Below are 57,671 nucleotides of genomic sequence, written 5' to 3' on the forward strand. Positions count from 1 at the left end.
ACTTGTGTGGCGGCCACGATCCGCGACGCGTCACGATCTATCTGGACATTCCCGGCGACCGTGGCGAAGAGGCGCGGCCGCTGATCGAGACCTTCGTGAACCAATGGCAGGCGCGGGTCGCGTACCGCGCCCCGAAGGTCAAACCGCTGGTCATCCTCAACAGCCTGCGGACGTTTCCGCCGCTGGCCTGCCTGACGGAGGGGCCGCAGGCGCTGCGCTGGCTGGTCTCGACCGCCGGGCTCGACACGCTGCCCGCCCTGTACGGCAAGGCGACGACGGCACTGCTGCGCCGGTTCGACCTGTGCGTGGTGCAACCACCGCCCGAGCGCGACTGGGCCGAGGCGCAGGCGCCCGTGTGCGGGGCGTTTATCCGGGCCCATGCCCCCGACAAGCACCGGCTCACGTGCCTGTCGCCGTGTGCGGACGACCTGATGACCCTGCGTCGTGGCGAGCAGGCCGTGATGGTTCCCTCGGGGCATCGCGCCGTGCGCTGCGCCATCCCCCGGCCACCGCGTCGCCGGTTACCGCCTCCCCCTGAGCTCCAAGGAGACCTCATGCCCGTACCCCTGCCCATCGGCATGCTTATCGCCGCGCTCCTGGCCGCGTGCCGCTCCCTGCCTCCCGCGGCGCCCGAGCCCACGGCGGACAACCCGTGCCACGCGCAGCCGTCGGTCACTACCAAAACCCTGACGTTACGCGAGGCATGCCTGGGGCCGCATCGGTTCCGGTTGCCGAGCAATCTGTATGACGGGCAGCGGGGGCAGGAAGGCGACAAGGAACGGCTCGACTTCTCCCTCCAGTGGCCGTCACTGCAACCGCTGCCCATGGGGATCGACTGGCACGATGATGCGCATACGTTTCTGTCCGAGATAGGGATTAGGATCCTGCATGTCTCCCGGCAGCCCGATGCGGTGTATCCCACCCTCCTGCGTATGTCGATCCAGCCGATGAGTTCCGACCCGGCGCAGCGGGCCGACCCGGCGCAGAATCTTGATATGCGCATCAAGGGTAAGCCCCTCTATGGCCTTATCCCGTACTACGCCGACTTCGACCGGCTGAAGACCTACTATCGCAAGGTGTATGGGCCGGACACCCGTGCGCACGAGCCCGACGTAAACGACGACTGGTTCGTGCGCTTTGATCCGGAAGGCGTGCCGACGACCGTCATCACCTGCGGATCGCGTCCCCTCCCCGATGGCGCGCATCTGGAACGGGATCATCTCGTGGACGACATCGAACGGGATGGAAGTCGAGCGTTATGCCGCCACGAATTCCTGATTCCCGAATACAAGGCTTACGTCTCCGTGGATTACAAGCGTGTGCTGCTGCCGCACTGGGAACAGATCGAAGCATCCGTGCGCGCCCTGCTGAAAAATGGGGAGATCCAGTAAATGACCTCGTCTTCCCCCGGATTGACCGAAAAAGATCTGGCCATCCTCGCCTATTACGTGAAGACGCGGAATCGCGAGCGCTACTGGAACTACCTGGCCACACGTCCCGGCGACGACGGTTACGGGGATCTGGCCCTCGGTGTCGTGCGTAACGACAACATGCCCGGGGCCACCGCGAACCTCTATGCCAAGACCTATGCGAAGGAACACAACGGCAGGGTCTTGACCGAGCGGGAGTGGGATAACTTTGGCGTCGACCTGATCGGGCGGGATCTGCTTTTGCGGAAGGAGCATTTCTACCAAAATTCGCACCCCGATCTGGCCCTTAATCTGCCTGTCAAGGACGTGCAAAAAGCCCACGACCTCAGCTTCAACAAGATCGACATCGACCCCAACGCCTGGACACCCCGCAAGGCGCTGGAAGCCCTGCGCCTGGACGAACGAGGCGCCGAGGTCCAGACCGAAGCACTCTGGAAGAGCATGCTGAACAACCGCTTCCTCGGCATGCCCCGCCTGATCCACACCCTGAGCGAGATAGCCACGGTGGACAGCCTGCGAGCCGCCGAACGGGCGATCTACAGCAAGGACATGAGTGCTGCCTACTTCTCGGCTTTAGACCAATGGACCAACCAGAGGCCCCACTTCATTGGCGACAGGAAGCACTACTTCGCGCGCGAACGCGATGGTGCATGGATCGAAATCATGGCATCGCCCATGTCGATGAATTCGAGTATGGGTGCGACCATGGATGAGCCGCTCATGCGGGACGTCACCGATCCGGCCGAACGCGCGCAACTGGAAGACACCTACCAGCTTCGCCGGGAACGCGAAAAAGCCCGCGACGCCACCCACCCGGACGATACGAGCCAACTCGTCCCCTCGCAGCATCCGCTGACCCACGTCGTGCCCCGGGCCAGCGCGCCGCTGCCCGGGGAAGATCCGCTGTACTCCAATCTGCGCCAACGCCTGCCGATGGAGGTGTCCAACGACCAGGTCGCCCTGCTGAGCTGTCATGTCAGACGCTACGAATCGCTACGACCGATCAGCGTGAACGACGCGCAACTGGAAGACAACCAGATGGTCGTGACCATGCCGCACAAGCGGGTGACGCTGAGCATGGACGTGCCGGCACCGCCGAAGGAGTTCAGCATGGAGCAGGCCCAGCAGCTGGATGCCGACGCCAGGGAGCAGGCCATCGAACGCCAGATCTCCTTTGCACGACAGCTGGCGATGGAGCGCAGAGGACATTCGTTGAGTCGCTAGACGATGAACCGAAAAAGGGAAGAAGGAGCTTCATGCTCCTTCTCCCCTTTGTGTCGAATCCGTTCGACTCAGCTGAATCAGTTAACCACGCAACCGTTGATCTTGGTGGTCGTGATGTCAGCGTTGGTCAGGAACGACAGGCCGGTGCCGGCACCGATGTTGGCGGTGGCAGTGCGGATCGCCGAGTTGTACGGAGCAAACAGCAGGCTCTGCACGTTGGCAAGCTGCGAACCGTTGCCCTGCGAGTTGCCCAGCAGGTAGGACACGGCAAGGATCGGGTAACCCGAAGCCGGCGTGGCGTAGTTCGACGGATCAACCACAGCGATGCACTGGTTGGTCAGCGGCAGCGCCTGCAGGGTCGGACGGCCGTTGGTGTCGACGGCATCAGCGATCACCTTGTCGTAGCTGAGCGAGACAGCAAGCGGCGAACCGTAGTTCGACGGGTTCACGAACGTGGTGGGAGCCGAATCATTCGCGATGCTGGCGAACTTGGCACCGGCGGTCAGCGCGTTGGCCGTTTCGGCATAGCCGATCGAGCCATCATTGGCGAGAACCGCGGCAACGACGGCCGGGTTGCCCGACGCCGGGAGCGTACCTGCATACGAGCTCAGGTAGGCAGCAGCAGCCGTAGCGAAGGACTGGTTCGTCTTGAACGACGTGGCAACGCCGTTACCGCCGATCGAGGTCGCGCCGCACTTGGCCGACAGGTGGTTGGTCAGGGCGAACGACGTGCCGCTGCCGTCCGAACGATAAGCGATGGAGATGCTACCCGTGGCCGTGTTCGGGACGCCGGAGCCGGCGAGACGCGAATCGCTCCACGACGTGATCTGACCGGAGAAGATCTGGCAAACCTGGGTTTCCGTCAGCTTCAGCGAGGTGACGCCCGTCTTCTTGTAGACGATGGCAATGGCGCCGGCAACGGCCGGCAGCTGCACCGGCTGACCCACGCTGTGGCCAGCGCCGTAAGCGGCGTAGTCAGAAGCGGAGAGCGGGGAATCGGAGCCGACGAAATGCGGCTGAGTGAGGCCCGTGCCGCCGAAACCGGTCGGAACAGCCGTCGCGTTGCAAGCAGCGCTGACGTTGGCCACGCCGGTATCGTTACCAGCGAGAATCTTCTTGCCGGTGCCGCTGCCGGTCTGGCAATAGGTCGTCGCCGGGTTGCCGGAAACGTGCGAGTAAGCGTAAAGCAGCGAGCCGTTGGTCGGCGTGATCAGACGGTTGCTGACGTCGCCGCCGTAACCCACTGCCGGCAGGGTCGCGCCACCGCCAACCAGCGTGGTCTGCGCACCGGCCACCGAAGCCAGGCACATAAGCACAGCGCCCGCCGCCAACTTCATGCGGGTCTGACCCATCGAATATCCATGACGCATGGTGTATCCCCTTGCATAGAAGCCCCCCATTTGGGGGCTCGTATAAAGTGGCAGAGGGGAATGACGCGCGAATTAAGTTACGGTGTCGGCGATTATGCTCATTGTGTTACTTCATTAAATTGGCATAACACGTGGGTCACAACTGCGGTTTTTGGACGTCCGAATGATCCATTTACTGGATGCGACTACGTAGAAATACTCTATACGCAGTCGCATCCATGCGCGATCAATTGTTCTTCAGCCGACTGCGTTCCTTATCCGTCAGCATCTTCGCGTGCATGCTGTCCAGTTGCCCGGCACCCAGCACCTGAACAGGACTGTCCATGTCATAGCTTTGCGCGGGACGGTCAACGCTTGTGCTGTTGTTCCCGTCACGCAGCACCTGCACGGAGATGACCGATGGCATGCGGTCGCGTGAATCCGCCTGCTGCTTGCGAACCACATCCTCGGCAACCTTCGATGCCGCACTGGCCGCTGCGCTGGCCGCGTTCAATGCCCCGATATTCACAGAAGCAGTCACAGGCACACCTGCCGAGTCTCCCTTCACCTGGATATTGTCGGCATTGGCGACCCTTGCCGCTGCAATAATCAGGTTACCTGCCACGCGGATGCCCGCATCACCGGCATCCACCGTACCACGCGGCGCAATGAGATATACGCTGCCTGCGGGCGCCCCTTCCACGGTCTGCAACGTGGCAATACCCGCTCCGCTTACCTGGCCGCGCGCGTCGATGCGACACCATGCGTCGATGTCGCACAGGTAGGTCGGCGGCGGAATTTCCGCGGTCGTTTTTGCGCCCTGACCGGCATTGATGTCGCCGTTGGAACTCCACATCACCAGATCACCACCGCGTTCGGTGAAGACACGGCTTTGTGCAAGCAGCACGCTTTGATCGGTAAACATGTTGATGGCACCGCTCTCAAGCGTCAGCACACCCATGGTGTTCGGGCCAGCGAGCACGTTGCCCCGGCTGTCCACGATCTGTGAAGGAGCCGAGGTGCTGCCGAGCAGCGCCTGGCCACCCGGCCCAAGAACGGTCACATCACCGCCCTGCTGGGTCTGGATGGTCGAACTGCGGATATCCAGATCACCGGTGCTGACCGTCGTTGCCGCACCGTTCTCACCACCGGCACCGCTGCCGTTCGCCGTGTAGCCCAGCGACGCCGGGAACAGCGTGCTGATGGCGTCGTATCCACGCGCGTACTGGTTGAAGTACGGGCTGGAGGGTGTGTTGTAGTCATTGCCGACGGCGGCGAGGATCTTGAACAGTGCTTTTTCCGCAAACAGACGCTGCACATAGTCAGGCTGCTCATCAAACAGTGCGCGGGCCTGCTCCGGCGTCAACGACACCGTTACCTTGTCGCCCGCGTAACCCGTGTTCACCGCCGTACCGGCGACGCGTTGATTCATGAAGTCCACAAGGTCCGGGAGCAGGCTGCCGGTTCCCGGCGCACCATCGGCCGGATCGAGATAGCGCGCGAAGAATGCCGCGGTATCCACGCCCGGGCCCACACCGAACAGCACGCTCACGTCCGCGCCATCGTGAGGAAGGTACGGGTTGAACAGATTGCCAACGCTCTGGATACCGGTCAGGCCGCGCTGAACGCTCGGGTTGGTATCACGGCTGGCGTCCAGTTCGCTGGAGAAAGGACCGATGTTGCGTCCCGCCTCGACCAGCAATGCGCCCGGACCACCGAGCGCAATGGACGGCAGCAGTTGATAGCCACCAAGAATGAAAGCCCCGAATGAACCATTGGGAAGGTACGCGGTGTCATAGATGTCACGACCGGCGGCGACGCGTGTGATGTCGGCATCATGCGTGTGCTGCCCGACCAGCGACAAATTCACGATGTCCCGATCCGCGTAGATCAGCGCCTGCTTGGCCGGTGCCAGCACCAGCGACAGATAGCTGAAGCCGTTCGGTGCAAGCGTGCCGTCCACGATGTCGCCGCCAAGTGCGTAGATGCGAACCGGCTGGTCGTCTGCGCCATGCAGGGCCACAGGCTGGTGGAAGCGCGCGTTGCCCGCACCACCCAGCGGGTCCACGCCAATACGATCAATGTTGCTGGTAGCCGGCGACAGCGGCGACGGCATCGACGCGGGATCGGCGTCAATCAGCCCGAAACTTCGACCCTGGCTGTCCTGCACTGTCTGCCGCGAGAAGCTCACGCCGCCGTCCGCAAGGATGCTCAGATTGCCCGACGCTGAGGGATACAGCTGGCCGTCGGCAAGGATATCGACATCACCACCGAGTGCCGTCAGCGAAAGCGATGCCGGCAACACCGGGCCAGCGACACCACCCGCACCGAAGGCGAGACCCGGAGCACGCAGGCTACCCATCACCAGATCGCCTGCGGCCGTGACGACGCTGAGCGACGAGTCCTCACTGTAGCCCTGCATGTCCGCATGGCCAGCCGGCAGGAGCGCGCCGAATACGTTGGATGCGATGTAATAAGACGGGTCGTACACGCCGCCGATATTCGCTCCCTGGCGCGCATTGACCGAGAGCTGCGCATCTTGCAATGCAAACAGCGTCGATAGCGGCGAGTTGACCGGAGGGTTGCCGAGCGTCGTGAGATTCAGAGCCGACAGGTCCGCCGCAGCGCTGATGGCACCGTCTGCATCAACGCGGCCGATGCCCTTCGCCACGAAATACGCGCCGCTGAGGATGTTGCCACCGGCATGCACATCAAGATTGCCGCCGCCGACCGTGGTGATGCTGTCGCGCGCTGTGCTGGCGTACCAGGTGGTGGGCAGGGACACCGAAAGCTCGCTGATGTTTCCACCGGCATTCACGCTGACGTTGCCACCCACACTCATTACGCCCTGAGCGAAATTGCCATAGTTGATCGAGGACCGGCTGCCGTCAGCCGCGTTGCCCGTTTGCATCCACTGCCACCAGTACTGCGATATCGACGTACCTGCGCCACCCCGGGTGACGCTGCCATCGGCATCGACCACATATTGCACGGCGTTGATGTTGCCGCGAGCGTCAAGCGAGATGTCGCCCGCATTGTCCGGATTGACAAGACCTGTCACGAGCATGTCGGGCAACGTGTCGCCCGCGCCCGGGGCCTTCTCGGAAGGACGCAATACCGACACGTCCGTACCGCTCGTCGTACCCTGTGCCGGTGCGCCAGCGGTATAGACCGTGGCAGGCGACGCGTCGTCCAGCCACTGGATGTCGCCGCCGGATGCCATATCGATGGAACCGGTGCCGGTGCGGATCGTCGTTGGGAAGACCAGCGTCTTGCCTGCGTAAGGACTTCTTGGTGTGACCACCGAAGGATCGGTCAGGGTGTCTTTTACGGAGAAGTGCCCGTCGAGCAGGATGTCGCCCGATGTGGACGTGGCAAGCACGTTGGCGGCGTCCACGTTCGCTCCGGCCACGAAGCGGTACGACGTGCTCGATCCGCCGAGCAGCGTCGCGGACGCAAGCGAGGTTGCATTTCCCAACGACGGCATGTTTGACGGGCTGTTGTTCGCCGCTGCCGGCGGCACGACCGGGCTACCACCACCCGGATCGGTGCCCGCATCCGGGCGCGGAGCAAATGGCGCGTAGAAGAGCTGCGTACCAAAGAAGCGGTTGCCCACCTGGGTAGCCACGTAGTTGTAGTACGTGTTGTGCCCGTCGATGTACGTGCCGTAATTGGCGGTGTAGTCGGCGTACGCCGTGTCGACGGGGGTGAGGATCGGCGATGGCGTGGTGGTTCGGGAGTCCGAATTGAAGTTCGTCTCCAGCCAGTTCTCATAGTCCGCCGCGTAGTCGGCGTAGTGGGTATAGGCGCCAGGCTGCGGTGCCACCAGGGCCGTGGGACTGTAGGTCAGGAAGTGACCGACCACGTTGTTGAACCGGTTGAACGCAGCCGCCCAGTTCTCGTTGTCACCATCACCGATCTCGCCGATATAGAGCTGGTAGTTGGCGTAATAGTTGTTGGACTGGCCCGTCAACGGCGCCTGCAACGGTTGGTAGTACGGGTCGCGGGTGATGTTGGCTATGCCGCCGCCCGGTGTCTTGCCATCGTCCGGGTCACCGCTGGCCAGCGTGATCGTGCCGTTCCAGAGCGCGTTCGCATCAAAGTAGGCAAGCGAGGTCTGATACGCCGCAAGAGCGCTGTCATAGGCCGGATTGTGCACCTGGGCGTCAGAGCGCGGGGCGAACGGTGCATAGAACAACTGCGTGCCGAAGAAGCGATTGCCGACCTGCGTGGCAACGTAGTTGTAATACGTGTTGTGGCCGTCGATATAGGTAGCGTAGTTGACGGTGTATGCGCCGTACGCGCTATCTACGGGAAGCAGGATCGGCGACGGCGTGGATGTGCGAGCGTCGGAGTTGAAATTGGTTTCCAGCCAGTTCTCGTAATCCGTCGCGTAGTCGGCATAGTTGCCATAGTCGCCCGGTTGCGGGGCAGGCAGCGTCGTGGGGTTGTAGGTCAGGAAGCGACCCACGACGTTGTTGAAGCGGTTGAACGTGGCCGCCCAGTTCTCGTTGTCGCCATCGCCGATTTCACCGATGTAGCGTTGATAGTTGGTGTAGTAGTCGGCTGTCTGATCCTTCAGCGGCGCCTGGAGCGGCTGGTAGTAGCGATCCTTGCTGATATCGGCGACACCGCCGCCCGGCGTCTTGCCGTCGTCGGGGTCGCCGTCGGCCAGATTGATCGTGCCGTTCCACAGGTCGTTGTCCAGGAAGTACTGGTCGCTGGTCTGATACGCGGCAAGTGCGGCGGCATAGCCGTTGTCCGGTGCGGGCGGCGTTGTCGGTGCCGGTGCGTCGGAAAGTACGGCGCCATTGTTCTGCTGATAGAAACCATCCGTGATGCTTGCCGACAGGTCGAGATTGCCGGCAGCGCGTACAGTCAGGATCGGTGCAAGATTGCCGTACCGGTAAGCCAGATGGATCTTGCCGTTGTCGTCGGTGACACCCGCGCCGAGATTCCAGTTGGTCAGCACGGAAATCGTGCCGTTGTTGTAACCGGTGGTCGGGTTGCGCAACTCGATGCCCGGACGGACATTCACGTTGGTGATGGCTGCAAAACGATTGCCGAAGGTGAAACCCGGATTCTGGATAAAACCCATCAACGTGCCGGGACCGCTGGCTGCATCGCCACCGGCGTAACCGTAGAAACCCAGATGGTCGGCGTTGGCATCGTCCGGCGTGAAGAAGTTGGTGCTGAGATATTGCTTCAGCTGCGCCTCGTCGACCGGTGCTGCAAGCACCTTGCCGCTCGCATCGGTCCACTTCCCCGCCACCAGCGTGGGCTTGCCGTCCACATCGTGGTACCAGCCTGCCGGATCTATCATGCCGTCGAAGTGTCTGGCCGGCGACGTCGAGGCGTCGGTGGTACTCCACACGGCGTATGGCTCGATGGTGACGTCACGCGCACCCACGATGTTGCCTGCGCCACCATCCAGCGTGATGGGCACATCGCCATCTGCGAGCAAGGGCGCGCGCATGCTGACCCGCCCACCCGTGCTGCTACCCGCGCCGCCCGATACGTCGATGCGTGCATTCGCGCCCACATGAATGCTGCCTGCGTCGCCCCGCTGCACGTTCTGATAGCCGTACGTGTCGTTGAGCGTGCCGTCGCCGGTGCCGGTGGTGCCAAGCACCACGTCGCCGCCGCGCTGCGCGGCAATGGAACTGGTGGCAATCAGGCTGCCTTCCACATCCACACCCTGGCGACCGTAGAGTTCGATACGGCTGCCAGCCGCGGCGGCGGCGTTGACCGTACCGTTGATGCGCGTCGTGCCCCCGTTAGCGCTCAGATACACCTTTTGCGCGGCAAGCGTGTTGCCTGCGGAAAGAGTCAGGTCGCCCGTACCGCTGGAAATGTCGACCATGCCGGTGGCGCCGGCGGCCGCAGCCAGACGGGCAAGTGCGTCCAGGTCCTGCGCCGCGCCGGCATCCAGGGTGAAGTAACCACCGCGATAACCCTTCGCCGCGTGGCCATCCAGCGTGCCACCCAACAGTACGCTCTGTGCTGCCGTGGCGGTGAAGCTGCCGGCATCACCGCCCTGCGCACCGCCGCCGAACAGCATGGAGGCGTTGCTGCCGATGTTCACCGAGCCCTTCGTCGCGTGCAGCCGAAGCGTTCCGCCCGAGGCATACGTGGTGGTGTCGAAGAACGTGCGGTTGATGCCGGCCACGTCCAGTCGCGTGCCTGGCGCAATGACGAGATCACCCTCGGTCGCGCTCAGATCCAGGGTGCCTGCCGTCGCATCCATGTTCATGCCAACGGTCGTGCTGCCGCCGCTCAGCGTGAGTGCGCCGCCCAGCGCATCGCTGGTGAGCGCCGTACCCGTTGATCCGTTCAGGCGCAGTGCGCCCGTGGTCTGCAACGTCGTGTTCGCGCCGCTGTCTGCGATGAATACGGGGGCCGTGAGCGTAGTGCCCATGCCACCGAAGTCCACACCACCCGTGCCCTGGCCACGGAAACCACGCGCTGCCGTCGCCGTGAATGCACTGAAGCCATTGACCGACGTCATGCCCGGCCCGAGGTCGACTTCGTCCGCCATGATTCCAAGACTGCCGCCAGTGGCACCGGCAGGCGCGACCACGGCACCCATGGTGTTGCCGAGTGCGACCCGCGCCGCGCGGATGAGGACGTCGCCGCCGTCGCCAACGAGCGACGACGCGCTCAGCGCCAGAGCATTGGGCAATTCGATGTCCAGATTGCCAAGGAAATCAATTTCGCCGCGGCTGCGCAGCGTTACTTCGTCTGCATTGCGGAACAGGTTCAGAACGCCCGGCCCGATCACCAGACCATCGCGATCCGTGGCATCAACGCCCTCGCCCACGAAGCTGATGCGGTTGCTGTTGGCGTCGATCGCCTTGGCGCTGAATACGGCGTCCGCGTCCACGTGCATCGCGCCCGCGGCGTCCAGCGTGAGTGCGTTCCCGCCCTGCACCAGGGCATTCGCCTCAATGCTGAGGCGACCTGTTGACGTACCCGCCACATCACCGGTTCCCGGAACCTGGTGGCGGATGACCGTAGCGGCACTGTTCTGCGATACGCGAAGCATGGAGCCGTCGCCGCTCACCGCCGGCGTCGCGTTGCCCGCAGCGTCCTTGCCCGGATCAGCGCCAAAGATCAGCGGCTGGCTGGCGACCGGATTGGTCGCGCCCGTCGCCAGAATGACGCTTCCGCTTTGCAGCAGCACGCCACGTGCGTCCGGAGCAGTGCTGGCACGGGAGACCAGAAGGATTTCCTGACCCGCCAGAGGATGCGCCGCATCGTTCGACAGGATGACGCTGTCGGCCACGCTGTCGACCAGGTCGCCCGCGTCCACATGGTGACGCACGCCACCGATCAGCAGACTGCCTGCGCCCAACTGCGTGAGGCCATCAGCGGAAAGAGTGAGGTAACCATCGCGCGCACTCTCGCCGCTTCCCACAATCTCGATGGCCTGACCGGCGATGTCCACCTGCGAACTGCGGCCTCCCTTGGCCGGATTGGCCGTAAGCGTGGCGCCCAGATCCAGGCTCTGGCTGGCGGCAAGCACCAGACGACCGGCATCTGCGAGCAGCGAAGGCGCCTGCACGCCGGCCTTGCTGGCTTGCGCCGCGAAGAATGCATCGGCATCCGTGAGGCGGTACTGCGAATACTGCTGCCACGTGCTGGCCGACTGCACGAGGAAGGTGGTGTTGCGTGCGTCGCGCGCGCCGCTCAATCCATCGGCAAAGTAGCCTGTGACCGAGTAGCTGCCATCCGGATGAAGCGCGGAGCGACCCAGCACGCTGTCGATGCTGCTGGTGTCCTGCACCACGCGGAACGCGCCCGGCAGTTCGGCGTAACGTGCGGGAAGCAACGTGTACATGCCCGGCGGCAAGCCAGGAATGCCGGAGAGATAGACCGACTTGCCCACGGCGGAACCAGCGCCGGAAGCGGCCTCGAAGGCCATGTCGTGTGCCGCGACCGGCGATGCATAGCCGGGAATGATGGCGTAGATGGCGCGACCATCCGCGTACTGCGACGCGAGCAGATCGCGCGAGCCACCGACGCCGGGCACCCACTCGCCCGCCACCAGGGAGCCGCCACCGGAAAGGTCGATGCCTGCGCCCTTGTCCAGCGACACCTGGGTACCGTTGACCTGTACCGCCTTGGAAGGCGGCGCAGTCAGGTCCGTCGATGATGCCCTGGGGCTTCCGTTGTAGCGCCATTCCACGCCATCGACCGTCGTGCCGTATGGCACCAGGAGGCCGTCAAGCGACACCGAGGTCAGGCTTCCTGGCGCAAGGTGCACCGTCGATGTCGCAACCAGCGGAAAGTATGCCGGGGTCAGACCGAAATCCGCAGCCTGCGCGGCCGGATCGGAAACACCCATCACAAGGGAGCCGGCAGGCGCACGAACGGTGCCGCCCTGCTCGATGTCATCGGCGTCGATCAGCAGCGAACCACCCGCCGACAATGGCGTGGTGGATGCACCGCCCGGCAGGATGGTGACGGTGGTCGTACGCGTCGCACCCTGCGCATCGGCAATGCCGGATGCATTGGCATTGATGACAAACCGGTAGTCCGTGGACGGATACAGCTGCGCTGCCTTGAAGGTCAGGTCACCCGTGCTGAACAGCATGCCCGGTACCGGCTTGCCATCGGAGCCATACGCCAGTGCCGCTGGCGTCGTGAAGCGGATGTCGCCGGTCGCATTGAACGTCGCATTTGCCCAGCGCTGGAGATTGATCCGGCCGCCCATGTCGATGAAGCCGGCATCGACCACAAGCGATCCATCGCCGGCCAGCGGCGACGATGTCGGCTGACCACTACCGGGCAAGACGCCCGAGATGTTTACATACGGCGCAGCCAGACGAACATGCCCATTACCCTGTGCGAAGCCCGTGCCGTTCGCCACACTGGTGGCGCCGTCCGGCATCGCAACGTAACCGGTTCCGTAAAGGCTGATGGAGCGTCCCAGCGAAAGATCGACGTCGCCGGCAAAACCGATCGACACAGGAATCTGTGCATCAGCCGCCGGCCCCACGGCCGGCCCGATGACCAGGCTGGAGATGCCCGAGCCATTCAGGCGATCTGCCGCAAAGTGCAGCACACCGGACGGCTTGCCCGATTCCACGGCGCCCTGTTCCGTTGCTCCCGTGGGCACAAGATCGCCCGACTGCTGGATGACAATGCCGGTCGGTTGAGGGCGGCGGTCGTTACCGCCTGAATCCATGGCAAGGATCGACAACGTGCCGCCTTCTGCCTGGGCAGCACCGCCCGTGGCACGCAACGTCGCATCCGCAAACAGGCCTGCGGCTGCACCGAACATGATGCTACCCGCGTCACTCCAGACAGCGGTCGGCGCATAGGCCGTGTTCGCACCTTGCAGCCGCGCGGCAGCGGACGGGAGATCAAACGTGTCTGCAACACCGGATACGTCGATCACCGCACCCGCCTGAGTCACCACATAGCCACCGTCTGCGGCCAGGAGCGACACGCTGCCACCATCAAGCACGGTACCCGTGCGCGGCGTGACACCCACCGGGATGCCGGAAACACTGCGTGTCGCCGCGCCTGCCTGTGTGTCGATCAACGACACACCGGAGGCATCCAGCAGCGCATTGCTGCCGAGCCAGACCTTCGGTGCAACGGAGGGAAGGAGGTTGACTGTCGAGGATGTGGTCAGCGTGATATTGCCGCCGTTCGCGCGCAGCGTGCCGTCCACGATGGTGGCGTGAGTGGATGCCAGACTGATCGTGCCAGCCGCATCGGTTTCCACGACGGCGCCCTTGTTGATGACCACCGAACCGGTGACCCCGGGGTAGGCCATGCTGCCGCCGTTTATGGGATCCCTCTGGTTGAACGGCCACCGGAGGAATTCGCCGGCCGTAAGTGAGAAGCCGGGGCCATGGCCGGTGCGCGGATCACGCGTCGCCCAGCGACGATACGCGTCAAGGAAACCAACACCGCCCGACGTAGTGGCATACAGGTCGCTACCGGTTGCCAGTGTGCGCAAGGCATCCAGATCGGGAAGGAAGTTGGCTCGCTCCACATGTACGGTCGTGTCGGCAGCGATGATGGCATCGGTGATCGCGTGCAGCATGTAGCCATCGAAGCCCTGCCCGGCGAAGAACGATGGCGCCAGGTACAGGCCATTGGAAAGCGCCATGTCGTCCGGATTGCCGCCGATCCGCACTTCGGCGGCCTGTAGCGTCAGGTTGCCACCGCCGCCAAATCCGTGCGAGAGAATGTCTCCACCCATGACGATGCGCGCGCTATCAAGCGCGGTCGGAGAGGGCAGCAACTCGAACGACAGCGGGCCGGGGGACGCGTACGTGACCAACGACACATCACCACCGCGCCCCTGCGGCACACCATGGCTCATGGCAACGCGACCGTCGGTGCCCACATAGCCGCCACCGGATACATCCAGCGTGCTTCCCGCATCGAGCATGATCGACCCGGTACCGTCGATCCGGTTGACGGTGTCGCCGAAGTACGCCTGCTGCGTTTGCAGGCTGATCGTGCCGCCGTTCGCGTAACGGTCACCTCGGATATCGGCCGGCGCCATGCCGGAGTCGTTGATCCACAGACCCCGCGTGCTGAGCGAAGCACCGCTGCCGATATGGATATCTGCATGCTGGAGAGGCGTATCGACGCTACCCGGCCCCGGTGCAGACACCGGCACACCCGTCGTCAATGAAATCTGGCCAGCCGGCGCATGGATGTCGCCATAGATGTCGATGCGACCGGCAGTCAGTGCCACGCTGCCGCCCGGATTGACGTTCAACTGCGTACCGGCCGCTTCCACGATGTTTGATTTCGTGGAGATCGACACATTGTCGAACCCGGCGCGCGAAATCATGTCGGCCGAAACGATCAGCCAGCTGCGCAGATCGTTACTCTGCGTAGCGGTGCCGTCCTGGGCCTTCTGCGCGTCTTCCCACGCCGTGCCTGCGTTGAATCCCGGCACCAGCGAATCGAGAAGCTGGGTGGATTGCTGAAGCAGCACGCCACGCATGTAGACGTCGCGGTTCGACGACGTGGGCATCGTGTCGATGGTGAGTCGGCCGCTGGCTGGCTGCGAGCCATTGGCCACCTGACGGGTGCCGGCCGACGCTACCGCCGAGATGTCGCCATCCAGCACAAGCGCGCGATCCGCGTGGATCGACAGGGTGCCGGCATCGCTGCCACTGACGAAGCCGTCGTCCCAGCGGCGCATGCCGCCAAGCAATGGCGAATTGTATGTTTCGGTTTTACCCCAGCGGGCATGCGTCGCGTTGTACTGGCCCGCGAAGCCCACATAGTTCACAGACGGGTCGGCGTACGCGATGTTGTAGATGCGGCCGTCTGCACCCAGAAGATTCGGCGTGGTGATCCACCCGGCCTGATAGGCGACGAAGCCACCGTCCAGCTTCAGTTGCGAACCGCTGCGCAGGATGACTTCGTTGGCGTCCAGACCGATGCTGCCACCGCGGGTCAGGAGCTGGGAGATATCGCGCGGCACGTTGTCGACGTAGCCCTGCACGTTGAGGATCGGGCTGCCGATCCAGTCCAGGCCATCGTCACGCGTGCCTGACTGCGACGTATCGACGACCACATCTTTCTGGGTGTAGAGAAAACTGTTGCGCAGCAGCGGCGAGTTGGCCAGTTCGTTCTGACCGATGCGCGGGATGGTCACCAGCAGCGCGGAAATCGGCAGCACCACATTGGCCAGACCGGACACGTCGATGATCGCGCCCGCATCCATGTAGATGCGGCCTGCGTTCTCCGGCAGCAGCGAGGCAAATCCTGTATCACGAAGCGCCGTCAGGTTGACGGTGGCGCCGGGGGCTTCGACCAGCGAGCCGTTCTGCAACGTGATCGAACCACCCGTGAGTGTGATGTGTCCGTTGACGAAGGCCTTGTCGGCGGCTGCCGATGACGATGTGGTGGTGCCATCCTTCTCCGGCAATACGGCGGTGACCGAACCTGCCGCCAGAAGCAGAGGGCCGGAACGGGAGGAGCGGCCGTCCGAAGGCGTCACACCATTCTGCGCAAGAAGTTCAATGCTTCCCGGGTGCGCGATGCTGGTGGAGGCAAGTGCGACACCCGCCTGCGTCACGCCATAGCCCAGCATGCTCACCTTGCCGCGACGCGATTGAACCAGACCCGTGTTGGTCACCGTGCCACGGTTGCTGCCGTAGTCTGTTCCGAACGTGGAGCTGTCGTACGCGGACAGTGCGCCGTTCTGTCCCACGTTGCTCAGCTGGGACGTCGCCGCCAGGATCACCTGACCATCATCGGCAACGATGGAACCGGCATTGGTTACATTTTGCGCGGCAACCAGCGCAAAGCCCTGCGCGCCCGAGGTGATGGATGCACCCTTTTCAATCACTACATCGTGGGACCGGCCATCGGTGAAGCTGCCGGTCAGCATGCCCACGCGCGGCGCACCGTTCGGGCTGGCCGCCAGACCTTCATTGAGGAACGTGGCGTTACTGGTGGCGAGGTCTGAACTGAACAGATCCAGCGAACTGGCGACCAGCGCGTGTGTGTTCACGCGCGAACCCGCACCGAAGATCATGCCGTTGTGGTTAAGCAGGTACACCGTGCCCTCGGCCCTGATCTGACCCAGTATCTTGCTGGGCGAGCCGGAGGGATCCACCACCCGGTTGAGCGCGATCCAGTCGTTGCTGCCGTCGTTCTGGTTGCCCGCGCTCTGGTTGAAGTACAACGTGGTGTCGCGGCCGACGTTGAACGTGTCCCAGGTGAGAATCGCCTTCCTGGCGGTCTGTTTCACTTCCACAACCGTGCTGCCTGCGGCCACGCTCTGCACAGGCGTCTTCGCGTTCTGCCACAGCGACGGATTGCCTGCGATCCCGGCAGCGGGATTGAGGCCGCCAGCGGCCAGGCCGTTGGGCACGTCGCCCGGCGTCTTCACGGCCGCTTCTGCGGCAGCTTTCTGCGCGGCGATCTGCGCGGCGACGGCCTGGGCGGACTGATTGAGGTTGTTGATGGACTGCTGCACGCGCTGCTGAAGCAGCAGGTTGGCGGCGGACGATCCGGCCGCAGGCAGACCCGTGCCTGCACCGCCTGGCGTGCCTGCCGTCGGAGCTGTACCCGGCTGCGCCTGCTTCTGCGCAAACCATGCCGGGCTGAACGCCTGAGGCGGAGCTGCATGGGCAGCCATGCTGCCCGCAGTCAGCGCGACGGCGATGAGATGGCAGATCGTGCGCCGGCGGAACGTCGGACGGGGAGCTACGCTCGACGATGCGGCGTTACGGGAACTGCGGGCTCGAACGATCATGACAACTCTCTCCGTTACAGGGTGCGGAGCGCAGCGACGTTATCCGCGCGCTTCCGGTAATGCCGTGTTGCGTGTCCGCTCAAGTCGGGTCCGGGTAGCTGGACTCGCGCATGATGGAAACCACTTCACTGTCCAGTTCAGGCATCCGTGCCAGCTCGTCGATGTCCTGCTCTGTCAATTCACTGAGTACATTGCGTATCCACGTGCGTCGTCCCTGCTGGCACCACAGGTTCAGCACAAACTGCATGGCGCGCGGAACCGAAAGCGTGGGTTCCGGCCGCACCTTGCGAAATCGAAGCCGGTCTTCCACCACATAACGAACCCGGCCTTGCAGTACGTAGTCACTGGAAGACAGCAGCGCCTCCAGCATGGGGCGGGGACAGCGGTCCAGAAGCACCCCTGACGCACGTTCCTGTCTTGCGCGAAACAACAGCTGGAGCATCTCCGCCACCGCATTGGCCAGGCTGGAGCGCACCGCTTCCTCTGTTACATCAACCCCGGTCGTATCCATTCGTCCCCTCCCTGTATGCCTTGCGTTATCCGCCCTCCCCCGAGAGCGGACATCCCTGTCCTTTGCCAACATCCAGCGCTCCCAGCTTGCCCTGTGGCGGGGCGCCATCACTCAAGGGTTACGTGCGGTCTTCGTGTCCACGCGCTGCTCGTAAAGGCGATCGGAAAAAGCCTGGGCCGCGTTATCCAGGCGTACGCGGGCCTTGGCCGCGAACGGCTGGCGAGCCGCAATCACCTCGCTGACGCTCAGGTTTTCGTAGGCTGTGAGAATGTCTTTTCCCACGCCGTACAAAAGGTCGTTCTTCGCCGAGCAGGTGCCGAGCAAGCTCTCACTGTTCTTCAGCTCGCCATCCAGTCGCGCGCGCTCAGCCTGCGCTGCGTGCGCCTCCTGCAATGCCACGTCCCGCTCGTTGCGCAGGCGGTCCATGCCCGATTGCAGTTCCTCCTGCTTCTTGCGCTCGGCAACCAGCGCACGCTCATCGACAGCGGGACGCGCTGGCACTGACGCACGGGCACTTTTTGCCGCACCCGCATCCGCAAGGGCAGCATCACGCTCGGCTTCCAGCGCGGCTTTTTGCGCCGCCCACTGTGCCTGTTGCGCCTGAAGGTCCTGAAGCTGCGACCGGGTGTCACGCAACTGGTCGCGAAGCCGCGATTCCAGGCTGGCCATCTGGGCGGATGCGCTTCCTGCCGCAGCAGCGGCGAGAGCACAGGACAGAAGGAATACGCTGCGTTTCATAGTCACCTCAGAACCGTGCGTTCATTTCAAGCTGGAAGACGTCGATGGAGAGCGGCGGCCCGAAGACCTGTCGGGAATTGAAGTAGCGCGCCGACAGCCACGCATACTTCGTCAGCCCGTAGCTGCCGCTCAGGATGAAGCCCTTGGCATTGGTGCCGCCCAGATGGAAGTCCGGATCGTTCAGGCCATCGACCGTCGCATCCGGCTGCAGGTACTTGTAGCCAAACACCACGTTCCAGTCGCTGCTTGCCTTGGGCGTCGGCGTGCCAAGCGTGGCACGCACCATCCAGCCCACCGGGCCGCTCTTGTACGCGTTCTCGGAGAAGTCACCGGCATCGAAGTTGTTGACCAGACGACCAAGCCCCACGGAAGGGCCGAACGCATCGCGACGGTGATAGGCAAGGTTTCGTACGTAATCCGCTTCGAGGCGAAGCGGCGTGTCAAAGGCCTTCATGTCGAACTGCGTGATGGCGTTGGCGAGCCGGTAGTTGTAAACCAGACCGACGAACTGCGGCTGGGCATAGTTACCCGGCGAGGAGGGATCGGGAATGATGTCGCGCAGCAGGAACAGCGAATTACCCTTCTGCATGAATGCCGAGCGCGTGCTGTCGGTATCGCAGAAGTTGGCGCCAAGATAGATGGCGCACGGTGAGGAAACTTCGCCGCGCATCTTGTCGAAACGGTAGTAGGCCAGCGCGAACTTCCAGCTGGTTTCTTCATCCAGGCGCCACGTCGCGCCGACCTGGGCTGCCGTCAGCCACTTGTCGCGGCTGGCATTCTTGATCTGCGCATTGGACGGAAAATCATCCGCCTGATATTCGATGGGGAACATGCCCACGGTGGCAAACGTTGATACCTGGTCGCTGACGGGAACGTTGAAACGCCCGGCCACACCGTCGAAGTTCAGATCGTCGGCAAAGAGCAGGTTGGTGCTCATGAACGGATTGGTCATGCGACCACCCGTGACCGAGGCCCAGTCCGTCGGCTTCCAGGTCAGGTAGGCCAGATCGAGCCACAGGTCTTTCTTGGCGAAGCCCCCGCCCAGATTCTGCGTGGTGGATACCGGGTTGTTGTCGTTGCCCGTGCCGATGCGAATTCCGCCACTCACGGTGTCGCCAAGATTCAGCGTCACACCAAGACGCGCGCGGACGCGCAGCGAGTTGGTGCGGTTCTCCCGAGTATTTAGCAGCGGCGGCGGATTCTGCGAATTCAGATCGTAAGGACCGGTACGATTGAGCTGCGCGAAGTCCACGACAGGAAACGCATTGCTCTTGTCGTAGTAATGAAACTCGTCGCGGAAGCGCATGTCGCCATTCCACGCAATGCGATCAAGCCATTCGGGAAGCGCGTCGGGTTGGGCCCAGTGTTCGGACCTGGCCTGCGCGATGACTTCTTTCTTCACTTCATCGCGAATCTGGTTGCGCACCACTTCCGGTACGTACTGCACGCGCACCTGACCTGGCACCGCAACGGCACCCGCAACGACCGGCGCATTGCCGGCTGCCTTCGCGGCGTCTGCGTTGGCCTGTGCGATCAAGCCATCGGCATCAGCCTGGGTCAGCACGCCGCGCTTCACCAGAAGGTTCACGAGGTTGATGGTGGCGTTTTCCGACGGAGCGCTCTGCGCGTGGACACCGGATGCGCCCAGCGCAAGGCCGATGCACGCGAACAGCAGTCCACGCCGAAGCGAACGTCCCAAGGACGGGGTGGTGGTCATGCCCTTAAATCTCCGGTATCTGAATACGTGTGCGTGCGGTTGGGGAAGCGTCATGGCATGTCATCCCGGACGCCGTCCGCGGATCGAAACCCGCAACGGAAAGTGAGTGGTGGACGGAGGCGCGGTGTCGAGTCGCGGCATGGCGCGCAGCGCCTCGGCCAATGCGTCATCGGTGGAAGGCGTACCGGTCGAATTCACCAGCTGCGCGCGCGTGAGTCGCCCGTCCGCGTCCATCCAGATGTCGACGCGAACGTCGAACACCAGGCGATTGACGCGTTCATCGCGCTGCACGGCCTGCTGGATGGCGTAGCCCAGGTATTGGTCGTAGCTGCCGGTGCCCGAGCCGTTGCCGCCGCCGGCTCCCACCATGCCGCCACCGGCACCTGCGCCGATGTTGAACGAATCGGTGCCTGCCTGTGCGTCGCTGTTGATCGTGACCTGTTTGGCCACGTCGTTGGACGGTTTCGGCGCATCGACCGGCTTCATCGGCTCTGCGGGCTTGTCGATGGTCTGCTTGACCTCTTCCTCGACCTTCTTCGGCTCCGGTGGCTTTTCCTTCGGCGGCGGAGGCGGCGGAGGCAAGGGCGTGATCGTCGTCACGCGCGGTGCTTCGCGCCGCACGCCGACGCGGCTTCCTGCCATGTTCCATATCGCGGCGACGAGGCTCACCAGCACCAGGGCTGCCACGATGCGTGGCAGCCAGCGCCTGAATCGCTCGCGGGTGGATGTTTCGCTGTTCACGGGCGATCAGCCTTTCGCCGGCTTGCCGGTCACGAGACCGACCTGGGAAAGATCCACCCGACGAAGCAGGTCCAGGATGTCCATGACCTTCTGGTACTGCACCGTGGAGTCGCCCTTCACCACCACCGGGAAGTCCGGCGTCAGCGCCTTCTGCGAACGAAGGCGCTGCTCCAGTTCGGACAGCGTCACCGGATAGGCATCCAGGAATATCTGTCCGGTTTCAGACACGGTGATCGCCTTGGTCTGAGGCTTCGCCATGCTGACCGCCGCACTTGCCTTGGGCAGGTTTACCTTGATGCCCTGCACCGAGGCCGTCGTCATGATGATGAAGATCACCAGCAGGACGTACGCCAGATCGAGCATGGGCGTGATGTTGATGTCGTCGTACGGCTTGTCGTCATCCTGCGCGCGCATGGCATGCTCTCCGGTCAGGCCAGCGCGGGCTGGTCGACACTGCGATGCAGTTCGGCCAGTCGGGTTACAAACTCATCCACGAACACCTGCATGTTGGCGGTGACGTTCTTGTTGCGGATGAGCAGGTAGTTGTAGCCAAACAGCGCGGGAATCGCGACGAATAGACCGGCGACCGTCGCCAGTAGCGCAGCGGCGATGCCGGGGGCGATAGCGTTGACGTTCACATCGCCTGCGGCGGCAATCGCGGCGAAGGTGATCATCACGCCCACCACGGTACCCAGCAGCCCCAGGAAGGGGCCGCCGGAAATGGCGATGGTCAGAAGCACCATGGAGCGGGACAGCTGCTGGTTCTCGCGAACCAGTGTCGAATCCATCGTGGCGCGGATGGCTTCGATCGACTCAGCCGGGATGGTGGCGTGGCCGTACTCGTCGCGGCGGCTCCACACCTCACGCGCACCGACCTTGTACAGGCGGAACAGCGATGAGTTGCGAAGTGATGTAACGACTGCCGAGGTATCCGGCTCCTTGCTGAGTGCGAGGATGTTCTTTCCTGCGGAGCGGAACACGTCGAGGAACACGTCATTGGCGCGCGTCACCGAACCCACGTAAGCGGCGCGCTGCCACATCACCAGCCACGACACGACCGCCATGATCATCAGGATGCCGATCACGACCCAGGCATCCGCCGTCACCGACTTGACGATGATGCCGAAGTAACCGAAGCCCATGCCTGCCTGCTTTTCGTCAGGCCCGTACTCGACCAGCTTCGACTCCGCACCCTGCGACATGGCATCGACGGTGATGAGGGCCGGTGCGCGGGCTACACGCGAGATACGCACTTCATCCAGCTGGCCCACGAACAGATCGGTGCTCTTGCCGCCCTCCGTGGCCGCGTCGCCGCCCAGAAGAGCGGGCGCGGTGAACGCGGGAAGAGCGGCATCAAGCGTTGCGTACTGGCGACCATCCACGTAGACGATGAACTTGCCGTCGGCGGCCGTTACCGCGACGTGCGTCCACTGCCCCGCCTTCACAGGCTCACCGGCAGCGCTGCGAACGGTCGTCCCGCCGGCAACTTCCACGAACGGGATGCCCTGCTCCAGGCCAATCACGACCGCGTTGCCATTCTGACGGCGTGCATACAGCGCCGAACGACCTGCGGCAATGCTGTCGATCTTGAGCCAGGTGCTGAAGGTGAACGCGCCACCCTGTGTGATGTTGAGCGACACGCTGCCCGGCAACGTCAGCGGCGTGAGCCCGTCGAAACGTGCTGACTTGCCGATGATGCCGTCTACCGTCGCCACACTGCCCGTCGCGTTGTTGCCATACGCCGTGGCGTCCCTGGGCGCGCTGCCGGCAGCGTCGTCGAAGTGGTAGACGACACTGTAGTCGGCATCGAATGCTGCCGAACCGCGTGCTGCGTCGGTGGCCTTCTTGTCGCCGTAGTACATCCAGATGGACTGTGCCGACGTACCCACCTCGGGCAGGTCGACCCAGATCAGTGCCACGCCGAGGACCGGATCGAAGCTCTCGATCTGGTAGTTGAGCGGTGTTTTGTCATCGGCCGCGATGAAGCGGATATCGGCACCGGTTTCGGATACGCCGTCGAACTGGAAGTTGCCCGAATGCAACCGGATCAGTACCGGCGTGCGCCCGGCAGAGGCAGCCAGATTGCCACCTTTGGTACTTCCGTCGATGGTGATGGATTTGCGAAACGAGAAGTCCTGGTTCCACCAGGAGCCTTCCGCGTGCACGATGCCCGACATACCGCCGAGCAGGAGCAGACAAGCCAGAATTACGAAGCGCATAAATTTCCCCTGAAACGTGTCACCACCGACCCCGCGGGTCAGAGGTCTGCCCTGAGACTGAAATGAACCCGCGTGTCGTGCGCGCGCGTGGCCTGCCCATCCTTCAGCGGATAGGCAACTTCGAGCGTGCCGGTGAGGTAATCGAAGAACTGAAAACGTGTACCGAGGCCGGCACTGAGCAGATCGAAGGTCGTACGACGGAAGTCGCCCTTCGTCGGGTCGGCCGTATCCACTGGCTGTGGCAATGCATTGGATAGCACCAGATGCGCACCATCGACGAAGGCATGAAAACGCCATTCATTGGCCCACTTGCCAATGGCCGGTGCGATGGACGGTGAGCGCAGCTCCGCCGACGCGATGACACCATGATCGGCGGTGTCCTCAGCTTCCAGGTAGCCGCGCACAGTGCTGTCGCCACCGGCCGCGAACTGCTCGCTGGATACCAGTGACGAGGTCGCCGCCTGCGCACTGCCGCGCAGGGCAAGACTGAAACCGTCGGCAAAAAGCAGCACATGGGTCAGATCGCTGCGCAGGTAGAAGAAGTTGGCGCGCGCGTTGTAGCGCTGACTGTCGAACTCTGCTGCGTTGCTTCCGCCCGCACGCACACCGAAGGTTCCGGCGAGCGCGAAGCTCGTGGTCGACTTCTCCCGCGCGGCCTGACCGTTGTAAGACACGGTCAGAGGCAGGTAGGTAATCGGCGTCTTTGAACTGGCGACGCCTTGACTGATGTTCTGGTCGAAGTGCTTGCGCGTCACGCCAACGCTCAGTGATTGCGCGTAACCATCGTGTGCGGGCAACGTCCGCACCAACTGGAAGCCGAACGCGTTGCCCTTGCCAAGCACCGTGGTTCCGCCGACTGTGTTGGCGTTGCTGTTGGACTTGTAGCCCGACGCCAGCAGATTCCAGTCCGCGTTCAACGGTGCCATGTAGGATGCGGAATAGACTTCCGCAGCACTGCGATCCTGGGGAGCAACGATATAAGTCAACGAGGCTGCATGACCGGCCTGCCAGAGATTGTCGTTGCGCACGCTGGCCACGGTGCGAAGTTCCGGCGTATTGACGCTGTGGTCGTTGTTCAGTTCCACGCTGCCATGCCACGGCGAGGTGTCTTCCACCTTCAGCGTCACATCCATCGTCTGCGGCAACTTGCCCGGCGTCAGAAGGGGAACCACCTGCTGGCCAGCCTGGCGATTCACCTGGGTCAGTTCGGTCTGCGCCTGATTGAAATTCGGCAGCGTTCCTTCTGCCAGCGACGGCACGTTCTCGCGGATCTGTGAAGGCGAGTGATAACGCGCACCTTCGATGCGAACGTGACCGATGGTGTTTTCCATCACCTGAAGCCGGATCACGCCGCCCTTCACCTGCTGCGGCGGCAGGTCGACCACAACCGACTGGAAGCCGCGCTGCTGGTAAACCTTCTGGAGCGCATCGCGCGCGCCGTTGACGTCGTTGAGCGTCTTGCCCGGGCCCAGGAACGGATACACCGCTTCCTCGATATCCGCCGCCTGCAAGGCGGTGTTTCCGTCCACCACGTACTCGTTCACGTCAAACGACTCGGGAACGGCCGCTGCTGTTGCCGGCGGGTTGTCCTGTGCGTGCGCCAGCGACGCCGCCCCGATGGCCAGGCCAGCAAGAAGCCGCACAGTGCCGTTCAACCGCCTACCTGCCACACTGGCCTTTCTCACGCGAACCTTGCCCCTGTCTGATGCAACTCACCGCGCCGGAGCGCTCGTTGTGTGCTTTCGATCAGTAGACGCAGTTCACCGGGCAGGACTGAACCGGTGTCATAGAAAATTCACGAATCAGCTGAGCAGAGTCACGCCACCGGGAAGCTCGGTAACGTGCGCACCGTATGCGTCGTGGATGAGGCGGGTGACATTGGAAAGCTGATCCAGCGAAAAACGCGCATGCACCTTGCGCGATGCGAGCTGCGAGTTGGTCACGATGATCTTTCCCGGACGGTAACGGTTGATATCGTCGATGACGCTGGACAGAGGCTCGCTGTCGAAAATCAGTACACGGTGACGCCAGGCCATGGCCACCTCGGTATTCACAGCCAGCGCGATACCAATGCCTGCGCTGTCGACATCCACCTGTTGCGACGGCTTCACGACCGCCGTGCGTCCTGCAAACGCGAGGCGGGTGTCACCGTCCAGACATGTCACCTGCACGCCTTCATCCAGACAACGCACGTTGCAGGAGGTTGACGAGCCTGCCATGACCTCGCCCGAACCGGCCGTCACGAGGAAACGTGAAGCCCGATGCGCCAGCGTGGAGACCAGCGCCTCACCACGAAGCAGCTCGACACCACTTCCTCCCGGAAGGAGGCTCATGGCGGTCTGCGTGTTCATTTCGATGACGACGTCGTGCAGCTGTACCCGACGCTGCTCGCCAGTGCCGGTCTGCCAGTCCGGTGCCTGTCCATTCCAGCCCGGTAGCGGGCTCCATGGCGAACGAAGCAACACAAAGGCAGCCGCGGATGCAGCGACCGCGCTGCCGAGAAACGCACGCCTGCTCATGCGGGCACGGGGTAGATGGCGGCGCGACACGTCCGCCTGACGGCGCGCAGCCGGGGCGAGGTTGTCCCACAGGACGCGGGTTTCGGCGAATGCCCGCGCGTGCGCGTCACTGATGGAGCACCAGCGGCGGAATGCTTCCGCGTCGTCGGCGGTGGCATGGCCGGAGGTGAGCAACAGAAGCCACGCCTGTGCATCTCGGCGCAGGGCCAGGGCTTCCTCATCCTTCTCGACGTTTTCGCCTTCCATACGCTTAAGACGTTTTTCCCGCCCCGGGACCGAACCGCTGGACCACGGGTCGATCGAGACGCAGTCCACAATGTTCGAGTGCCGCCTTCAGATCCTTGCCCACCATCCGCACTGAAATGCCGAAGCGCCGGGCAATGTCAGCCTGCGGCATGTCGTCCACCCGGGCCGCAATGAGGATATCGCGCTGGCGTGGCGTCAACTCCTGGAGCGCCCGCTCCAGTGCCGCGATGTCGTCGCGGGCGCGGAAAACACGTGCCGGATCGAGCGCGTCGTCGGCCACATGCATCAGCTCGTCGACTTCCTGCCCGGTAAGGTAGCGGCTTTCGGCGCGCCTCTGGTCCGCTGCAACGTTCAGCGCCATGCGGAACAGATAACCGGCCGGATTGCTGGAACCGCCCTCCACCGCACGCATGCTTTCCACACGCAGGTAGGTTTCCTGCATCACGTCATCAACGAGTGCGTCGGAGCGAAGACGCCGGCGGAGGCGGCGCGCGAAGTCATTGTAATGATCCACAAAGAGGCCAAGCATCGTCGCTTCCATCAATTGTCGCTCCGGACACTGTGGCAATCGAACGGGTCGCCAGGCGCCCGTGGAAGGAGAAGCAAAACCAGCGGCGAGGACACCGACGCAGGAGGCACACCCACATTCATCTGCGACAACGCCGCGCTGATTCGTGCATCGCGATCCGCGCTGCCCGAGGTGTCGAGCAAATCGCTGCGCTCCACGCGACCTGCCGCATCCACCCACAAGGACAACGCCAGACGGTACGTGCCCGGACGCGTGTGCTCCGAACGGCACAGGGCCATTTCCACGGCGTGCTGCACACGCGAGGCATACGTGCGATCCACAGCGGCACCGGCGTCGTCTGCGACGCCCCTCCCTTCCCCAGGGGGACGTCCCACTGACGACGCCGGCGCAACCGTGAACGCATCGTGTGACGCGTAACGCGCGACCATGCCCGAGCCTCCCAGAAGCGCATTCAACGCATCGGCAACGCGATAGCGGCCATGCAACCCGGCGCTGTCACGCCCCTCCACCTGATCGTCATCCACCAGCACTGCGATTCCCGTCGCTTCGCTATAGGCGCGCAACGCGCTCACCAGCGACTGTGGCGGGATATCAAAATCAACCAGCGCCCCCTGCGCTCCCTCCGCCCGCCTCTCATCGAGCGACGGGCGCTGCTCTGCCCCCTGGCATACCGAGCTGGCCAACGCGAGAAGGCCGAGCCATGCGACCGCGCTTCGTGCCACGGCCATGTCTTGCCTGCCTGATCCGTTGGATCTAACCGATGCAGACCCTAAAGCTAGGCCCGCTGCATGACAGGCAAGACGCATTTTTGTGACACGATTTGTGACACTTTCCGCGCACGTACATGCACGGGCGGAGAGAGTAGGATCGCGCTCGCCGCCCCTCCATGCCACCCGGAACAAGCTGATGCGATCAGGCCCTGCCCTGCTGATGTGCGCTCTCGCTTTCATGACTGCCACGACGGCAAAAGCGCAGACGACACGTTCGTGTACGGATGTGGAAATCGACGGGCGGCGCGTGCCTTCCTATGACTGCCTCAGTCAATTGATGACACCACGCGAAACACATGCCGGTGCGCCAGCACTCTCTGCCGACGCTGCGCAGTCGGCCATGTCCAACCGGGCGGGCCTGTATAACGCCAGCGCCCTGCAACACCGCATGGGCTCCAACCTGGGCAAGTCGGTATATCCATGGCGACCGGTGGTGTCTTTCCCCACGCCCATCCTGGGCGGCACCACGGGCAAATAGCCTCCGGGCGCATTATCTATTTCGCAATTAATAATGGTCAATTTCGCGATTATTTGCGACCGTGAAATCGGTGCATTTGAAAAGATAAAAAAAGATCAGATAATCGCTAAACTGTCATTATCGGACGCTAAGGTCGGACTCAGCGTTTAGAGAAACACCCTTCCAGCCACTGGCTGCAAGGCTTTTCCAGGAAGACTGCTCATTTCGACCCGCTTTCGCCAGCGGGCGCTTTGCCGTGCTCGAAGGGAACGTTTTTTCTTGCGCACTTCGCAATATTTATCGCACCGGAATAATCGATATTAATTACGAAGTAATGGTAAGTAAATTCGATATTCGCAATTAAGGGCGGACCTGGAAGAGGCCTTCCGGGGACGGTCTGCATTACGGGGCAACGGCATGGGGAATGGCCGTCGCGTCCGAAACGATTCCAACAACACCATTAGCTTTCCAGGAAACCAGTCGATGAACCGCAATTCACTCTCGGCCGCGATCGCCCTGACCTTGTTCGTTGCCGCCGGTGCCGCTTCGGCCCAGGACACCCAGGCAACCCAGGACGCGACGACCCAGCCGCAACGCGCCAATGTCGCATCCACGTCCAATACCACCAACGACAACGCGACCCGCCGCGCTGCCCAGCAAATGAGCGCCGTGCAGGTGAAGGCCAACTCGCTGGCCCTCGGTGGCGGCCTGATGTCGGTGCAGGATGCGGCCAAGGCCGTGTCGACCGTTTCCCGCGATGCCATCGTGAAGGCAGCGCCAGGCGCCACGTTCGTGCAGGCCATCGACTCGATCCCGGGCGTGGTGTCCTCCACGGATGACTACACCGGCCTCAACGATGGCAATGCGACTGTGCGCGGCTTCCCGATGGACGAAATCGGCGTGACGGTGAACGGCGCGCCCATCAACGACAGCGGCAGCTACAAGATCTACTCGTCAGAGTACGGCGACACCGAAAACATGGGCGACATCACCGTCCAGCAGGGTTACCCGGACAACGACACGCCGATCTCGGGCGCGGCCGGTGGCTCCATCGCGTGGGTGACGGTTGATCCGTCGCACAAGGCTGGCCTCGATTTCAGCCAGACCCTGGGCCAGAACAGCTATCACCGCACCTTCATGCGCCTGAACACCGGCGACCTGGGCCCCGTCCGTTCATGGCTGTCGTACTCCAACAACGAGACGAACCTGTGGCGTGGCGTCGGCAAGTCGAAGGTCACGAAGGTGGACGGCAAGTCGGTCTGGACTATTGACGACAAGAACTCGATTTCGTTCTCGCTGCAGTACAACCGTGAGGTCAAGACCAACTACGAGTCGCTGACCAAGGCTCAGGCCCAGACGCAGTACAAGCAGAGCTACCTCGGCACGTACACGCCGGGCAGCACCAGCAGCAACTTCTACGCGCTGCACCAGAATCCGTTCCGCAACTATCTGGCAAGCGCCGACGGCGAGTTCACGCTGAGCGACAACCTGCGTCTGTCCGTGGTGCCCTACTTCCAGTTCGGTACCGGCGGCAGCGGTTCGGGTTCGACGTTCACGGAAAATCCGCTGGCGAACAACAACTACTACAAGTCGGTCAATGTCGATCTCGACGGCGACGGCAAGATCAGCGGCACCAAGCTGGTCAACTCTTTCAGCTATTCCAACACGTATCGTCCGGGCATCATCGCCAAGCTCAACCAGGACCTGACCGACAACAACAGCCTGGAATACGGCGTGTGGTACGAGCGCCCGCGCCAGTCGCAGGGCCAGGACTTCGTGCCGGTGGATGCGAAGACGGGCATCCCGGTCGACACGTGGGCCAACACGGTGCTCCTGCGTTACCCCGACGGCTCGGTACAGAAGGCTTACCAGCAGTACACGACGACGACCAACGAGAAGGCATTCATCACCGACAACTGGACGCCCAACGACCAGTGGACCTTCTCCGGCAGCCTGGCTTACGTGTGGTCCAAGCGTGATGGCTACGTCGCCGAGTTCCCGAACTCGATCGGCTCGATCAGCACGACGGGCAAGGTCACCACCACCAACGCCCAGTACGACGCTTCGCCCAATGCCACGTTCCACAAGTTCACCCCGACCGCTGGCGTGAAGTATCAGCTGGATGCCGAGAACCAGTTCTACTTCGGCATCGGCAAGACCTTCCGCGCTCCGGTCAACGGCGCCATCCTCAGCAACGCGCTGTACGGCAATGGCACGGCCAAGGCTTCCCCGCTGCCGAACAAGCCGGAGACCTCCACGACCGCCGACCTCGGCTGGCGTTTCTACGGCGAGCGCTTCTCGGCGAACGTCGATGCATACGCGTCCAACCTCAACAACAAGCAGATCTCCGGCTACGACCAGGTCACCGGCCTGACCGTCTACACGCAGCTGCCGTCCGTGCACATGCGTGGCCTGAACGCCGAAGGCAGCTACAAGATCACCGACAACTGGTCCACCTACGCGAACTACAGCTACACCCGTGCGCGCATGCAGGACGACCTCAACTCGCTGGGCGACGGCATCTACAACACCAAGGGCAAGACGCTGCTCAACGTGCCGAAGAATTCCGGCTACGTGGGCGTCGACTTCAACGAAGGCCCGTTCTGGGCATCGCTGAATGCCAAGTACCAGGGTCCGATCTGGGGTGACTGGTCCAACACCGAGCGCGCCGGCGGTTACACCACCGTCAACCTCAGCACCGGCTGGAAGTTCGGCGACTTCGCCGACTGGTTCCGCAGCCCGTACGTGAAGATCAACCTGTTCAACGTCGGCGACCGCAAGGCGCTGACCTACGCAAGCAACGTGACCGCGTTCCTTGCCACCAACCCGACCAAGGAAAAAGACGCCAACGGCACCACGCTGTTCGCCTCCGCTCCGTACTACTCGGTCCTGCAGGAACGTACCTTCATGGTGACCTTCGGCGCATCGTTCTTCTGATGCCCGGGAGCCCCGGCGTGATATGACCCGGGGCCCTCTGAAAGACAAAAGCCCGCTACCTCATACGTAGCGGGCTTTTTTGTTCTGCTGTGAGGCGACGTTCAAGAACCAGGATCAGCCAGAACGCGCCAGGGGTATCTCAGCCCTGCGCCTCTGGTTCCGAGACCACGGGAACATGGCGAACCAGACGCGTGGCGAGCTTGTAGGGCTGAGTCACGAAATAGGCGCCAATTGCAATCTGCAGCATATACAGACTCACGGATACTTTGCCTTCGGCACCGAGCAACGCAAATGCGCTCTTGCCGCCATCCTCCGATAGAGAGATGGCTTTGCCCCACAGAGCCAGCAGGGGAAGGATCGCTTCCTTCAGCCACCACAAGCCCATGAGCACACACCCCACCGCGACCAGATCGGTGGCGGAGATTCTTGCATTCCCGATACTTTGCATCCCGGAGGTCAGTACGCGCGACAAAGGGCTGCTTAGTGCCCATACAATAACGGCGATGACGATAAATACTCCGACGAACACCAGGCCTGACCACGGTGTATCGTCCAGGAAGGAAATCATCGTCCGTGCGCTGGCAACCAGACTGAATGCCTGAAGCGCGGCAACGCACAACCAGATTGCGAACAACCTGAAGCCAACGGTGAGCAACTGCCTTGCGATCATGTTTCCCCCTGGTAATCATCCAATGAAACTGTTTTCGACCCCGTAGCCCGTATGCGCGCCGAGGGGCGGAAGCGAACATCCGCGATCAGCTTTCTTTGCGATATGCGAGCCGCACATAGTCGGGGCTCCGGACGTCGCATCGAACCAATTACACGGAGTATCTGGTACGGAGGATACCCCACGTGCCACTCACCCCACCCCAGGTCGCGAAAAAAAGGCCATGGAAATCCATGGCCTTTTATCAAACGCACAATATGCGAGGTGGTGCGGATCAGAACGGGATATCGTCGTCGTCGAAGCCTTCGTTGCTGACCGGGGGCGGAGCCTGGCGGGTCGGGCCACCGCGGTCGTTGCCGCCGCGCGACTGGCCGTAGTCGTCGCCGCCGCGGTTGCCGTAGTTGCCGCCACCGCTGCTGCCACCGGAGCGCTGACCGCCGCCGTAGTTGCCACCACCGCCGCCGCTGCGTGCCTGCTGCGGACGGGCGCCACCCTGACCGCCGCCGAAGCCGCCACCACCGCCGCCTTCGCCACCCGCGTTGCCGCCGAGCATCTGCATCTCGTTGGCGATGATGTCGGTCGAGAAGCGCTCGACGCCATCCTTGTCGGTGTACTTGTCGGTGCGCAGCGAGCCTTCGATATAAACCTGACGGCCCTTCTTGAGGTATTCACCCGCGATTTCCGCGAGCTTGCCGAACAGCTTCACGCGATGCCACTCGGTGCGTTCCTGCTTTTCGCCGCTCTGCTTGTCGGTCCAGGCCTCGGACGTAGCAATACGCAGGCTGGTGATCGCCGTGCCGCTGCCGGTGTACCGGGTTTCCGGGTCTGCACCGAGGTTGCCGACGATAATGACTTTATTGATGCCGCGTGCCATGGATTTCCCTCGTTTGCTGTCTGGTTCACCGCGACCCGAAGGACTTGCCGGCGTCGCGTCCGCCCTCTGAGCCAGGGCCCGCCCTGGTTAAGGGTCGGCGGCTGGGCGGATCGGACCGGTCATTTTCCGGTATCCGGCACAGGGCTGCAAACCGAAGGAGGGAAACGACCGTGGGATGCGGTCTGCAGATGCTGACACCGGCTGAACCGGCGCGCCAGTGGGTCCTGGATGGGCCAATGGGGCGGAAAAGCCACGATGCCGTGAGCCCCGCCCGGGCGTCAGTGGGCCTGGCGCCGGGGCGCGGTCTCGGGTATCAGCGCCACGCCGCACAGATCGGCCAGACGGTCAGGACGGACAATTCGCACGGTCTTCCGGCGCACTTCGAGCACGCCATCTTCTTCCATGCGAGTGAACAGGCGGCTGACCGTTTCGATGACCAGGCCCAGATAGCTGGCGATGTCCTGGCGGGACATGGTCAGCTTCAGTTCGGCGCTGTCGCGCGACAACCGGCCATGGCGATCCGACAGGCCATGAAGGAACAGAGCCAGCCGCTTGATGGCCTGCGGCTTGCCCATCATCACCAGATGGTCCTGGGCCGAACGGACTTCGCTGCCCAATACCGAGGCCAGCTTGCGGCGCAATGCAGGCGCTTCCTGCGCCATGTCTTCAAGGCGCGCGTAAGACAACTCGCAGACGGTAGTCGATTCCAGCGCTTCGGCCGTGCACGAGTGCACGTCTCCCGCAAGCGCGTCGGCGCCCAGCGATTCGCTGGCCAGATGAAAACCCAGAACCTGGGCATCGCCATCCGCACTATCGACGTAAGTCTTTACCGAGCCGGCTTTGACGACGTACAGCGCGCGCGCAGCGTCACCCTGTCGATACAGAACGGAACCGCGACCGAGGACACGCTTCTGCCGCATGGCGCCATCAAGGCGAGCAAGCACATCCGCATTCATGCCAGAAGGCAGGCAAAGCTCGTGCAATCCACACGTGGCACAACTGGTGCGCGCGCCGTGCAGGTCAACAACCGCTGCTTCTGCCTGAGTGTGCATCCCGCTCAACATGCCACCGCCTGCGCCCGTGAATCGGGCTGAAAGCACGATATCACGGGCGAGTTCCCCCGGCCCCACCGCTCGCTGCGGTGAGTTGACGCGGCGAACCGCGCCCTCCCCCTGGGTTGTTGTCAGAAGCGGTAGCCGACACTCAGGCCGTAAGCCAGCGGATCAATGCGCGCCTTGCCGACACGCTCGCCGCCCACCGATACCTTGCTGCGAATCTGGATCCAGCGCAGGTCGGCCGTGACCATCCAGCGGTCGTTGATGTGCACATCAACGCCGCCATGAGCCGCGAGGCCCCAGCTGTCCTTGAGCTCAACGTGTGCGCCCGTGAGTGGACCGGTGCCTTTCGCGTCATAGAAGTGCGTGTAGTTCACGCCTGCGCCAAGAAAGGGCGACACGCTGGAACCGGGAAGAAAGTGATAGTTGACGCCCACCACAGGCGGCAGTTCGCGCACGCTCACCGCGCGCGCTCCATCCAGGCGCACGTCGTGCTTGAACGGCAATGCCGCAAGCACTTCCAGCGACAGCGACGGCGTGAAGAAATATTCAGCACTGAATGTCGGGCGCGTGCTGCTCCCCACCTTGCTGTTCATACCGGCGAGGCGACCCGAATCGGACACCGGATCAACGGTATGCGCACCGACATGCACGACCCAGTTCTGATCGGATGATGCGGCGTGCGCCGCGAAGCTGCCAGCCGCAGCACATGCCGCGACGCATGCCATAACGAGATGCTTGTTCATGATGTTTCCTGCACTTGCAGACGCTTGTCTGGATGGCGAGAAGGCTACCCTTGCGATGTGGTCACGACTTGAGCGAAGTCAATTTGCAGGTGAATACCGCTATTCAAATCGCATGATGACGACGATGCATGCGTTGGCCTCGCCCGCCTTGATATCGCCAATACGAACGTAGCGAATGCGCACGCCGTAGCTGTCTCCATCTTCGGATGGCTTCCAGACAAGCCCGTTCTGGTCATTGGGAAAGATGGCCGTGCCGCCGGCCGTCTGTGCCTCGATGGCAACACCGCCAGAGCCACCTGATGCATAGAAAAGCTCTGGATGACCGTCTGCATTAGCGGATGCCGCGTTGAAGGTCATGATGATGCGCTCGACACCAAAGCAGCCGGACGTCACGATGGAACGCTCCACCCATTCGGTGGGCGACCCCACGGATGGCATGTCGAGTGCGCGTACATCGCCCATGGAGTAAATGACATCGCGCCCCTGATCGAAGCCACAACTTCCCAGAAGGTTACCGCGGACCTGCGCCTCAATGCGATCGGCATCGGCGTGCAACGGCAGGGTGAATAGCGCCAGCGCGAACGTGGCGATGCCTGAAATCAGATAATTCAATGATGTGTCTCCCTGTGCATATCGCGGCATCCGTTGCCGTCAGTCGAACGTCATGCGCACCGTGACGGTGGCGTTTGCCTCGCCGGCCGACAGGTCACGCAAGCGTTTGTAACGCGCGCGGAACGCGTACCGTCCATTCGCAGGAAGCGGATCGAATACCAGTGGCTGGGGATGACGAGGCACCACGATGTCTCCTGCCGCCGTTTGCAGCTCGATGGCCAGACCCCGTAGAGGTTCGTCCAGCGAAAAATGCTCCGCACTGTCAGCATCGGGTTCGGCATCAAAACTCATGGTGATGCGATTCACGGCCTGGCATGCCTTGGCCTGAAACGCGAGATCCACCCACGGACCCGCAGCGCCCACAGCCGGCAACGCGCTCGCACGTATGTGGCCCATGGGCACGTTCAGACTGGATGCCTCGAACTCGCAGCCGCCGACAATGCGACCTTCCACCCAGAGGTTGACGCTCTCGGACGCGTCCGGCAGCAATGGCGTGATGGTTTGCGCATGCACTGCGCCCACTATCGGCAGAAGCAGTGCAATCCAGCAGTACAGACGATCAGTCATAGGTAATGTCCACGACGATGCGCGCGTGGGCGGCACCGGCTTTCATGTCGCCGGTTCGCACGTAGCTGGCAACGAATCCGTATCCGCCGCCCTGAGGCTGAGGCGCCCAGTGCACTTCCCGGCCGGGGATCACAGGACGGCCGTCCAGCGTGTCGAGACGAACCGCAATGCCCTTCGCACCTCCTGGCGATACGCCAAAGAGCTCCGGATAACCCGCTACCTGATCGCCGGAGAAAATCATCTTCACCCGCGATACGCCAAAGCAGCCGGTGGAGCGGATGGCGCTCTCGGCATGTCCGTGCGTGGCGCCCGGCTTCTCGAAGGCGCTGGCGTAGACATCCTTCAGATCAAACGTGATGTCGTCGGTCGCAAAGCCACAGCTTCCCGCAAGCGTGCCGCTTACGACGAAGCGAAGTTCCGGACCAATCGTTGACGCGCGGATAGTGCACAAGGCAAACCCTGCAAGGGCGACGTACAGCGGCACCCAGCGCCGCAACCTCTCATGGACGCGCATCGGGCGTGCCTCCCGGGTAGTGGAGTGAGGTGGCCTGCCGGGCATGGGCAGCCACGGGAACCGGTCGGGCGCAGGAGCCGCTGATCGTGGTCAGCGTCTTGCCCGACGTGGCGGGAAGGTTGTCAGGGAGCACGATGTTGCAGGACTGGTGATCGCCCTTCCCCCAGCGCACGGTAAGTCCATCGTTGCCGGCGCTGTCGCGGACGAAAATGCGCCCCGCCTGTCCAACCACGCCAACAACCTGCCCCGTTCGATCGAATACCTCCGCCCCGAAAGGAAGCACCTGGCCGTCATCAGAGCGTGCCTTGACCAGCAGCGCGCGGCCACTCACCGTCTGATATTTCACCAGCACGACAGCACCGCGATGCGGCGCAACGCGCTGACTGGTGGCCTTGATTTCCACGTCCAGCGACGTGCCGACGGGGTCCACGGCCACTTCATTCATCTGGTAAGGCGACAGATACGGCACCACACCGTAGCCGCGACGATCAAGCCGCGCCCCGCGCGTGCCGGAGAGCTGCGCGCCGGCTGCGTCCGGCGCGTGCGCGAGGGCCACGGTTTCGCCCAGCGTCTGCGAGAACGTGACGCCGCCACCGTGCACGATCAGGCCACCCGCCGCGCCTGCGGAGAACGTGCGCGTCTGGCCGTCGTCGCTACCGGCGACGGACAGGTCTGCCACCGGCGCCGCATAGCTGGCCATGGCTTCCACGGCCGTGCGGCCACCCCGCCGGGACATGCTACCTGCGTAGCCGAATTGTCCCTGATCGCCGAAGCCGCCACTGAGGCCTGCCCGACCTTGCAGGCCGCTGGCGGACTCATGGGCGATTTCCGAGGTGAAATAAGGGCGGCGGGGCGCGCTGCCGAGGGGCAACGACACGGTGAACTGCGCGCGCGACTCGGATCGACGTCGTCCGGCATCCGCGGATGCGGTGCGCACCCGTTGCACGCCGAGCCCCACGGTGGCAGACCCGATCATGCTGCTGTAGCCGGCCGAGTAAGTCACCGAATTGCGTCCGCTGTTCCAGTAGGTTTCTGCCGAACCGGACAGAAACAGCGAGCCGCGCCGGCCACCCAGCGACTGGTTCAATGTGATGTCGAAGCGGCTGCGGATACGTTCGTACTGACTGATGTCCTGTCCTTGCCGATAGAGCGAACGCAGTCGGTTGGCGTCCAGCAGGCCGAGGTAACTGGCCGTGGAGTAGCGGTAGGCACCCAGCGCGAAGATCGTGCCGGTGTCCACGAACGTCTTGCTGTAGCGAAGCTGGATGCTGTGACCGTTGGACAATCCAAGGCCTGGCACGTTGGCATGCGCATAGGTGATGTCCGCGGAGATGGCGCCCACGCGGGCGTTGAAGGCCGTGCCGAACTGATACGCGGCGTAGCCCCGGGACATGAGGCCACCCATGTAGCCGGTAAGGTTGTTGCTGATGCCGTGGCGGATCGTGGCCTGTGCAAGCCATGGGCGCTCGGCCTGCTCCACTTCGTTGAGATGGCCCACGTTGAGGGCGTAGTCCGTGCGGCCTTCACGCAGTAGCTGAGGGGTGGCGGCATAGGGGACGTCGAATTCGCTGCGCCGCCCGTCGGCCTCGGTCACCGTGACTTTCAGATCGCCGCCGTAACCGGTGGGATAGAGATCGTCGATGGCGAACGCACCGGGAGGCACGGTGGTTTCGTAAAGCAATATGCCACGCTGGGTAATGGTGACGCGTGCCGTGCCCGCAGCAACGCCACGGATGACGGGTGCATAGCCAGCACGCGATCCGGGCAGCATCTGTGAGTCGCTGACCAGTCGCACGCCGGTAAGCCGAAGGCTGTCGAACATCGTGCCATCGGTATAGGTCTCGCCCACGTACAACTGGGCACCCATGCCGGGAAGATCACGATGCACATAGGTGGCGTTCTGCTGATAGCGGGCACCACGCCCCGATGTGGAATGCAGGGTGCCTGTGTGGCGAAGATGCCAGGCGCCGAGATTGAGGCCCGCGTCCAGACCAAGGTACGACGTGGTGACGGACGAGCCTTGTGATGTGGACGTCTGATAGGTATTGGCCCGATAAGACAACAGGCCTGCGTTGATACCCTGATCCCATAGTTGCGGCGGAACATAGCCGCGTGGCAAATGACTGATGTGTGCCTGAGGCACCGTCAGCTCCAGGCGCTGGTCCGATACGTCGAATGTCGCCGTGGCGCCAGGGACAAGCTGATCTATGGTCTGACAGGCGCCTGGCGTGGCTTTCGCGCTGGCCAGCGCGGTGGCGTCGACGCCGTATTCGATCAGCCAGTCGGGCTCGATGCAGGGGCTGGCGGTGATCGCGTCGCCCAGCACCGCGAATCGCACGTCACGACCGTTCTGACGCTGTCCATTGAAGATGATGTCCACGGGGTAAACGTCAGGAAGCACGACGTTGGCGTGTGCAAAGCGCGAAATATCGGCGGCTGCCCGACTACCGGCAGGAAAGAACCGGCTGTCGAACTCGTATGCTTCTGCATCGGGCGGCGTCGGCACTTCGCCGGCTACCGCCACTCCACTGCCACCGGCAAGAACAACGGCATGAATGGCGCGAGGAAGTGCGCCATGCCGCCCCACGAATGCGGGATGTGTGACGCTCAGTCGCGGTCGCATGTTTTACAGTCCATAGTGTTGACGGGGGCAACGCCAGGTGCGTTCAGCCCACCGCGAATTGCGGCCGAGCAAGTGCATGAAGACAGGCTGACGCTGGGTCAGCACTCAGCAAAAGTCAGTGGGAAAGTGCCGCCGTGGCCGAAACCATGGCGCCGTAGTCGTTGATGGTTTTGTACTCCACGCGAAGTGCATCGACTGCCGTCTGAACCGCAGAAACGCTGAAGCGCAGGCTCTGATGTGGAGCCACCATGCCACCTCCGGTATCGCGCTTTGGATAGCGCACCTCCCCCGCAACCAGCGACACATCACTGAAGGTGATGTAGTAGGGCGTGGGATTGGTCACCTCCAGATACGCGTTGTTGCCTTCGTTTCGCAGTGTCCATGCAAGCCGGGATGGCGCTTCGTTGGCGGAGTAAGGCAAGTCGGCCGGCCGGTAGAACATCTTGATGCGAATGCGGAACGCAAACTGCAGTGTGTTTTTGGCGGACCCATCCTTCGGCTTCGGCGGAACTTCCAGCACATTCAGCCAGTACAGGGATTCCCGATCCGTCGGCATCGTTTCGCCGGTGTGAATAAGGCGAAGCGAATGACCTTTTCCGCCATCCATGCGAAAAATGGGCGGTGCCAGCGTAAAGGGAGCTTCGGCGGTTTCCGGCGTGGAGCTTTCGTCACCGGCATCCACCCATGCCTGTACAAGCGCCGGTACGTTGGCCTTGTTCTGCAAGCGGACGGTCACTTCACGGGACGTGGCGGGAAACACGACCCGTGTACCGCCGATGATGATGCCGGCGGATGCAGTGTTGGAGAGCGCGCACAGCATGACGCACGCCAGTGCGGTGCACTTGCTGAAGATGTTCATGAGGTTTTTTCCTGAAACACGACAGGCTTGTCGAAAAAACAACGCACCTGTCGTGTCAATACGTACGGGTCGGTGCGATCAATCGTAAGTAACGTTGAACCCGATACGGCTGTTGGCGGCACCTGCTGTCGCTGCGCCCAGGCTGTGATAACGCGCAATCAGCGGAATGATCGCCTGGTGATTGCGGATTTCCACCGGATGCGAGCGGTCAGTGAACATGTGGATCGGCGTGCCGTCGTCCTGGTTGATGACTTCGATCTGCACGTTGGAGGCGGTGTCCTGCCCGCCGTCGATGTTGAGACGGCCAGTGACGGTATCAAGCAGCGGGCTGGTGACGTCGAAGCCGACGCGCGCCATTTTGCCGTCTTCGCAGGTGAGATCGTTGGCCCCGCCGATGGTGATGTTGAAACCGCGATCACCTGCCGTGCTGCCCACGGCGGTGAGCTTGCCAACCTCGACGCCACCCAGGGGCACGTCTTTCTTGGCCAGGTTCTGGCCGGGCGGATGGCCTTCGATGAGGCACGTGGACGTGCTGAGCGCGCCGGTGAATTCGATGGTGCCGTCCAGATCAGCGGACGTGGCGTTGAAGCTTGCGATGCCCAGGGTAAGGGCAACCGCCAGCATGATGCGTGTGCGTGTCATGGTAAGTCCTGCATTTGAGGGAATGGCCGAAGCGCGCAAGGAACGGGAGTCGTTCTGTCCCGCTTCACGAAGAAGTATCGGGACTGGAGGGCGCGGCGCCGATAAGGCAATTCTGAAAATTCGGACTAATTAAATTGGCGGGTGTGACGGGCACCCTCGCGGGGCGCTGTTGCGTTGCTCGTGGGACGAGGGTAGGTCAGCCTTCGCCGAGAAAGCGATATCCCACGCCCGCTTCCGTGCGCAGCCATATCGGCGACGCAGGATCGTCACCAAGCTTCTGGCGCAGCTTGCCGAGCACAATCCGCAGGTAATGGGTGTCCTCAACGTGTGTGGGGCCCCACAGTTCGCGCAGAAGGTGCTGCTGGGTCACCACTCTCCCACGGTGGGTGACCAGAGCGGCGAGTACACCGTATTCCTTGCGGGTCAGCGCCAGCGGACGGCCATCCAGCACGACTTCACGCCGGGCCATGTCGATGCGCAGACGGCCATCGTCGTACACAGGTGACGGGGCGGCGCCCTCAGCGGGACGCTGCCGCAGAAGCACACGAAGGCGCGCCATCAGCTCCTGGATGCCGAAGGGCTTGGTCACGTAGTCATTGGCGCCAAGATCCAGAGCGCGCACTTTCTCCGCTTCACTGTCACGCACGGACAGCATCAGTACGGGAACCTGAGACCAGGTGCGCAATTCGGCAAGAACCTCATGACCCTCGCGGTCAGGCAGTCCGATGTCCAGAATCACCAGGTCCGGCGAGCGCGTAGCCGCCATGGCCAGGCCTTCAGCGGCATTGGCAGCCAGCAGAACCTCATATCCCTGTGCGCGCAGGCCTATGTCGAGGAATCGGCGAATCTGCGTCTCGTCGTCAACGACCAGAACGCGTGGGGCAGCATTCATGTGGGCAACCATGGACGGACTGCGCCTATTGTGGACTGGATTCAGGCGAAACGGACAACAACGGCATGCTGATGCGCACGGTCGTGCCCCGGCCATCCGGCCCGTCCAATGCTTCTACCGTGCCGCCATGCGCGCCTATCATGCCGCGACAGATGGCCAGGCCCAGGCCGGTGCTGTGAGCACCGCGGTCGCCTCGTGCCACGGAATAGAACATGTCGAAGATCTTGCGGCGCTCTTCTTCCGGAATGCCCGGCCCGGCGTCGCTCACGTCGACCAGCAATCGCTGATTCTCGATCCGGGCTGACAGGACGACGGGTACACCGGCCGGCGAAAACTTCGCGGCATTCTCCAGCACATTGAACAGGGCCTGTTCGACCAGCGCGGGGTGCACGTGAAGCAGCGGAATATCGGAGGCGATGGTCGCCTCCACGTGCGTGTCCGGATAGGGAGAACGCAGCCGCGAGACAGCGGATGCCACTACCTCAGCGATATCCACCCAGTCGCGATTGAGTCGCAGGCCACCGTGTCCCAGACGCGTCATGTCCAGCAGGTTCTGTATGTACCGGTCCAGTCGCTGCCCCTCAGCCAGGATGGCATCGAGCAGTTCGCGCCGCTCCTGCGCGGGCACGGCATCCCAGTAAGCCGCGAGCGTACCGGCTGAACCGATGATCGAGGCCAGCGGCGAACGCAGATCGTGCGATACCGACGAAAGAAGCGCGTTGCGAAGCCGCTCGGTTTCGCCATCCATACGCACGCGCTCCAGTTCGTCGGTGAGGCGCACACGCTCCAGTGCCTGGCCGATATCCTGAGCCATGGCCAGGGCCAGGCTACGGCTCTCGATGTCTGGCTCAGGCTCGTTAGCCGGGAAGCGAAGGGCCAGAACGCCCCTTCCCTGTGCGCCGCCCAGCGGCACCATCCAGCTCGTGGCTGCATTCAGGGTGTCGGTATAGCGCCCGGCTGGCTCCTGATGCCGGTCGCTCCAGTCAGCTGCCGCACTGTCGTGGGTATCCAGTTCGAAAGCATGCGGCGCGGATGCGGCGACGCGCATCTGACCATCCTCATCGCGTGTAACAACACCCGCCGCGCAGCGCAGCGAACGGGACAGCGCATCGGCACCCGCTTCGCGCACGCTGGCGGCGTTGGTGCTGGCGGTGAGGCGCTGGCCCAGTGCGACCAGCGCCCGACTTTGCGCGTGCGCGCCGCGCAGCGCCTTGACCTGGCTGGACAGCTGGGTAGCCAGACGGCTGCACACAAGCGCCGCCACAAGGAACAGGCACACCGCCAGAAGATCATCGAAGTTGCTGATGGCCAGCGTGTAGCGCGGCGGCGCAAAGAAGAAGTTGTAGCCGAAAAAGCACAGCAGCGCTGTGTAGACAGACACGGCCATTCGCGTGCGCACCGCAACGATGAGCACGGCCGTGAGGAAAATCAGCGAAAGATTGGCGACGGACAGATAGCGATCTGCCACGAACGACAGACCAAAAGCGATGACAGCAGCGGTCGTGGCAAACAGGTACTCATCACGCGTTCCCTTGCCGCCCGGCACGCGGAGCTTGCGTCGCGCCGTTGCCCGTTCGCTGGGGGTGGCAATGATCGTCAGTTCAAGATGCGCGCCACGGCGCAGCAATTGCTGGGTGAGCGAAAGACCGAGAAAACGTGCAATCGGACGCTCGCGCGTGCGACCCAGTACGATCTGCGCAATGCCTTCGCGGTCAGCATGCGCGATAAGCTCATCGGCGATTGCATGCCCGCGCAGCACCACCGTGTCGGCACCGAGGCGCCGGGCCAGGCGCATGGACCCATCAATGGTTTCGCGACGGTCAGGGTCCATGCGGGCCCCCGTGTCCACAAAGGCTACCGTCCACGGCGCACCGCGACGCTCCGCGATACGACGCGCGACGCGCACCAGATACTCACTGTTCGAGTAACCATCAATGGCGGCCAGCACCCTGCGACGTACGGGCATCGCTGTGCCGTGGGCCAGCATCTGCTCCCGCAGTTCGCTGTCGACGTGCTGCGCGACGATTTCCACGGCAAGTTCGCGCAGCGCGGCGAGGTTGGCCGGTGCGAAGAACGCGTTCAGTGCCTGCCCTGCCGTCTGCGGCAGATACACCTTGCCCTGGCGAAGCCGTTCAATCAGCTCGCGCGGAGGGAGGTCCACAAGAACAATGTCACGTGCGCGGTCAAGAAACGCGTCGGGCACGGTTTCCCGTTGCGCCACGCCGGTAATGCGGCGCACCTGATCGTTCAGGCTTTCGACATGCTGGACATTCAGCGTCGAGTAGACCGCGATACCCGCTTCCAGAAGCTCGGCAATGTCCTGCCAGCGCCGGCTGTGCCGACCGTCGGGAAGGTTGCGATGGGCGAGTTCGTCCACCAGCAGCACCGCCGGTCGGCGGGCCAGCGCGGCATCAAGATCAAACTCGGCAAATTGCGCACCGCGATATTCAACGTTGCGCCGGGGCAACACTTCCAGGTCCGCAAGCAGTGCCTCGGTGTCCACGCGCCCATGGGTTTCGACCAGGCCGACGACCACGTCGACGCCCTGGCGGCGCAGCTCGATGGCTGCCGACAACATGGCGTAGGTTTTGCCGACGCCAGGTGCCGCGCCCAGAAAGATCTTCAGCCCGCTGCCCGTTTCATCGACAGCCAGCAGCGCATTCGCGCGTGCATCACGCTCGTTGCTGTTCATGGGTTACCAGGACATGGTGCGGGCATGGCCGCATGGTAGCCGAGTGCAGACCATCAGCGCGCCAGCCTGTCGAGGGCCATGTTCAGCTCAAGTACGTTGACCCGGGTCTGCCCCAGGGCCCCGAACGTCGGGCCGCGTGTCGAGGCATCCACGAGCGCCTGCACCTGCGCAACCGGCATGTGGCGGGCATGCGCGATGCGCGGCGCCTGAAGCCGCGCGGCAACCAGCGAGATGTCCGGATCAATGCCCGAGCCGGAAGCGGTGACCATGTCAGCGGGAACGGCTGCCTCCGGGATGCCCTCGCGCTTTGCAAACGCAGCGGCCCGTGCCGACATGGCCTTGTGGAGGTCTGGATTGCCGGGCGACAGATTGCTGCCGGCCATCGTCAGCATGTCGTAGCCTGCTGCCGAAGGACGCGGCGAGAAATACCGGTCGCTGGTGAACGGCTGCGCGACCAGCGCACTGCCAATGACCCGGCCCTGGTCCCGCACCAGGCTGCCTTCCGCCTGCACGGGAAACAGCGCATGGCCCGCCAGCGTGGCGATCACCGGGTATACCAGACCACAGAGCACCACGAAGATCAGCGCGAACACGATACTCGGCCAGATGACGCCAGAGCCGCCGTGCTTCGCGCGACCGGATGCATGGGGCACGGAGTGATCGGCAGCCGTGGTGTCGATGCCGTCATCGTCCAGTGTGTAGTAACGAGAGTTCATGACTTGCCTCACCCGCCGACAAACGGCGACAAAAGAAGATCAATGGCCTTGATGGCCACAAACGGCAGCAGCACGCCGCCAGCCCCGTAGATCAGAAGATTGCGACGCAGAAGCGCTTCGGCACTCATCGGCCGCACGCGCACACCACGCAGGGCCAGCGGAATCAGCGCGGGAATGATGAGCGCGTTGAATACCAACGCAGACAGCACCGCGCTGACCGGACTATGCAGGTGCATGACATTGAGCGCACCCAATGCCGGAAGACTGCCCGCGAAGATTGCCGGAATGATGGCGAAGTATTTCGCCACGTCATTGGCCAGCGAGAAGGTCGTCAGTGCGCCACGGGTGATGAGCAGCTGCTTGCCGATTTCGACGACGGCCAGCAGCTTGGTCGGATCGGAGTCCAGATCCACCATGTTCCCGGCCTCACGCGCTGCCTGCGTACCCGAGTTCATGGCCAGCCCGATGTCTGCCTGGGCCAGCGCCGGAGCGTCGTTGGTTCCGTCACCGACCATGGCCACCATGCGGCCACCCGTCTGTTCGTCACGGATGCGACGCAGTTTGTCTTCGGGACGCGCCTCGGCCATGAAGTCGTCGACGCCCGCTTCCGCCGCAATAGCCGCAGCCGTGAGCGGGTTGTCGCCGGTAATCATCACCGTGCGCACGCCCATGGCACGCAGCTGCGCAAAGCGCTCGCGCACACCGTGCTTGACCACATCAGACAGGGCCACCACGCCCAGTACGCGACGCTCGTCGGCCACCACCAGCGGCGTGCCACCCGCGCGCGCAATGCGCTCCACTACCGTGGACAGGTCAGCAGGTACCGCCATCGCGTGATCGCTGGCCCAGCTGCGCATCGTGTCGCTGGCTCCCTTGCGCAACTGGCGCCCCCCGACCAGATTCACGCCTGACATGCGCGTCTGTGCCGTGAATGGCACGAACTCGCCACTCTTCTCTTCAATGACCGAGCCGCGTTCGCGCGCCAGCTGCACGATGGATTTGCCTTCCGGCGTGGGGTCGGCAAGCGATGCCAGCAATGCGGCGTCACGCAGGTCGGCATCACGCACATCGCCCACCGGGATGAACAGGGTCGCGCGACGGTCGCCGTGGGTGATCGTGCCGGTTTTATCAAGCAGCAGCACGTCGATGTCACCGGCCACCTCCACCGCCTTGCCCGATTTGGCGATGATGTTCGCCTTCAGTGCGCGGTTCATGCCTGCGATGCCAATAGCCGGAAGCAGGCCGCCAATCGTGGTGGGAATGAGGCAGACCAGCAGCGCGATCAGGAGAACGGTATCCGCATGCGCGCCGACGAACGCGGCTTGCCCCGGAAGTGTGGCCACCACGGCGAGGAACACGATTGTCAGCGCCGCCAGCAACACGGTGAGCGCCATTTCGTTGGGCGTCTTCTGCCTGCTCGCGCCTTCCACGAGCGCGATCATGCGATCAAGGAAACTGTCACCCGGATCGGTAGCCACTTCCACGACGATGACGTCCGACAACACCCAGGTGCCGCCAATCACGCCTGAGCGATCCGTGCCTGCCTCACGCAGCACGGGTGCTGATTCGCCGGTGACGGCCGCCTCGTTGATGCTGGCGACGCCTTCCACCACATCGCCATCGGCAGGAATCGCTTCACCGGCATAAACGCGAACGCGATCACCGCGACGAAGCGCCGTGGCGGCGACGACTTCTTCGCCCCCGTCTGCACGCACGCGGCGCGCACTCAGTTCCGCACGGGTTGAGCGCAGGCTCTGGGCCTGTCCACGACCGCGCGCCTCCGCAACGGCTTCGGCAAAGTTCGCAAACAACACGGTAAGCAACAGGATCAACGTGACCGCGAGCGCGTAACCAAATGGCAGACCGGTGAAAGCGGCACGCAGCGTGAACGCCGCGCTGACCACGGTACCTACGGCTACGGTGAACATCACCGGATTGCGCGCCGCGGTGCGCGGGGACAATTTGGTGACGCTGCCGATCAGGGCTTCGCGAAGCGCCGCACGGTCAAGCGTGCCGCGCGGGGAAGCGGGAGAGGCAATGGAGGAAGTCATGGTGTTCACCGGATCGAATGAGCAGACAGGCTCAGCCACTCGCCTATCGGGCCAAGGACGAGCACAGGCATGAAGGAGAGCAACGCAAACAGCACAATCACGGCGAGCATCGCAAAGCCGAACGTCGGCGTTTCAACACGCAGCGTGCCGTTGCCTGCGGGAGCTGCGCGCTTCGCCGCGAGGCTTCCTGCAACGGCCAGCGGAATGAGCACCGCCGGGAAGCGCCCCAGGGCCAGCACCACGAAGCAGGACATGTCCCACCAAGCCGTGCCACTGGCCAGACCTGCGAAGCCCGAACCGTTGTTCGCGTAGGCCGAGGTGTACTCGTAGAACACCTGTGACAGGCCGTGGAAGGCGGGGTTGGAATTGCCGGTGATCGAGGGCACCGACAGGGTGAATGCGGTGAGGCCAAGCAACGCGATGGGCTGGAGCACCAGCAACGCGGAAAGCAGCTTGATCTCGCGGGTTTCCAGCTTCCGTCCGAACACCTCCGGTGTGCGCCCGGTCATCAGTCCGCACACGAAAGCGGTAATCCACATGTAGATCAGGAAGCCCAGCATGCCGCAGCCGATGCCGCCCCAGATCATGTTGATCAACATGGCAGACATCGTGGACAGACCCGCGCCCGGATTCATCGAATCGTGCATCGCATCGACGGAGCCGTTGTTGACCTGCGTGGTCATGGCCGCCCACAGCGCGGAATCGACGGCGCCGAAGCGCTGCTCCTTGCCTTCCATGTTGGGTGCGTCGGCGATCAGTCCGCGTGCGGCTGCATTGGGCTGCTGCTCCGAGGTCACCGCCAGCGTGGTCAATGCCACACACAACGTGCCCATCACCGCGAAAATCAGCATCGTGAAGCGCCTGCGTCCGACGAACGCGCCCGCCATGAAGATGCAGGCCATCGGAATCAGCGGAATCGACACCACTTCCATGAAGTTAGACAGCGGTGTCGGATTTTCCAGGGGCACGGCGCTGTTGGGGCCATACCAGCCACCGCCGTTGGTGCCCAGCTGCTTGATGGCGACCATGGGCGACACCGGACCCACCGGGATGACCTGCTTCGCCATTCCGGCCGATGCGTCCAGCGGCGTGCCCTGATGTGCACCGGAGAACGTGGCAGGCACACCCTGCCACGTGAGCGCCAGCGACAGGAGCAGACACATCGGCAGCACGACGCGCAGTGTTGCGCGCGTCATGTCGGCCCAGTAGTTGCCCAGATCGCGAGGCTCGCCTTCACGCGATGTAGCGGCATTGCGACCGCCCAGCATGCCGCGCAATACAGCGACCAGTGCGGCCAGTCCCATCACCGGGCTGAGCACCTGCAGGGTGACGATGGCCGTCATCTGCGAGAAATAGGAAAGCTGCGTCTGCCCCGAGTAGTGCTGCTGATCGGTATTGGTCAGAAACGACATCGTGGTGTGCAGCGCGGTATGCCAGGACATGTTGGGTATGCCGTCCGGATTCAGCGGCAGCCAGGCCTGAGTCAGGAAGACAGTGCATGCGATGACGAACAGCGCCACGTTGCTTCCCAGGAAGGCCAGCGCATACGCGCGCCAGTCCATGCCCTGCTCCGGGTTTACCCGAAGCGCGCGGTAAATCAGCCGTTCCACAGGGCCGAACACGACGTCCAGCCGGCTTGCACGGCCTTGCATCACCACGGCCATGTAGCGGCCGAGCGGCCAGGCAAGAAGCACTGCCAATCCGAATGCGAGAAAGATGCTCATGTCAGAACTTCTCGGGATGCAGCAGTGCAAAAAGCAAATAGATGCCGAGGGCCAGCACAGCTCCCAGCAACACGATATCAATCAGGTTCATGACGCTTGACGCTCCGGAATAATCCACGGAGCAAAGTGTGTTCGCGGCGTGCGTAAAGCCTCTACGTGCGGACCCGTTGCCGGCGTAAAGTTTGCGTAATCAAACGGCCGCAGACGGCCTGCCAGGCGGGGTCAATGGATGCGGCGCGCACCCTGCCAGGCCAGCGGCAGCCACACCAGAGTCAAGGCGGCGGCCGCGGCAAAGACGCCGCTGACACCCAGATGCCCCAGCGCAATACCACCCACCGCGCCGCCCACAAAGGCACCAAAGAACTGACTGGTTGAATAGGCGCCCATCGCCGCCCCACGCAGGTGCTCCGGCGCAAGGCGCGATACCAGGCTGGGGAGTGCGGCCTCAAGAAGATTGAACGCGGAAAAGAACACGGTGGCGGCAACGCCCAGCGCGAGCAGATGCGTACCCACCAGGGACATGCCCAGCAACGCGACGCCCAGCGCGGCGATGCAACCGACCACGATCCGCAGACTCTGCTTCACCTGGCGCATGCGCGGCAGCAGGCCGCCCATGACCAGTGCGGCAATCACCATCACCGGCAGATACACCTCCCAGTGCCGGGCCACGGGCAGATGGAAAACGTCACCGAGCAACAGCGGCAGACCGACGAAGCTGGCGGTCAGCAGCGCATGCAGAAAGAACACCGACCCGTTCAGGACCAGCATCCGGCCATCCTTCAGCATGCCGAGGACACTCCCCGGCGTCGCCGCCACGGGTGCGCGCACGCGAACCGGCGTGGGCACCAGCACCCAGAGCATCACGATGGCCAGCAGGGCCAGCAGCGAGGTAACCCCGAAAAGACCGCCCAACCCTGCCACCGACTCCAGCGGCGGCCCGAGAATCAGCGCCAGCAGAAACGACATGCCGATGGACACCCCGATGATGCCCATGACCTTGCCCCGGCTTTCATCGGACGTGAGATCGGCGGCCAGCGCCGTGCCCGCGCCCGCCACCGCGCCCATGCCCTGCAGGGCACGGCCAAGGACGATGCCTTCCAGCGACGTGGCCATCGCGGCCACCCCACCGCCCACGGCAAAAACCAGCAAACCGAGCGTGATGGCCGGCTTTCGGCCAATCCGGTCGGACAGGAGGCCCAGCGGCACCTGCAACAGCATCTGACCGATGCCGTAAATGCCCAGCGCCATTCCGGTCAGAAAGGGCGTTGCCCCGGGCATGTGCCGCGCATAGAGCGAAAAGACCGGAAGGATGAGAAACAGACCGAACAGGCGCAGGCTGATGACGCAGGCCAGCGTCAGCGCACTGCGGAGTTCTGATGCACTGAGTTTGCTCACGCGGGGACCGGGCACCGGATCGGATGGGACAGGCGGCAATTATACGGTTGCTATCCGGATCAACGGCGACATGACAGTCCAGACCCTATAATGTGGGCTGATCTGTCCCACATGAACCGTCTCCATGGATTCTCTCGCCGTAAGCAGTCAACCCGTCGATTTTGCCCAGGTCCGCAGCCTTGCGGCGCCGGACATGGCCGACGTGGACGCGCTGATCCGCCGTCGCCTGTCTTCGGACGTGGTGCTGATCAACCAGATTGCCGATCACATCATTGCCAGCGGCGGCAAGCGCCTGCGCCCCATGCTGCACACGCTGGCAGCCCGCGCGGCGGGTTACACGGGCGACCAGCACGCCAAGCTGGCGGCAATCATCGAGTTCATCCATACCTCCACGCTGCTGCACGATGACGTGGTGGACGAGTCGGATCTGCGCCGTGGTCGCAAGACGGCCAACGCGCTCTGGGGCAATGCGGCCAGCGTGCTGGTGGGTGATTTCCTGTATTCGCGTTCGTTCCAGTTGATGGTCGAACTCGACGACATGCGCATCATGCGCATCCTCGCCGACACCACCAACACCATTGCCGAGGGCGAGGTGCTCCAGCTGCTCAATATCGGCAATGCCGATGTGGATGAAGCCGCCTATATGGCCGTGATCGAGCGCAAGACGGCGGTGCTGTTCGCCGCGGCAACCGAGCTTGGCGGTGTGCTGGGCGCGCTGCCGGAACAGCAGATTGCCGCGCTGCGCCGCTATGGCATGGAGCTGGGCTATGCGTTTCAGATTGCGGACGATCTGCTCGACTACGTATCGGACGCCGACACGCTGGGCAAGAACATCGGGGACGACCTGGCCGAAGGCAAGCCGACACTGCCTCTGATTTATGCGATGCAGAAAGCCAGCCCGGAGGAAGTCCAGTCGCTGCGCCACGCCATCGAACACGGCGGCCTGGATTCACTGGACCGCATCATCGCCGCGATTCGCGATTCCGGCGCGCTGGATCGCACGCACGAGCGCGCCGTACAGCATGCCCGCGCGGCCCGCGAAGCACTGGAAATCCTGCCGCCGTCGGCGCACCGGGATGCCCTGGCGGCCCTGGCTGACTACTCGGTCGAGCGCCGCTTCTGAAACACAGGTATTGAGCCGCTCTTTCCCGATACCCATCGCAGGCAAGCCCGCTCCCACAAAGCACTGACTCTGGGGGAGCGGGCTTGCTCGCGATGAAGTTACGGTTTACTTGTGGAACGACTCATCAAGAAACGCGTGCATCGCCTTGTAAGCACGCGTCGCGGTGCGCTCGTCATAGCGGCAATTACCGGGCTTGCCGGTCGCTTCCTTCTCCGTGAAGCAATGAACGGCGCCGCCGTAATCCACGAGGCTCCAGTCAACTTTCGCATCGCGCATTTCCGACTCGAACGCCACTTTCTGCTCCGTCGGGACATTCGTATCGTCAGCGCCATTCAGTGCCAGCACGTGCGCCTTGATGTTCCTGGCCAGCGACGGATCGTCGGTGGACAGAAGTCCATGGAAGGTCACCACGGCAGCAATATTCGCACCGGAGCGCGCCAGATCCAGCACCGCAGAACCGCCAAAACAGAAGCCCAGCGCACCCAGTCGGGTCGTATCAATGGGGGCTTTTCCGGCCTGCGCCTTCAACTCGTCCAACGCGCGGGTCACGCGATGACGCATCAGTGCGCGGTCACCGTAAAGCGGCTTCACGGCCGCCGTCGCATCCGCGTCGGTCGTGGGACGCACTGAGCCGCCGTACATGTCGGTGAGCAGGATCACGTAGTCCTTGCCGGCAATCGACTTGGCCTTCGCAATGGCCATGTCGTTGACGCCGTACCAGTTGGGCACCATCACCAGACCCGGGCGCGGAGTGGTCACCGCGTCGTCGTACACCAGCACACTCTTGAAGGTCGTGCCGTTGTCGGTCCACTGCACCGGCTTGGCCACCATCGCGGCGTTCGCCGCACCCGTACATCCCAGAAGCAGCAACAACACAAGAGAACGCATCGACTTCTCCATCGGTGAGGTGATGAACAACATCAAACGAGCGCGGATCTACAGACCCGCGGCGTGACGCCCCAACAAGCGCTTCAATGGCGTGGCCTTCTCAAGCAGCCGCACGCCCAGACCCCTGGCCGCAACCAGCGGCGCGGCGCGCCAGTCGTAAACACGGCCCAACGCATCGAACGACAATGCATCCAGCGTATCGGCACTGCGCCGACGACGCGCATAGCGACGCAATACGTGCGACGCGGCGATATCACTTCCTGCCTCGCGCGCCGCCACCAGCACGTCGCGTAATTCCGTCACGTCACGGAACCCCAGATTCACACCCTGCCCCGCCAGCGGGTGCACGGCATGGGCCGCGTCGCCCAGAAGCACGAGGCGCCCTTCTTCGTAACGATCCGCCAACTGCAATTTCAGGGGAAATGCCGCGCGCGCCGTGGTGGCCTCGATGGGCCCCAGCCGGAAGTCGCTTGCCACACCCAGCGCCTGGCAAAAGGCTTCGTCATCCAGCGCGAGCACGCGTGCTGCTTCGGCGTCAGGCAACGACCAGACGATGGAGCTGCGGCCATCGGCCAGTGGCAGGAACGCGAGTGGACCACCGGGCATGAAACGCTGCCATGCGGTGGCCTGATGCGGAAGCTGCGTGCGCACGTGCGCGACGACGCCGCGCTGCGCATAGTCGCGACCACGCGTACCAATGCCCACCATGCCGCGCAACGGCGACTGGCTGCCATCGGCAGCCACGACGACGCGCGCCGATGCCGTCTGGCCGTCGGCCAGTTCAAGCACGGCGCGGTCCTCACGTACGGAGTAACCGCTGACTTCGCCTGGCACCACGCGACGAACACCCGCCGCATCCAGCGCGTCCCACAGGGCGCTCTGAACGAGGCTGTTTTCCACAATGAAACCGAGGACGTCGCGACCTTCGTCGGCAGCGTCAAAATGAAGGGTGGCGCCGTTCTCGCTGTCCCATACGCACATGCGTGCATAACCGGATGCGCGTGCGTCGCGGATAACCGGCCACACACCCAGCTCATCCAGCAGGCGCACCGACGAAGGCGCCAGACCGACCACGCGCAGATCAACCTCGGCCGACGCATCCCAGCGCGACGGCTCACGCAGATCAATCAGTGCGGTGGAGAAACCCGCTTTGGCCAGCGCAAGCGCCGTGGCCGCGCCCACCATGCCGCCACCAACCACGGCAACATCCAGCAAACCGCCGCGACGGCGGGCGGACTCGGAAGCATACGTCGTGCTCACGGCGTGGGCTCCCTGACCGCTGACGGCGCACGTTCGCGAAAGCCCATGCCACGGCGGGCCATGGCGTGACGAAGCGGCGACACACGATCAAACGCAAGCATCGCCAGCGAGCGCAGCGGTCCAAGGAAGGGCTGTTCCAGGCAGGCCAGACGGACCAGTCCGTGACTCATCGCCATGGTGCCTTCGCGGTCACTCTGGCGACGCGCGGCATAATCGGCCAGCAGGGCATCCGCCCCCGGATCGGTGGCTGCCGTGACCATTTCCGACAGGGTCAGCGCGTCGCGCAACCCCAGGTTGAAGCCCTGGGCGCCAATCGGGTGCACGGTCTGCGCCGCATTGCCGACCACGACGGCGCGACGGGCCACCAGCGCGTCTGCTGCCACGCGGCGAATCTGATACGGGTGACGCTTGCCCGGACGCGACAGCCGCCCCAGCCGCCAGCCGAATCGCTCCTGCGCGAATGCCGTGAAGGCGGCATCGTCCATCGCCGCCACGTCCTCGCCGAGCGCGCCAGCGACGGTCAGCACCATGCCGACGCGACGATCCGCCAGCGGCAGCACGGCGACAGGGCCGGCATCGGTAAAACGTTCAAACGCCCTGCCCCGTGGATCGCGTTCGGGCGTCATCGTGCAGACGATGAGGGTCTGGTCGTAATCGTGTGTCCGGGCAGTGATGCCAAGCTGCTCGCGAATCTGCGAATGAGTGCCATCGGCGCCGACCAGCAGCGGTGTGGCAAGGCGGCGGATACCTTCAGGCGTCTGCACCTCGACCGTCCAGCCCGCGTCGTTTGCCTCGATGGCGCCGACGCGGCCAGGCGCGATGCGGGTCAGGTGGCGGCAGGTGTCCAGACGACGCAGCAACGCCTCGCCCAGTTCACGGGCCGGAAGTGTCCATCCCAGGGCATCGACCTGTTCGGCCGCCGCGCTCATGCGCACACTACCGAAGTCACCGGCGCGACTCACGTGGATATCAGTGATCGCCGTGGCGCGCGAAGCCGCGAGCTCCCACACCCCGATGGCCTTGAGCCCATTGACGGTCGCGCGGGCCAGCGCAAGGTTGCGCTCGTCGTAGCTGGGTTGTGCCCCGGGGCGTGGCGCCGCCGCCTCGATGAGGACGGCCGGATAGCCGGCGGTATCCAGGGCAATGGCCAGGCTGGCGCCAACCAGGCCGCCTCCAACGATGATGATGGGGTCGTTCGCGATCATGGCCGGGATGATAGCTCCACGAATGGCATCCGCACCGTGACACGACGCCGCGCGTCACCACCGGGCACTCACCACCAGGGAAGCGGCGCGCTAGACTTGGCCCCTGTCGCTTCCGGAGCCTGCCCACATGGCATTGACGCAAAAACAGCGCTTGGGTGTCTTCCTCGCCCTGGCCCTCGTAATGGCCGCCACCCGCATGAATCATTTTGGCGCCCTGCCCGATGCGTCGTGGGCCGTGTTCTTCCTGGGCGGTTTCTGGCTGCGCGGCTCCGCGCGCTGGGCCTTCCCGCTACTGATGGCCGAGGCTGTGCTCGTGGACTTCCTGGTCATCACGAATCAGGGCCTGGATTTCTGGAGCCATTACTGCGTCTCGGCAGCCTACTGGTTCCTCGTGCCGGCCTACTTCAGCATGTGGATGGGCGGCAGCCTTCTGGCCCGCTTCGCCCCCCGCATCGACGCGAAGGCGCTGGGCCTGCTGGCCGTGAGCCTCGTCGCGGCGGTCAGCGTCTGCTACCTGATTTCCAACGGCAGCTTCTACTGGCTGAGCAACAGCGTGCCGCAGCCGCGCAGCATGGGCGCCTGGATGGCAAACCTTGGCGACTGGTATCTGCCGTACCTGCGCACGTCGGCCATCTACGTGGGCATTGGTGCTGTGATGCATGTGCTGGTCGTGAAGCTCACCGCCGCGCTGGGCCACCAGCACGATGCGGGTCGCGCCATTCACTGACAGCGGCATGGGCAACCGGCTTTCAAAGATCTACACCCGTACGGGCGACGACGGGAGCACCGGCCTGGGCGACGGCAGCCGCACGGAGAAGGATTCCCTGCGGGTCACGGCCTACGGCACGGTGGATGAGCTGAACAGCGCGCTGGGCATGGTGCTGGCCTCCGAAGGCGTGGACGCCGACGTGAGCGAGGTGCTGAGTCAGATTCAGCACGAGCTCTTCGATCTGGGCGGCGAGCTGTGCATTCCCGGCATGGCGATGATGAACGACGCGGACGTCACGCGCCTGGAAACGGTGCTGGATGGCTTCAACGCCGACCTTCCGCCGCTGAAGGATTTCATCCTTCCGGGCGGCGGCATGGCGGCGTCCTGCTGCCACCTGGCACGGACCATCTGCCGGCGGGCCGAGCGGGATGTGGTGGCACTGGCACGGATCGAGCCGATCAGGCCCCAGGCCCGGCAGTACCTGAACCGGCTTTCTGACCTGCTGTTCGTGCTGGCCAGGGTCCTGGCCCGTCGCAGCGGGCACGGCGAAGTGCTGTGGCAGCACGAGCGCCGCCCCCGCAGCTGAACGCCCTGCGGATCAGGCGGGCTGGAAATCCATGGCCAGCGAGTTGATGCAGTAACGCAGCCCAGTGGGCTTCGGGCCATCCGGAAAAACGTGACCAAGATGTGAATGGCATGTCCCGCACAACACTTCCGTGCGGCGCATGCCATGGGTCTCATCGAATTTTTCTTCGACGGCATGCTTGCTGAGGGGCTGCCAGAAGCTGGGCCAGCCGGAGCCTGAGTCGTATTTGGTGTCCGACGCGAACAAGGGCGCCTGACAGGCCGCACACGTGTAGGTGCCCTTTTCCTTGTGCTGGTACCAACGACCCGTGAACGGGGGCTCGGTAGCCGAACAACGACAGACGGCATACTGCTCGGGTGTAAGCTCGGCACGCCATTCGGCGTCCGTTTTTTCGATTTTCTTCAGGGGATCGTCTGTCATGGGGAATGCTCCGAAGTGCCGTGAGGACAAGGATTCTGCTAGGTTAGCTGCCTTTCGTACGGAACAGACCGCGCCCGTGACATCACGCACAAGCATCCTGCCTCAACGCCGCCTGCTCGCGGTTGCCGCCGCCCTGTTTGTGTCCGGCCTGTCTGCCGGTACCGCCAGCGCAGAAGACGCACCAGCGCCCACAGGGTCAACGACCACGTCGACCAGTACAACGAGGGAAGCGCCCGTAGCGGTCTGTCCGCTTGGCTCCTTTGTATGTGCGCCGCGTCCGATCAATTTCAATATGTGTCGCCCGAATGCGATGCTGGATTTTTACGATCCGACCATCACGAAAGACACCACGCTGCGTGATACGGCCGTAACGAACACCAATTCCATTTCAGTGGAAAGCCCCGAGCCCAACGTCTACCACATGCAGGGTGGCGTCCGTCTGGAGCGCGCCGATCAGCTGTTGCGCGCCGACGACGTGCACTACAACTCGGACACGACGGCTTACGACGCGAAGGGCAACGTGCGCTATCAGGAAGCCGGCATGCTGTTGTCCGCCGACCACCTGAGCGGCACGACCACGCCCAATCAGGGCGAGGCGGACAACGTCCGCTACCAGTTGCTGGAATCGCGCGGAAACGGCATTGCCGCCCACGGCACGCTGCTGGACCCGATGCACAGCCGCATGCTGCGCGCCACATATTCCACATGCGACGTGGGCGCCCATATGTGGGAGTTCCGCGGCAAGGACATTTACCTGAACAAGGATACCGGCGTGGGTACGGCGCGCAGCGCCACCATGCGCTTCAAGAACATCCCGTTCATGTACCTGCCCTACTTCACGTTCCCGCTGGACGATCGCCGCAAGAGCGGCGTGCTGTATCCGACATTCGGCAGCTCCAGCAATTCAGGCATGTATCTGGGCGTGCCGTATTACTTCAACCTGGCGCCGAACTACGACGCCACGGTGGAACCGCGCTACTACTCCGACCGTGGCTTCATGGCGGCCGGTGAGTTCCGTTATCTGTTCCCGCGCACCAATGGCAGCATCGACCTTGAGTACATGCCGCACGACAAGGGGCCCGATGAGGACATCAGCGGCACCAGCGACCGGGATGGCAGCAAGCAGCGTTACCTGCTGAAGTTCGCCAACTCGACAGCCATCGCACCGGGCTGGTCGCTGTTGACGGGCATCAACCGCGCGTCGGACAACCAGTACTTCCGCGACTTCAGCAACGACCTGTTCGGCGCCGCGACGGGCATCCTGTCCTCCAGCATGTACCTGTACGGCAACGGCAAGTACTGGTCCGCCTCCATCGGAGCGGATGCCTACCAGAACGTGGACGCGGGCTTGCCCAACTATGTGGCGCCGTACAAGCGCTGGCCGCGCGCCACGTTCGGCTACAACTATCCAATCAACAAGTGGCTCACGGCTGGCATCTCTACGGAAGCGGTGGCGTTCCGCAAGACCGACAAGGCCCCGGGTCAGATCGACGGCAACCGCCTGGATCTCTATCCGTACCTGTCCGCCGACTTTGGCGGCCCGTCGTGGTTTGTGCGCCCCAAGCTGTCCTATCGCTATACCGCGTACCAGCTGGACAACGATTACGCACAGGTCGGCTACACCCAGCGTGACCCGACCCGCTCGCTGCCCATCGCAAGCGTGGATGCCGGACTCATTTTTGACCGGCAGACAAACCTTTTCGGCAGCTCGTACACCCAGACGCTTGAGCCGCGCCTGTACTACCTGTACGTGCCCTATCGCAACCAGAACAACCAGCCGCTGTTCGACACCAACCAGATGTCGTTCGACTTCTGGCAGTTGTTCACGACCAACCGCTTCTCGGGCGCCGACCGCCAGATGGATGCGAACAACATTACCGCTGCGGTCACCACGCGCCTGCTGGACGATACGGGCGTGGAGCGGGTATCCGCTAGCGTGGGCCAGATCCGCTACCTGACCGACCAGCGTGTCCAGTTGCCCGGCGTGCCGGTAACTGACTACAGCGGATCGGACTACATCGCCCAGTTCAGCGTCCAGTTGAACGACCGGTGGCGCATGAACACGTCCTACCAGTGGAATCCGAACACCAACAAGCAGGGCGTGTTCGACGAACAGGGCAACGTCGTCTATCAGGGCCACGACACCGACCTGGCCACCGTCCAGGTCCAGCGCCGCATCAAGGGCGACGGCATCCTCAACTTCTCCTACCGCTATCGC

41 protein-coding genes (2 of these 41 only partly in view) are annotated in these 57,671 nt (G+C 63.4%); 8 read left to right on the plus strand and 33 right to left on the minus strand.

From position 1 onward, the window contains the following. Together FHW69_RS11045 and FHW69_RS11050 are read left to right on the plus strand one after the other, a co-directional pair. Window positions 1-1,391 carry the 3' portion of a hypothetical protein gene (locus FHW69_RS11045; RefSeq protein ID WP_183423104.1) on the plus strand. It extends 997 nt beyond the left edge of the window, so only the last 1,391 of its 2,388 coding nucleotides appear in the window; the start codon falls outside the window, past its left edge; its stop codon occupies window positions 1,389-1,391. Continuing rightward, window positions 1,392-2,654, plus strand: a complete 1,263-nt coding sequence (locus tag FHW69_RS11050) for a hypothetical protein (protein WP_183423105.1) — start codon at window positions 1,392-1,394, stop codon at window positions 2,652-2,654. Window positions 2,655-2,731: 77 nt separating this feature from the next. Here FHW69_RS11050 and FHW69_RS11055 read toward each other — a convergent pair whose 3' ends face one another. From FHW69_RS11055 to FHW69_RS11110, 12 genes are all read right to left on the minus strand, one after another. Continuing rightward, on the minus strand, window positions 2,732-4,006 hold the full coding sequence (locus FHW69_RS11055; RefSeq protein WP_183423106.1) for a substrate-binding domain-containing protein: 1,275 nt from the start codon (window positions 4,004-4,006) through the stop codon (window positions 2,732-2,734). A 244-nt stretch (window positions 4,007-4,250) separates the two neighbouring features. Next, entirely contained in the window at window positions 4,251-17,249 is a 12,999-nt protein-coding gene (locus FHW69_RS11060) for a filamentous haemagglutinin family protein (RefSeq protein ID WP_183423107.1), read from the minus strand. Window positions 17,250-17,328: 79 nt separating this feature from the next. Then, on the minus strand, window positions 17,329-17,760 hold the full coding sequence (locus FHW69_RS11065) for a hypothetical protein (RefSeq protein WP_183423108.1): 432 nt from the start codon (window positions 17,758-17,760) through the stop codon (window positions 17,329-17,331). A 111-nt stretch (window positions 17,761-17,871) separates the two neighbouring features. Further along, the gene (locus FHW69_RS11070) at window positions 17,872-18,498 is read right to left on the minus strand and encodes a DNA repair protein (protein ID WP_183423109.1); all 627 of its coding nucleotides are present in this window, start codon (window positions 18,496-18,498) and stop codon (window positions 17,872-17,874) included. A gap of 7 nt (window positions 18,499-18,505) precedes the next feature. Further along, complete coding sequence (locus FHW69_RS11075) at window positions 18,506-20,215, minus strand: putative porin (RefSeq protein WP_183423110.1); 1,710 nt, start codon at window positions 20,213-20,215, stop codon at window positions 18,506-18,508. A 60-nt stretch (window positions 20,216-20,275) separates the two neighbouring features. Continuing rightward, window positions 20,276-20,956 carry an energy transducer TonB gene (locus FHW69_RS19215; protein WP_183423111.1) on the minus strand — a complete coding sequence of 227 codons (681 nt, stop codon included), beginning with the start codon at window positions 20,954-20,956 and terminating at the stop codon, window positions 20,276-20,278. Between the two features lie 6 nt (window positions 20,957-20,962). Continuing rightward, window positions 20,963-21,370 (minus strand): biopolymer transporter ExbD, encoded by a 408-nt coding sequence (locus tag FHW69_RS11085; protein ID WP_183423112.1) that lies wholly within the window; start codon window positions 21,368-21,370, stop codon window positions 20,963-20,965. 14 nt (window positions 21,371-21,384) lie between these two features. Continuing rightward, on the minus strand, window positions 21,385-23,175 hold the full coding sequence (locus tag FHW69_RS11090) for a MotA/TolQ/ExbB proton channel family protein (RefSeq protein ID WP_183423113.1): 1,791 nt from the start codon (window positions 23,173-23,175) through the stop codon (window positions 21,385-21,387). A gap of 38 nt (window positions 23,176-23,213) precedes the next feature. Continuing rightward, window positions 23,214-24,818 (minus strand): ShlB/FhaC/HecB family hemolysin secretion/activation protein, encoded by a 1,605-nt coding sequence (locus tag FHW69_RS11095; RefSeq protein ID WP_183423114.1) that lies wholly within the window; start codon window positions 24,816-24,818, stop codon window positions 23,214-23,216. A 159-nt stretch (window positions 24,819-24,977) separates the two neighbouring features. Then, window positions 24,978-25,940: a DUF4880 domain-containing protein gene (locus tag FHW69_RS11100; RefSeq protein ID WP_183423115.1), complete on the minus strand. Its 963-nt coding sequence runs from the start codon at window positions 25,938-25,940 to the stop codon at window positions 24,978-24,980. A gap of 4 nt (window positions 25,941-25,944) precedes the next feature. Next, window positions 25,945-26,481 carry an RNA polymerase sigma factor gene (locus tag FHW69_RS11105; RefSeq protein ID WP_183423116.1) on the minus strand — a complete coding sequence of 179 codons (537 nt, stop codon included), beginning with the start codon at window positions 26,479-26,481 and terminating at the stop codon, window positions 25,945-25,947. After that, on the minus strand, window positions 26,481-27,197 hold the full coding sequence (locus FHW69_RS11110; protein ID WP_183423117.1) for an STN domain-containing protein: 717 nt from the start codon (window positions 27,195-27,197) through the stop codon (window positions 26,481-26,483). Before FHW69_RS11110 ends, FHW69_RS11105 begins: the two co-directional genes overlap by 1 nt. A gap of 178 nt (window positions 27,198-27,375) precedes the next feature. Here FHW69_RS11110 and FHW69_RS11115 point away from each other — a divergent pair, with 178 nt between their 5' ends. Together FHW69_RS11115 and FHW69_RS11120 are read left to right on the plus strand one after the other, a co-directional pair. After that, window positions 27,376-27,717, plus strand: a complete 342-nt coding sequence (locus FHW69_RS11115; protein ID WP_183423118.1) for a hypothetical protein — start codon at window positions 27,376-27,378, stop codon at window positions 27,715-27,717. Between the two features lie 462 nt (window positions 27,718-28,179). Continuing rightward, the gene (locus FHW69_RS11120) at window positions 28,180-30,633 is read left to right on the plus strand and encodes a TonB-dependent receptor (RefSeq protein ID WP_183423119.1); all 2,454 of its coding nucleotides are present in this window, start codon (window positions 28,180-28,182) and stop codon (window positions 30,631-30,633) included. 139 nt (window positions 30,634-30,772) lie between these two features. Here FHW69_RS11120 and FHW69_RS11125 read toward each other — a convergent pair whose 3' ends face one another. The 17 genes from FHW69_RS11125 to FHW69_RS11205 all read right to left on the minus strand — a co-directional run bounded on the left by FHW69_RS11125 (window position 30,773) and on the right by FHW69_RS11205 (window position 49,262). Continuing rightward, entirely contained in the window at window positions 30,773-31,303 is a 531-nt protein-coding gene (locus FHW69_RS11125; RefSeq protein ID WP_183423120.1) for a hypothetical protein, read from the minus strand. Window positions 31,304-31,574: 271 nt separating this feature from the next. Beyond that, complete coding sequence (gene ssb, locus FHW69_RS11130) at window positions 31,575-32,174, minus strand: single-stranded DNA-binding protein (RefSeq protein ID WP_183423121.1); 600 nt, start codon at window positions 32,172-32,174, stop codon at window positions 31,575-31,577. Between the two features lie 278 nt (window positions 32,175-32,452). Continuing rightward, window positions 32,453-33,238 carry a cyclic nucleotide-binding domain-containing protein gene (locus FHW69_RS11135; RefSeq protein ID WP_255494755.1) on the minus strand — a complete coding sequence of 262 codons (786 nt, stop codon included), beginning with the start codon at window positions 33,236-33,238 and terminating at the stop codon, window positions 32,453-32,455. 119 nt (window positions 33,239-33,357) lie between these two features. After that, on the minus strand, window positions 33,358-33,975 hold the full coding sequence (locus tag FHW69_RS11140; protein WP_255494756.1) for an OmpW family outer membrane protein: 618 nt from the start codon (window positions 33,973-33,975) through the stop codon (window positions 33,358-33,360). Between the two features lie 99 nt (window positions 33,976-34,074). Continuing rightward, on the minus strand, window positions 34,075-34,587 hold the full coding sequence (locus FHW69_RS11145; RefSeq protein ID WP_183423122.1) for a type 1 fimbrial protein: 513 nt from the start codon (window positions 34,585-34,587) through the stop codon (window positions 34,075-34,077). 39 nt (window positions 34,588-34,626) lie between these two features. Beyond that, the gene (locus FHW69_RS11150; protein WP_183423123.1) at window positions 34,627-35,154 is read right to left on the minus strand and encodes a fimbrial protein; all 528 of its coding nucleotides are present in this window, start codon (window positions 35,152-35,154) and stop codon (window positions 34,627-34,629) included. Then, window positions 35,147-35,668, minus strand: coding sequence for a type 1 fimbrial protein (locus tag FHW69_RS11155; RefSeq protein WP_183423124.1), 522 nt, complete (start codon window positions 35,666-35,668; stop codon window positions 35,147-35,149). The genes FHW69_RS11150 and FHW69_RS11155 overlap by 8 nt, the downstream gene beginning before the upstream one ends. Continuing rightward, entirely contained in the window at window positions 35,655-38,291 is a 2,637-nt protein-coding gene (locus tag FHW69_RS11160) for a fimbria/pilus outer membrane usher protein (protein ID WP_183423125.1), read from the minus strand. The genes FHW69_RS11155 and FHW69_RS11160 overlap by 14 nt, the downstream gene beginning before the upstream one ends. A 115-nt stretch (window positions 38,292-38,406) precedes the next feature. Next, a complete protein-coding gene (locus tag FHW69_RS11165; RefSeq protein ID WP_183423126.1) occupies window positions 38,407-39,150 on the minus strand; it encodes a fimbria/pilus periplasmic chaperone in 744 nt (247 codons plus the stop codon). A 78-nt stretch (window positions 39,151-39,228) separates the two neighbouring features. After that, the gene (locus FHW69_RS11170) at window positions 39,229-39,792 is read right to left on the minus strand and encodes a fimbrial protein (protein WP_221195498.1); all 564 of its coding nucleotides are present in this window, start codon (window positions 39,790-39,792) and stop codon (window positions 39,229-39,231) included. A 196-nt stretch (window positions 39,793-39,988) separates the two neighbouring features. Continuing rightward, window positions 39,989-40,684: a response regulator gene (locus FHW69_RS11175; protein ID WP_183423127.1), complete on the minus strand. Its 696-nt coding sequence runs from the start codon at window positions 40,682-40,684 to the stop codon at window positions 39,989-39,991. A gap of 25 nt (window positions 40,685-40,709) precedes the next feature. Beyond that, window positions 40,710-43,376 carry a sensor histidine kinase KdpD gene (locus FHW69_RS11180; protein WP_183423128.1) on the minus strand — a complete coding sequence of 889 codons (2,667 nt, stop codon included), beginning with the start codon at window positions 43,374-43,376 and terminating at the stop codon, window positions 40,710-40,712. A gap of 53 nt (window positions 43,377-43,429) precedes the next feature. Next, the gene (gene kdpC / locus FHW69_RS11185) at window positions 43,430-44,092 is read right to left on the minus strand and encodes a potassium-transporting ATPase subunit KdpC (RefSeq protein ID WP_183423129.1); all 663 of its coding nucleotides are present in this window, start codon (window positions 44,090-44,092) and stop codon (window positions 43,430-43,432) included. 8 nt (window positions 44,093-44,100) lie between these two features. Next, the gene (gene kdpB / locus FHW69_RS11190) at window positions 44,101-46,152 is read right to left on the minus strand and encodes a potassium-transporting ATPase subunit KdpB (RefSeq protein ID WP_343204013.1); all 2,052 of its coding nucleotides are present in this window, start codon (window positions 46,150-46,152) and stop codon (window positions 44,101-44,103) included. Continuing rightward, window positions 46,149-47,867, minus strand: a complete 1,719-nt coding sequence (gene kdpA / locus FHW69_RS11195; RefSeq protein WP_183423131.1) for a potassium-transporting ATPase subunit KdpA — start codon at window positions 47,865-47,867, stop codon at window positions 46,149-46,151. Before kdpA ends, kdpB begins: the two co-directional genes overlap by 4 nt. Window position 47,868: 1 nt before the next feature. Next, window positions 47,869-47,958: a K(+)-transporting ATPase subunit F gene (gene kdpF, locus FHW69_RS11200; protein WP_183423132.1), complete on the minus strand. Its 90-nt coding sequence runs from the start codon at window positions 47,956-47,958 to the stop codon at window positions 47,869-47,871. A 131-nt stretch (window positions 47,959-48,089) separates the two neighbouring features. Then, window positions 48,090-49,262, minus strand: coding sequence for an MFS transporter (locus tag FHW69_RS11205; RefSeq protein ID WP_183423133.1), 1,173 nt, complete (start codon window positions 49,260-49,262; stop codon window positions 48,090-48,092). Window positions 49,263-49,386: 124 nt separating this feature from the next. On the opposite strand from FHW69_RS11205, the gene FHW69_RS11210 reads away from it, so the two are divergent. Continuing rightward, entirely contained in the window at window positions 49,387-50,385 is a 999-nt protein-coding gene (locus FHW69_RS11210) for a polyprenyl synthetase family protein (RefSeq protein WP_183423134.1), read from the plus strand. A 105-nt stretch (window positions 50,386-50,490) separates the two neighbouring features. Here FHW69_RS11210 and FHW69_RS11215 read toward each other — a convergent pair whose 3' ends face one another. Genes FHW69_RS11215 through ubiH form a run of 3 tightly spaced genes read right to left on the minus strand, consistent with a single transcriptional unit; the run spans window position 50,491 to window position 53,738 of the window. Then, entirely contained in the window at window positions 50,491-51,273 is a 783-nt protein-coding gene (locus tag FHW69_RS11215; protein ID WP_183423135.1) for a dienelactone hydrolase family protein, read from the minus strand. 48 nt (window positions 51,274-51,321) lie between these two features. After that, on the minus strand, window positions 51,322-52,533 hold the full coding sequence (locus FHW69_RS11220) for an FAD-dependent oxidoreductase (protein WP_343204009.1): 1,212 nt from the start codon (window positions 52,531-52,533) through the stop codon (window positions 51,322-51,324). Continuing rightward, window positions 52,530-53,738: a 2-octaprenyl-6-methoxyphenyl hydroxylase gene (gene ubiH, locus FHW69_RS11225; protein WP_183423136.1), complete on the minus strand. Its 1,209-nt coding sequence runs from the start codon at window positions 53,736-53,738 to the stop codon at window positions 52,530-52,532. The genes FHW69_RS11220 and ubiH overlap by 4 nt, the downstream gene beginning before the upstream one ends. A 127-nt stretch (window positions 53,739-53,865) precedes the next feature. Between ubiH and FHW69_RS11230 the strand changes: the two genes are divergently transcribed. Together FHW69_RS11230 and FHW69_RS11235 are read left to right on the plus strand one after the other, a co-directional pair. Further along, window positions 53,866-54,465: a hypothetical protein gene (locus FHW69_RS11230; RefSeq protein ID WP_183423137.1), complete on the plus strand. Its 600-nt coding sequence runs from the start codon at window positions 53,866-53,868 to the stop codon at window positions 54,463-54,465. Window positions 54,466-54,472: 7 nt separating this feature from the next. Beyond that, window positions 54,473-55,033: a cob(I)yrinic acid a,c-diamide adenosyltransferase gene (locus FHW69_RS11235; RefSeq protein WP_183423138.1), complete on the plus strand. Its 561-nt coding sequence runs from the start codon at window positions 54,473-54,475 to the stop codon at window positions 55,031-55,033. Between the two features lie 12 nt (window positions 55,034-55,045). Here FHW69_RS11235 and msrB read toward each other — a convergent pair whose 3' ends face one another. After that, on the minus strand, window positions 55,046-55,438 hold the full coding sequence (gene msrB / locus FHW69_RS11240; protein WP_343204014.1) for a peptide-methionine (R)-S-oxide reductase MsrB: 393 nt from the start codon (window positions 55,436-55,438) through the stop codon (window positions 55,046-55,048). 91 nt (window positions 55,439-55,529) lie between these two features. On the opposite strand from msrB, the gene lptD reads away from it, so the two are divergent. Continuing rightward, a protein-coding gene (lptD, locus tag FHW69_RS11245; protein WP_343204010.1) for an LPS assembly protein LptD crosses the window boundary here: on the plus strand, window positions 55,530-57,671 show its 5' portion. Its footprint extends 336 nt past the window's final position; only the first 2,142 of its 2,478 coding nucleotides appear in the window; it begins with the start codon at window positions 55,530-55,532; its stop codon lies off the right edge, out of view.

This window comes from Luteibacter sp. Sphag1AF (genome assembly GCF_014192715.1).
GTDB lineage: Bacteria > Pseudomonadota > Gammaproteobacteria > Xanthomonadales > Rhodanobacteraceae > Luteibacter.

Bases quoted from the DNA above. Each gene is read 5' to 3' on its own strand.
- FHW69_RS11110 (WP_183423117.1), bottom strand. From the start codon at position 27,197: ATGGCCGTGGCACGAAGCGCGGTCGCATGGCTCGGCCTTCTCGCGTTG.
- FHW69_RS11075 (WP_183423110.1), bottom strand. From the start codon at position 20,215: ATGACCACCACCCCGTCCTTGGGACGTTCGCTTCGGCGTGGACTGCTG.
- FHW69_RS11100 (WP_183423115.1), bottom strand. From the start codon at position 25,940: ATGGAAGGCGAAAACGTCGAGAAGGATGAGGAAGCCCTGGCCCTGCGC.
- ubiH (WP_183423136.1), bottom strand. From the start codon at position 53,738: ATGATCGCGAACGACCCCATCATCATCGTTGGAGGCGGCCTGGTTGGC.
- FHW69_RS11085 (WP_183423112.1), bottom strand. From the start codon at position 21,370: ATGCGCGCGCAGGATGACGACAAGCCGTACGACGACATCAACATCACG.
- FHW69_RS11210 (WP_183423134.1), top strand. From the start codon at position 49,387: ATGGATTCTCTCGCCGTAAGCAGTCAACCCGTCGATTTTGCCCAGGTC.
- FHW69_RS11120 (WP_183423119.1), top strand. From the start codon at position 28,180: ATGAACCGCAATTCACTCTCGGCCGCGATCGCCCTGACCTTGTTCGTT.
- kdpA (WP_183423131.1), bottom strand. From the start codon at position 47,867: ATGAGCATCTTTCTCGCATTCGGATTGGCAGTGCTTCTTGCCTGGCCG.
- FHW69_RS11105 (WP_183423116.1), bottom strand. From the start codon at position 26,481: ATGGAAGCGACGATGCTTGGCCTCTTTGTGGATCATTACAATGACTTC.
- FHW69_RS11135 (WP_255494755.1), bottom strand. From the start codon at position 33,238: ATGTTGAGCGGGATGCACACTCAGGCAGAAGCAGCGGTTGTTGACCTG.
- FHW69_RS11065 (WP_183423108.1), bottom strand. From the start codon at position 17,760: ATGGATACGACCGGGGTTGATGTAACAGAGGAAGCGGTGCGCTCCAGC.
- FHW69_RS11150 (WP_183423123.1), bottom strand. From the start codon at position 35,154: ATGACTGATCGTCTGTACTGCTGGATTGCACTGCTTCTGCCGATAGTG.
- FHW69_RS11070 (WP_183423109.1), bottom strand. From the start codon at position 18,498: ATGAAACGCAGCGTATTCCTTCTGTCCTGTGCTCTCGCCGCTGCTGCG.
- FHW69_RS11235 (WP_183423138.1), top strand. From the start codon at position 54,473: ATGGGCAACCGGCTTTCAAAGATCTACACCCGTACGGGCGACGACGGG.
- FHW69_RS11215 (WP_183423135.1), bottom strand. From the start codon at position 51,273: ATGCGTTCTCTTGTGTTGTTGCTGCTTCTGGGATGTACGGGTGCGGCG.
- FHW69_RS11170 (WP_221195498.1), bottom strand. From the start codon at position 39,792: ATGACACGCACACGCATCATGCTGGCGGTTGCCCTTACCCTGGGCATC.
- FHW69_RS11060 (WP_183423107.1), bottom strand. From the start codon at position 17,249: ATGATCGTTCGAGCCCGCAGTTCCCGTAACGCCGCATCGTCGAGCGTA.
- FHW69_RS11115 (WP_183423118.1), top strand. From the start codon at position 27,376: ATGCGATCAGGCCCTGCCCTGCTGATGTGCGCTCTCGCTTTCATGACT.
- FHW69_RS11125 (WP_183423120.1), bottom strand. From the start codon at position 31,303: ATGATCGCAAGGCAGTTGCTCACCGTTGGCTTCAGGTTGTTCGCAATC.
- FHW69_RS11090 (WP_183423113.1), bottom strand. From the start codon at position 23,175: ATGCGCTTCGTAATTCTGGCTTGTCTGCTCCTGCTCGGCGGTATGTCG.
- FHW69_RS11055 (WP_183423106.1), bottom strand. From the start codon at position 4,006: ATGGGTCAGACCCGCATGAAGTTGGCGGCGGGCGCTGTGCTTATGTGC.
- FHW69_RS11175 (WP_183423127.1), bottom strand. From the start codon at position 40,684: ATGAATGCTGCCCCACGCGTTCTGGTCGTTGACGACGAGACGCAGATT.
- FHW69_RS11180 (WP_183423128.1), bottom strand. From the start codon at position 43,376: ATGAACAGCAACGAGCGTGATGCACGCGCGAATGCGCTGCTGGCTGTC.
- FHW69_RS11140 (WP_255494756.1), bottom strand. From the start codon at position 33,975: ATGAACAAGCATCTCGTTATGGCATGCGTCGCGGCATGTGCTGCGGCT.
- FHW69_RS11160 (WP_183423125.1), bottom strand. From the start codon at position 38,291: ATGCGACCGCGACTGAGCGTCACACATCCCGCATTCGTGGGGCGGCAT.
- kdpF (WP_183423132.1), bottom strand. From the start codon at position 47,958: ATGAACCTGATTGATATCGTGTTGCTGGGAGCTGTGCTGGCCCTCGGC.
- FHW69_RS11230 (WP_183423137.1), top strand. From the start codon at position 53,866: ATGGCATTGACGCAAAAACAGCGCTTGGGTGTCTTCCTCGCCCTGGCC.
- kdpC (WP_183423129.1), bottom strand. From the start codon at position 44,092: ATGAACTCTCGTTACTACACACTGGACGATGACGGCATCGACACCACG.
- FHW69_RS11050 (WP_183423105.1), top strand. From the start codon at position 1,392: ATGACCTCGTCTTCCCCCGGATTGACCGAAAAAGATCTGGCCATCCTC.
- FHW69_RS11155 (WP_183423124.1), bottom strand. From the start codon at position 35,668: ATGCGCGTCCATGAGAGGTTGCGGCGCTGGGTGCCGCTGTACGTCGCC.
- ssb (WP_183423121.1), bottom strand. From the start codon at position 32,174: ATGGCACGCGGCATCAATAAAGTCATTATCGTCGGCAACCTCGGTGCA.
- FHW69_RS11165 (WP_183423126.1), bottom strand. From the start codon at position 39,150: ATGAACATCTTCAGCAAGTGCACCGCACTGGCGTGCGTCATGCTGTGC.